Here is a 54,536-nt window from a genome sequence, read left to right on the forward strand (position 1 = left end):
CGAGCCGCGCCTTCCTTTCGGCCACCAGGCCGAGATAGTGCATGGCGATGATCGATCCGGCGATCGCCGTAATATCGGCATGATCATAGGCCGGCGCAACCTCGACGACGTCGGCACCGACGATATCGATCTGGCCGAGTTGGCGCAGCGTCGAAAGCATCTTGGCCGAAGACGGGCCGCCGGCCACAGGCGTGCCGGTGCCCGGCGCGAACGCCGGATCGAGGCAATCGATGTCGAAGGTAAGATAGGTCTTCCTGCCGCCTGTGCGCTCCACGATCGCGTAGGCGATGTCGGAGGCGCGCATCTCCTCGACTTCATGGCCGTAGATGATCTTGATACCGAACGTGTCCGGCGCATGGGTGCGGATGCCGATCTGGATCGAGCGGTCTGGATCGATGACGCCTTCTTTGACCGCGCGGGCGACGAAGGAGCCGTGATCGATGCGCCTGCCGTCGTCCGGCCAGGTGTCCTGATGCGCGTCGAACTGCACCAGGGCCAGCGGCCCATGGATCGCTGCATGCGCCTTCAGCAGCGGCCAAGTGACGAAATGATCGCCGCCGAGCGTCAAAAGAAATGCGCCTGAGCTCAGGATCTTGGCCGCCTCGCGCTCGATCGTACCGGGCGTCTTCTGGTGGTTGCCGCTGTCGAGCAGGCAATCGCCGTAGTCGACCACGGCGAGCTGTTCGAACAGGTCGCGCGAGAACGGATATTGCGGATCGTTGTCGAGGATCGCCGAGGCGCGGCGAATCGCCTGCGGCCCGAAGCGCGCGCCGGGACGATTGGTGACCGCGGCGTCGAAGGGAATGCCCCACACGACGGCGTCCGCGCCCTTCGCATCCTTCGTATATTTGCGCCGCATGAACGACAGCGCGCCGGCATAGGTCGGCTCGAGCGACGCCCCCGTTTTGGAACGGGCGGTGAAGGCGTGGTCGATCTCTTGGTTCGCCATTACGGGTCCTCGGTTGTCATCGGGGAGCCACAACTACAGAACCGGCACGCAACTTGCCAGTCACAGCTTGCCGATATCGAGCGGCGCTCGAGGAGTGCCACGGCAGCACAGGATTTGTCTCGCCATGACGCCTCGCCAAACAAATTTGAGCAAACAGCTAGCCGGCTTCGTTCACCTCCCTGTCATGGGCATCGCCTAACCGGGTCCCGACCCGGAACGGAGCGATTCCCCGATGCGAACACTCTGGCTGAGCCTTCTTCTGTCTGCCGCGCTTGCGACTGCCTCGAGTCAAACCTTAGCCGGTGAGACGCGCGCCGCCCAAATCCTCGACCGCTTCGAACACGCCAACCAGTGGCGCGACCATGTGATGATCGCGGCGCATCGGGCCGGCAGCATGCAGGCCGGCAAGACGCTTTATGCCGAGAATTCGCTTGCCGCGGTCGAGGGCTCGATCGCGAGCGGCGCCGAGATAGTCGAGGTCGATGTGAGGCGCTCGAAGGACGGCGCGTTCGTCATCATGCATGACAGCTGGCTCGACCGTACCACGAACTGCAAGGGCGAGGTGGTGGAATATACGCAGGCGCAGCTGAAGAAGTGCCGGCTGGTGATCGAGGGCACCGGCGCCGTCACCAGCGAGCCGGTGTCGACGCTGCGCGAAATGCTGCTGACGACCAAGGACAGGATCCTGATCAATCTCGACAACAAGCTCGAGGTGACGGACCTGCCCGGCATGATCGCGGTTGCCCGCGATCTCGGCATGGCCGATCAGGTGATCGTCAAGGAGAACCTGTGGAACCAGGCGCGCATTGAAGCCGCGAAGGCCGCGCTCGCCCAGGCGGGCGGCGGCTTCCAGTTCATGCCGATCCTTGCCGATGACGCCGTGCACGATGCCGCCTTTGCCGGCGAGGTCGACAAGGCGTTCGCGCCACGCGCTATCGAGCTGATCAACTGGCGCAACGGCGCCGAGACGCTGACCGCAAACGGCGGCCCGCTGTTCAGCACGCGCATGCGGGCTACAGCCGTCCGCGGCGACTGGCACCTCTGGGCCGATACCTATGCCATCGTCAACAAGCCGGGCGGCTTCCTTGCCGGCGGCCGTGGCGACGAGCTGGCGGTCGCTGCCAGCCTGCCGCGCGAGGCTTGGGGTTTCTGGGTCGATCGCGGCGCCACCATCATCCAGACCGACGAGCCAAAAGCGGTGATCGAATGGCTGGCTGCCAATGGCTATCGCGTACCGTACACGACGGACATCAAGCAAGCCGAGTCGGCGCATACGGCCAGTATTAATTAAGCTGACGTCGGCGCTTCACCCCGCCCGGCGCTTCGCGCCGACCTCCCCATCGAGGGAGCTAGAGCGTCGTGCCAGCCTGCCGTCGCTGCATGCCTGCGATATTCATGAAATGCTAAACCCGTTTGAGCGAAAAGCGCGGCGCCTTACCTCCCCTTGATGGGGAGGTCGCGCTGCAGGCGCGGGCGGGGTGCTGCGCCAACCTACGCCGCTTTCGCCACCCCATTCAACTCGCGCAGCACATCCGCCGACAGCTCCAGCTCCGCTGCCGCAAGGTTCTCGCGCAGATGCCCGACCGACGACGTGCCCGGGATCAAAAGGACGTTGGGCGAACGCTGCAACAACCACGCCAGCGCAACCTGCATCGGCGTCGCGCCGAGCCGCTCGGCCACGCCGGACAGCGTCGAGGATTGCAACGGGCTGAAGCCGCCAAGCGGAAAGAACGGCACATAGGCGATGCCGTGGCGCGCCAGTTCATCGATCAGCGCGTCGTCGTCGCGATGCGCCAGATTGTACTGGTTCTGCACACAGACGATGTCGCAAATCTTGCGGCCTTCCTGGATTTGCGCTCGGGTGACGTTGCTCAAGCCGATATTGCGCACCAGGCCCTTGCGCTGAAGCTCGGCGAGCTTGGTGACCTGCGCCTCGATGGAGCCCTCCGCTGGACCATGCATCCCGAACATGATGCGCAGATTGACGACGTCCATCACCTCGCGGCCAAGATTGCGAAGATTATCATGTACGGCCTGTTCGAGCTCATCGGCTGTGAAGGCCGGCAGCCAGGAAGCATCTTCGCCACGACGGGCGCCGATCTTTGTGACGATGGTGAGGTCGTCGGGGTAGGGCGATAGCGCCTTGCGGATCAGCTTGTTGGTGACTTTCGCGAAGCAGCTCGCGCCACGGCCGGCAGCGCGTCAGCGCTCAGCGAAGCCATCCGCCGTCTGGAAACCCAACTCGGTGTTCGGCTCTTAAACCGCACCACGCGCAGCGTTGCTTTGACCGAGGCTGGTGCCAGCCTGCTGGCGCGGCTCGGCCCCGCATTGGGCGAGGTAGAAGCTGCGCTCGATGTGGTGAACGGCTTTCGCGACCGGCCCGCCGGAACGTTGCGTCTCAACGTGCCGATAAGCGCCTCGCGGCTGGTGCTGCCCAAAATCGTTCCGGGATTTCTCGCGGCCTATCCCGCCATTCGCCTGGAGGTGATCGCCGAGGAGAACTTTGTCGATGTGCTGGTGGCCGGCTGCGACGCCGGAATCCGCTATGACGAGCGGCTGGAGCAGGACATGATCGCGGTGCCGATCGGACCGCGCGCGCAGCGCTTCACGACCTCCGCCGCGCCGTCCTACCTTGACCGGCACGGTCGGCCGCAGCACCCGCGCGACCTGCTTGGCCATGCCTGCGTGCGCGGCCGCTTTCCGAGCGGGGTCATGACGCCCTGGGAGTTCGAGCGGGACGGCGAGGTGGTGCGGGTCGATCCCACGGGGCCATTGGTCGTCAGCATCGGTGGAGGCGTCGATCTAGCTGTCGATGCGGCGATCGCCGGCGTCGGCATCCTTTGGCTCTTCGAGGACTGGGTGCGCCCGTATTTCGACAGCGGCGTTCTGGAACCGGTGCTCCAGCCCTGGTGGCAAAGCTTCTCGGGGCCGTTTCTTTATTACCCTGGCCGGCGCTTGGTGCCGGCACCGCTGCGCGCCTTCATCGACTACATAAAAACCCCGGCCGGGCACTGGTGACGGAAACAAAAAAGCCGCCCGGAGGCGGCCTTTTCGAAATGCTTGGACTTCGCAGCGCTTAGCGCTTCGAGAACTGGAAGCTGCGGCGGGCCTTGGCCTTGCCGTACTTCTTACGCTCGACCACGCGGCTGTCGCGGGTGAGGAAGCCGCCCTTCTTGAGCACCGAACGCAGGCCCGGCTCGTAATAGGTCAGCGCCTTGGAGATGCCGTGACGCACGGCGCCCGCCTGGCCGGAGAGACCGCCGCCGATGACGGTGGCGACGATGTCGTACTGGCCGGCGCGGTTGGCGGCGACGATCGGCTGGTTGAGGATCATCTGCAGCACGGGACGCGCGAAATAGGTCGCGAATTCCTTGTCGTTGACGATGATCTTGCCGGAGCCCGGCTTCACCCAGACGCGCGCGATGGCGTTCTTGCGCTTGCCGGTGGCATAGGCGCGGCCCGACTTGTCGAGCTTCTGGACGTGGACAGGCGCGGCCGGCTGCGCGGCGGTCGTGACAGTCCCGAGTTCTGCGAGCGAGGAAAGCTCAGCCATTACGAGGCCCTCTTGTTCTTGGAGTTCAGCTTGGCCACGTCGAGCGTGACGGGCTGCTGGGCCGCGTGCGGATGCTCAGTGCCTGCATAGACGCGGAGATTCTTCATCTGGCGGCGGCCAAGCGGGCCGCGCGGGATCATGCGCTCCACAGCCTTCTCGACGACGCGCTCGGGGAAGCGGCCCTCGAGCAGCTGGCGCGCGGTGCGCTCCTTGATGCCGCCGGGATGGCCGGTGTGCCAGTAATAGACCTTGTCGGTGTACTTCTTGCCGGTGAACACCACCTTGTCGGCATTGATGACGATGACATTGTCGCCATCATCGACATGCGGGGTGAAAGTGGGCTTGTGCTTGCCGCGCAGATGGTTGGCGATGACAGTGGCAAGGCGGCCGACGACGAGACCCTCGGCGTCGATCAGCACCCACTTCTTCACCACATCCGCAGGCTTCTGCGAAAAGGTAGCCATGTTTTGCTCTCAGGTTGACCGTCCTGTCCGCGAACGGCAGGAACAGGCGTTTTTTGTTGCTTGAATTGACGGAGAGGCCAAGCCGTCCGGCAATAACAAAACGGCGGCCCTTGCGGCCGCTGTTTCGTGACGGCTTATAGGCGAGGGTGCCGGATGCGTCAAGCCAAGCGGAAACTCTACTGGCGCTGAAAATAAAGCAAAAACAATCAATTGGCGAAACGGTATTATTTTACCTCATCCATTCGCTTCGGCGGGATCGAATAGGTCCCTGTGGCGTGGGCCACCGTGTGCCGGTCGGCCCCGGCGACGATGTCGATGTCGAAGACCATCAGGCTCTTTCCGAGCTTAAGGATACGGCAATGGCCGTCGATCGGTCCGGCCTCGGCCTTGCGCATGAAGTTGATGTTGAGATTGGTCGTCACCGAAAGCGCATCCGGCCCGGCATGGCTGAGCACGCACACATAACCGCCAATGTCGGCAAGCGTGAACAGGGCTGGACCCGAGACCGTGCCGCCGGGGCGCAGATGGCGCTGGTCGGCATTGAGCCGCACCGTGCAGCCGCCCGGAAACACTTCCAGCGCCTCATAGAAGGAGAACTGGTCGTTGAGCTGCGGATAGACGTTTGCCATCAGCGCGTTGACTTCGGCCGCGGTCAGCACCGGCTTGAGATTGCTTTGAGCGGGCATGCGCGATTCCTATATACGGGAAGTTCCAGACGGCGCGCCTGGACCAAACGGTGCCACGGAGAAAACACGTCTCGCGGCTGTTCTTCAATCGGCAGCATGTTAGTTCTGTTGCTCCATGACCCGGGACCGCTGATCGAGAGGTTCAAAAATGGCCGAAGTCGTTGCCATCAAGCCCGCCGTCGCCGACGGCCCGGTTCTTGTCAGCCAAGACAAGGGCGTGCTGCGACTCACCCTTGCAAGCCCGCCGGCCAACGCGCTGTCGCTGGCGACGATGGCGGCGCTGCAGGCCGAGTTCGACCGCGTGAAGGACGACAAATCCGTACGCGTCATCATCCTGGCAGCGTCAGGCAAAGTGTTTTGCGCCGGCCACGACCTCAAGGAAATGACGGCGCACCGCGCCGAACCGGATCGCGGCCGCGCCTTCTTCGAAAAGACCTTTGTCGCCTGCGCAAAGCTGATGCAGACCATCGTTCGCCATCCGAGGCCGGTGATCGCCGAGGTCGACGGTCTGGCTACCGCGGCCGGATTGCAGCTTGTCGCGAGCTGCGACCTCGCCATCGCCTCGCACGAAGCGACCTTCTGCACGCCCGGCGTCAATATCGGCCTGTTCTGCTCGACGCCGATGGTTGCGCTGTCGCGCAACGTCTCGCGCAAGCAGGCGATGGAAATGCTTCTCACCGGCGAGACGATCGATGCGGCGACGGCCAAGGAGTTCGGTCTCGTCAACCGGATCGTGCCGCGCGAATATCTGAATCAGGTTGTCAACAAATACGCGCAAACCGTTGCTTCAAAATCGTCTTTGGTGGTCAAGACCGGCAAGGAGGCGTTCTACACCCAGGCCGAAATGGGGCTGGCCGACGCCTACGCCTATACCGGCCGTGTGATGGTGGAAAACATGCTGGCGCGCGACGCCGAGGAAGGCATCGGCGCCTTCATCGGCAAGCGCAAGCCGGAATGGGCCGACGAATAATTGACCCGAGAATGCAGCGCGCTTTTTCATGATTGAAGGTCCGACGTGGCTGCCCGCAAGCAACTGACGCGGCTGAAAGCGCCCTATCTCAAGCGCATTCTGCTTGAGTCTTCGCGCGTCGCGGATTGGGACGGATATCCATGGAGCCTGCCGATCTTCCGGGATCGCGAGTTCGAGTTCGAATTCACGTCGGCTATCACCATCATCGTTGGCGAGAACGGCACCCGCAAATCGACGCTGCTCGAAGCCATCGGCGCGCTGGCCGGCTATGACGAGGCCGGCGGCGGCAAAGGCTATATGCCCGTCGACCACTCAGGCGCCATCGACAAAAGTGGTGCTGCACTTGCCGCTGCGCTGCGCTGCCATTGGCTGCCGAAGGTCACCGCGGGCTGGTTCTTTCGGGCGGAGTCCTTTTACTCCGTGGCTCGTTATCTTGACCAGGCGGCGCTGGAGTCTGGCGGAGCGCCGCCGGACTTCCTGTCATGGTCGCATGGCGAAGGGTTCATCCGCTTCTTCGAGGAACGCTGCCGACGACAGGGCATCTACATCCTCGACGAGCCCGAAAGCGCGCTCTCGCCGACGCGCCAGATCGAGTTGCTGAAGCTGCTTCAGCGCATGGAGCGGTCCGGCACCGCGCAGGTGATCATGGCGACGCACTCTCCGTTGCTGATGGCCTGCCCGAACGCGCGGCTCTTCCGCATCAGCCGCATCGGCCTCGATCTGATTGATTTTCAGGACACCGATCATTTTCGCATGATGCGTGACTTCTGCAGCGATCCGGCTGCCTTTCTCGCCGATGCGCTGTATGAGGACGAGCCATGAATCACGACGCCTACGACAACAGCTACATTGCCGGCATTCTGAACTCGGTGAAGACCATTGCCATGGTCGGCGCCTCGCCCAACGACGTGCGGCCGAGCTATTTCGTGCTGAAATATCTGCTGCCCAAGGGTTTTTCGGTGTTGCCGATCAATCCCGGTCATGCCGGAAAGCAGATCCTTGGACAGACGGTCTATGCCAGCCTGGCCGACCTGCCGCATCCGGTCGACATGATCGACATTTTTCGCGGCTCGGCCGCTGTACCTGGCATCGTCGAGCAGGTACTGAAGCTCGATCCGCTGCCGAAGGTCGTCTGGATGCAGCTTGGCGTTCGCCATGACGAGGCCGCCGCGCGCGCCGAGGCAGCCGGCATCAAGGTGGTCATGAACCGCTGTCCCAAGATCGAATATGGCAAGCTGTCGGGCGAGATCGGCTGGACCGGCGTCAACTCCGGCGTGCTGTCGTCGAAGAAGCCTTTGATGCGCAAGGGTTTCCAGAGTTTTGGCGTGCGCCAGAAATAGGCGGACCACCAGGCGCGCAAAATTATTCCGGGAAGAAACGGATTTTCCCGGGCGTTCGACGCAGATCGCACGCCGAAAGGTATTTTGTTCTTTGCATTCACGACCGCGCTTGGCCAAGAATGCCCGGGGATTTCCGCAAGTTTGAGAGGGAGGCTTCGATGACCCGTACGCCCGGTTTCAACACGCTCGCCGTCCATGCCGGCGCCAAGCCGGACCCGGCGACCGGCGCGCGCGCCACGCCGATCTATCAGACCACCTCCTATGTCTTCGATGACGCCGACCACGCCGCCTCGCTGTTCGGGCTGAAGGCCTTCGGGAACATCTACACCCGCATCATGAACCCGACGCAGGCTGTTCTCGAGGAGCGTCTCGCCGCGCTCGAAGGTGGCACTGCCGCGCTGGCCGTCGCCTCCGGCCACGCCGCCCAGGTCATCGTCTTCCACAATCTGATGCGGCCGGGTGACAATTTCGTATCTGCCACAAAGCTTTATGGCGGCTCCATCAACCAATTCGGCCACGCCTTCAAGAATTATGGCTGGGAGGTTCGCTGGGCCGATACCAACGATCCATCGACCTTTGAGAGCCAAATCGACGACAACACCAGGGCGATCTTCATCGAAAGTCTCGCCAATCCGGGCGGCATCTTCGTCGACATCGAGAAGATCGGCGACATCGCTCGCAGGAACGGCCTGCCGCTGATCGTCGACAACACGCTGGCCTCGCCCTATCTCGTGCGGCCGATCGAGCATGGCGCCGACATCGTGGTGCATTCGCTGACCAAGTTCATCGGCGGCCACGGCAATTCGATCGGCGGCGCCATCGTCGACGGCGGCACCTTCGATTGGTCGAAGTCGGGCAAATACCCGATGCTGTCGGAGCCTCGCCCTGAATATGGCGGCCTCGTCCTGCACGAGACTTTCGGCAACTTCGCCTTTGCCATTGCCGCGCGCGTGCTCGGCCTGCGCGACCTCGGCCCGGCGATCTCGCCCTTCAACGCCTTCCTGATCCTGACCGGCCTGGAAACCTTGCCGCTCAGGATGCAGCGTCATTGCGACAACGCAGCGAGCGTCGCCGCCTGGCTTTCCAACCATCCGAAAGTCGCCTGGGTGAACTATCCCGGACTGCCGAGCGACAAGAACAATGCGCTGCAGAAGAAATACTCGCCGCAGGGTGCCGGCGCCGTTTTCACCTTTGGCCTCAAGGCCGGCTACGAGGCCGGCGTCAAGTTCGTCGAGGCGCTGGAACTGTTCTCGCACCTCGCCAATGTTGGCGACACCAAGTCGCTGGTCATTCACCCGGCTTCGACCACGCACCGGCAACTGTCCGACGAGCAGAAGGTAAAGGCCGGTGCCGGCCCGGACACGGTCCGCCTGTCGATCGGCATCGAGGACGTCAACGACATCGTCGCCGACCTCGAACAGGCGCTGAGCAAGGTCTGAGCGCGATGTCCGCCTTTCTCGCGGTTGATCCCGAAACTGTCGAGCCGGAGGCCGGCGCGCCGGCCCCGGACCGCTTGATCTCCGGCGATCCGAAATTCCGCACCTGGAATGTCGAGGAGCGGGACGGCAGCCTTTATGCCGGCATCTGGGAAGCGACGCCGGGCAAGTGGCGCATCGTCTATGACGAATGGGAATTCTGCCACATCCTGTCCGGCGTCTCGGTGATCGCCGAAGACGGCGGCGACGCGCGCACGGTCAAGGCCGGCGACAGTTTTGTGCTGCGGCCGGGTTTCAAGGGAACCTGGGAAGTGCTGGAGACGACGCGGAAGGAATATGTGATCAAGCTGTGAAGCGCGCTTGCCGGGCTGTTAGAGCAGCCGGTCGACATCCGCTCCGGAGAAACCGAATCCGGCCATCAGGTCGCGGTGCCACCGGCTTCCAAGCAGGTCGCCCAGACCGTCATCGACACGCCGCCTCAACGCGTCGTTGCCTTTAGCGACCGCAAACGCGCCGGCGGCGGGCAACCGTTCGGACGCGGGAACGTCAATGACATCGGCCAGCGCAGCCGGTCGCCGCGCGATATAGCCGCGATGCGCCATGGCAACGCTGGCATAGGCCTGCACCCTGCCGATAGCCACCGCCTCCGCTGCCTCGGCCTGCGTGGCGAACACACTGATCCGCTCCGGCGGCACGCCATTCTCAAGGGCCGTCCGATGCTGGATCTGGTTCGATATCACGCCAAGCCTCGCGGAAGGGTGGCCTGCAAGAGAGCGATAGCCCTCAAGGTCGAGCGGGTTGCCCTTGGCAACCATCAAGCCGTCCGGCAGCGACCAGATCGGGCGACTGAAGTCCACCAGCTTGCTGCGCTCTTCGGAGATGAACAGGCCGGTGGTCATGTTCCAGCGGCCGTCGGCCAGTCCCGGCAGCAACTCGGCGAATTCGGTCTCGACGGGCGTGAAAGCCGTCGTTTGGGACATCGCGAAGATCTTCTCGGCCAGCATCGCGTCGCAGCCGCCGACTTTCCCGGATGCATCGGTGAAGCAGAAGGGCGGTTCCTGCAGAAAGGCGAATCTCATTTTCAGATCTTCGGATTATTGCGGTTCAGAAGCGCACCGAGAGCGCTTCCAATCCATGAAAATGATAGGTGTCGCGGAAGCGCGGCTCTTCCGTCAGGCCTAGATCCGGCAGCCGGTCGAACAGCGTCTTCAGCGACACCTGCAACTCCAGCCTGGCCAGCGGCGCGCCGATGCAGAAGTGGATGCCGGCGCCGAACGACACGTTCTTCTGGTCGGTTCGCGCCGGGTTGAATGTGGCCGGTCCGGCGAAAGCCAGCGGGTCGTGATTGGCCATGCCGAGCAGCAGCGCCACCGTCTCGCCGGGCTTGAGCAAAATGCCCGGAGCAGCTTCCATCTCTTCATAGGCATAGCGCAGGAACATGTGCAGCGGCGCATCGTAGCGCAGGCATTCCTCGACCGTGGCGGCATTGGCCTCCGGTGTTGCGAAGAAGCGGCGCGCATCGCCGCCCTGCGCGAGGATCGTTCTCACGGCATTTCCGGTCTGATGCACAGTCGCTTCGTGCCCTGCGTTGAGCAGAAGGATAGCTGAGGAAACCAGCTCGTCCTCCGAGAGCTTCTGGCCGTTGTCCTGGGCCTCGATCAGCAGCGAAAGCAGATCGTCGCCGGGTCTCTTGCGCCGCTCGGCGACATAGCCGCGCAGGAACGCCGCGAAATCGCGCGCGGCGCGGTTGGCCGTCTCCTCGGTCTCGCGCGTGCGGCCGTGCATGTACATGGCGACCGTCTGATGCGACCAGTCGAGCAGTTGCGGCCCCATCTCGACCGGAACGCCGAGCATCTCGGCGATGATGGTGATCGGCAAGGGCGAGGCGTAACCGGGCAGAAGATCGACGGAGCCCGGCTCGAAGCGGTCGATCAGCTCATTGGCCAGAGCGTCGATGCGCGGCCTCAGTCGCTCGACCTGGCGCGAGACAAAGGCTCGATTGACCAAAGTTCTCAGCCTAGTATGCACCGGCGGCTCGAGCTCAAGCATCGAATTGGCTTCGATGGCGTCGAAGGCTGTCAGGTGCGAACGGTCGTCGCCAACCCCGCGGCTGTCGGGAATGCCGGCCGGGTTCTGGCGGCCGAAGCGACGATCGCGAAGCAGGCGGTTGACGTCGTCGAAGCCGCCGAAACACCAAAAACCGTAATTCTCCCAGAAGAAGGCGTTCGAAGCGCCGTGCAAGAAGGCGTAGGCCTCATACGGGTTCTGCACAAAGGCAGGTTCATGCGGGTCGAGGCGCAGGCGGCGGCTGACGGGATCGAACGTGAGATAGGGTGGCATCATGTTCGACCAATAGCGCGCCTTGCCGGCCCGATGCCATACCGCATCGCCGAGCCGGTCGTGCCGATATATTGAGCCAGGCTGGCCGCTGGAGAGGAAGAGCGGGTGGCGCGCCATGGCTCCGGCGGAGCGCTTCAGCGTCCCGTTTTCAGGATACCGGCCACCTTGGTGGCGATCGCGGCATCGAGCGCCTGCCAGTTCCCGAGCAACTCGCGCGGGAAGCGGTAGGTGAGGCTGAGATCGTCGCCGACCTGGATGTCGCGCTCGCAGGGGGCCAGCGAATCCTCGGCAGTTGGGCCGCTCAGGCAGCGGGCGACGAACGGGTCTTTGCCGGGGCGCTCGGCGACCGCCAGGACCTCGTTGAGATAGCCCGATTTCTCGGTGAAGCCGTAGAGCCTTGTACCGCCCGGGCCGGGCGTGCCCGGCGTGACGATCAGGGCGCTGTAGATTGGGGCGAAACGGCCGCTCATGTCGCGCGACATCATCCGCGGCTCGAATGACAGGAAGATGATCTTCCTGGTCGTGACGTGGTTGAAGTCGTCGCGCGCGGCGGTGCTGTAGCCGTCCATTTCGGGATAGCGCAGATAAAGGTCGAAGCGCGAGGCGATGCCGTCGCGCCTGGCCTGGTCGAAGCGGATGAAGTTGGCCGGCACACTGATCACATTGTTGCCCATGACGACCTGGCGCACGGTCGTGTCGTCGGTATAGCCGGCCATGGCGATCGACCGGCCGAGCCATTTGCCGCCGAGACTGATAGCCACTGAAAGCAGGGCGAGCGCCGCGAAGACGTAGAAGACCCGCTTCATCAAGGTCGAGTCGACAACCTCGAATTCCTCCGCGGCGGCTGCCTCTCTCATCGCGATTCCCCGATCCGCTCACCTGTCCTCAGGTGGCACAACTGGCGCGGCATGGCTCTTGCAGCGCGTCGGCACGACTGTGCGGTCTCATGGTAAACGGTTGGTAAAGATGGATCTCATGCTGCTCCCTCTCTACGCTTTTGCGGTCGGCCTGACGGCTTGCGGCCTCGCCGGCTCGGCGATGGAAATCGTCTGCGGCCGCCGGCTGGCCTTCGCCGATCCCTATGTCACGCCTGCCCATATTGTGCGCTCGCTCGCGGTGACCGCCTGCGCCGGCCCGTTCATGCTCACCAATGATGCTCTGGCTGCGCGGCGCGAGGGGCGCATCGGCACGCTTGCGCTGCTTTCCTGCGGCTGCACGGCGATTGCGTGGGCACTGGCGCTCGGCATCGTGCTGATCACCATTGCTTCCTGGGCAACGGGTCTCCTAAGCTCCGCCGAATTCTCGGCTTGAGACGAATCGGAGAAAAGATGCCGATCTATGCGATCGACGGGAAGGCGCCCCGGTTCGAGGACGCCGAAACCAATTGGGTGGCGCCCGATGCCACGCTGATCGGCGATATCGCGATAGGCCGCAATGCCGGCTTCTGGTTCGGCGTCGTCATCCGCGGCGACGGTGAACCGATCACCATCGGCGCCGACACCAATGTGCAGGAACATTCGGTCATGCACACCGATCCGGGCTATCCGCTCAGCATCGGGCAGGGCTGCACGATCGGTCATCGCGCCCTGCTGCATGGCTGCACGGTCGGCGACAACAGCCTGATCGGCATGGGCGCCATCGTGCTCAACGGCGCGAGGATCGGCAAGAATTCGCTGGTCGGCGCCGGCGCTTTGGTGACGGAAAACAAGGTTTTCCCGGACAATTCGCTGATCGTCGGCTCGCCCGCCAAGGTGATAAGGGTGCTGGATGACGCGGCAATCGAGAGGCTGCGGGTCTCGGCCGCGCACTATGTCGCCAACGGCAGGCGCTTCAAGGCCGGATTGAAGGATCTGTGACAGCGGTTCAGTCCGCCGCTTCGCCCGCGACCTTATTGACTGCGTCGGGACATTGCCTGACGCAGCAGCAACGCCCCCGCTTCGAAACCGGCGCGGTCTGCACCTTCCAGGGCGGTTTCACAATCATCGATGCGCGTCCTGAGCGACGGATCCGCGCCCGACGCCAGCAGCAGGCGGATTGCCTCGGCGTCGCGCTGCGCCACGGCGTAATGCAGAGGCGTCCAGTCGTTGACCCCGCGCATGTTCGGGTCGGCGCCCTGCTCGAGCAGGATCTGGATAAGCTGCAGCCTGTCCGATCGCTCGGTGGATAGCGCGGCGATGATCGACGGGAAGCCGGCGGGATCCTCGTAATTCGGATTCGAGCCTGCATCAAGCAGCGTGGCGATGAAGCCGGTCGGGCTCCAATAGATCGCGTATTCCAACGGATGGCCGAGGCCGAGCTCGAACGGCATCCTCTCGTCGTACCATCGCGCGGAGCTGCCGAGCGCCTTGCCAAGCCCATCGAAATCGCCGGCCTTGAAGGCGTCGTCTATTGCCTGGAACAGCTTGGCGCGCTCGCACCGTTCGTCCGGGATTTCCAGCATCGCCGTCCATCCAAAAATAAACGGCCATATTGCTCCGGTCTGCCGTTACGAGAAAGGCCCGCAGGCGGCGGCAAAAAAAGCGGAGCCGGCCCGGGGACAGGGCCGGCTCCTAAAACCCGGTCGTTGGGGACGGGGAGGGTGGGGACTCGACCGGGCTTTTTCCAGGCACGCCGTATGAATGCGGCGTGCTTAATCTCTTCGTGTGTGCCGTTGCCCCAAAAGCCCTGCGCATCTTGGGGCAGCATGCATTGGGATCCTAGCGGACGCTGGCGACCGCGTCCTCGCGGCCGTCGTTGATCGAAACCCAAACGCCTGAATTCTCTGTCGATTGACGTTTGAGGTAGGTGTAGATCGTGTCGTTCCAGGCGAGCACTTTCGGCTCGAGATTGTCGAGGATGAACTCGCCGAGGCTGGTGCGCACCGTCAGCACCGCGTGGCCGTCGCCGTTCGGCTGGCGCACGACCGTCATCAAAAGGTCGCCGGCGGGGACACCGGCGGCCATTAATTCGCGGCGCTTCTCCAACGCGTAGTCCTCGCAGTCGCCGAAACCATTGTCGGGATAGGCCCAGTATTCCTCGACCCCGTAGATCTCCATATCGGTACGCGGCTTGACGCGGGTGTTGACCGAATTGTTGACCTTGATCATCGTCGCCCACAGCTTGCGGGTCAGTTCGACAGGAGACCCATTCGGCGTCGTCTCATTGCATTCGATGGGGATACGTTGGCAGAGTTCATAATGGCCGACGGGCTGGGTGGTGCGGCCACCCGTATGCATGAACAGCGGTCCCGCGCTTGCCGTGCCCCAGGCGGAAAGCTGCATCGCCATTGCCAAGAGCAACAGCTTGCCCCTCGTCATTTTCATTATGGTAGTCTCCCCGTTTGAGAGAGACTGTCCCACGTTGGGATTTATTTGACGCAAAAACCGGAAGTAGAGATTGAGTAAAACGCCCGTAGATTAAATATAAAATTTGAACTATCTCGACTGCGGATTGTTGAGAATTTAAACCGGCCGCCGCACCCGGATCACGTGGCGTCTCGACATGCCGCCCGGCTGCTAGAAGGCCCTGATCCGGCCAACAAAAAACCGGCCGCTGGAGGCCGGTTGGATGCATGTCCGCATCTAAGCGGTCAGGACCGCGGCGCGTTGAATTCCGAATCCAAGGTTTCCGGCCGCTGGATGACGGCGAACTCAATGGCGACGCCGTCCTCGAAGTGACGCACGACCTGGCCGCGCATCGTTCCCAGCATGACCTGCACGCCGATTGCTGGTTTGACATCGATCTCGATCGCCGCGCCCGAGAGCGACAGGTCGATGATGCGGCACTGATACTGTCGCCCGTCGGTGAGCTGCAGCACGCTCATCGGATTGCGCGGCGCGACGCGCTCGTGGCGGCGGTCTTCCGGCAGGTCGAGCTCATGCTTGTTCGCAAGCCAGGTGAGCTGCGCGGCGAGCTTGTCCTTCTTGCGGTCCGAAGCGATGACGGTCATGGCGAAACCGTCCTGCGAGGTGCGCGTCACGATGCCTTCGATGCGACCGATGTGATCGATATAGGCAATGACCTTTTCCCCCGGCATGCCGACGCGATCGGTGCGCAAGGCGACATTGCCTGGCGACATGTCTATCACCTGGCACGCGTGTTCCGTGCGGTCCTCCAGCATGAAGCGTCCGTAGATTTTCACCCGGACACGCTGAAAATTGCGCCGCTCCACACGGGACGGCGCAAATTCCGCCGCTGACCTCATGACTGCCTACACCCCGTTGGCATTCCGCGCGACGTGCGAGGAATTTCACCGGAAAAGCTACAGCAAAGCAGGTTAACAAACGGGAAAAAGCCGGCCCAAATGGGCTGGGGGCGGCCCCGCACGCAAGGCAAAGGCCTGGACCAGATCGGGGCAAAATCTCGCGATCCGCTCTACTCGTTGCGCCCGCCGTCGAAGACGACGAGATGCCGTATCCGGCGTACGCGGCCGAGCGCCGAAATGGTCTCGGGCGCGTCGAACTCCGTCGGCACGAGCGACGGAACATCGATCGCCGGCCGGTTCTTCAGGAACATCGGGTCCTTGTCGGGATCGATGACCCGGATCGCGTCGATCAGGGCGTCGGCGAGCGGGTCGGCACCAAGCCAGAACGGCCGATCCGCGGCGCTGACGATGCCGAGGCAGCGAGGGCTCTCGACGCCGCCATCGAGCGGCAGCGCCAGCAGCTCGAACTTGCTGGAACGACCGTTTCGGCTGAATCCTTCATAGGTCAGAAGCAGCACCGACTTCTGATCGAAGACGCCGTGGATAAGACGCGACATAAGCCGCTGGTCCTTCTCGCGCCAGAGCGAGGGGAAGGAAAACCCTTTGAGCTCGCGGCCGTAATAGGCGCAGAGCCTGGTGCCGGCCAGCCGGAACACGGCTTCGGCGCGTGTGTCGCGCTCCAGGATGAATGTATCGGCCAGGAGCGTCTTGATGTCCGCCGGCTCCACTTCCGAGCGTTTCGGAGCCGGGCGGCCATCACGCAGCCGGTTCCAATATTGGAACAGCGCGATTGATCCGTTCTGATTCATTTCCATTCCGCTCCGGCAATCTGTCTTTCTTGTTGTCCCATCGGCGAACAGACAGGGCGCCCTCCGATGACTTTCATGCGGTGCGGAGCAGGATGCGTGCCAGCATCGTTAACGTTTGTTCACGTCTCGGGGCCGTTAAGGTTAACAAGTGGTTTACGTTGCACGCCGACGGGGCCTGTGGCACATCAAAAACCACTCCAAAACGGTCGTTTCAGCAGCGATCGGCAACACTTCAGTCAGTTTTCGGGGAGCAGGGGACTCGACCGGCCGTTCAGGGAAACCTGGACGGCTTTCTTTTGATTCGCGTCGCCGATCCAGGCCCTATCCGATTCAGCTTGGGGCGATTCGCGATTTGTGATTCGATCAGGCGTGAACTACATGCTCGGCCGAAATCGAGTCTCCAGCCAGCTGCGAAGAGGCCATGAGCGAGCCGGTAACACCGACCGAATCCGAATTGCAACCAGACGACGAAGCGCCGGAGCCGCGCCGCGAGCCGGTGTTCAACTTGCCGCCGGTTGTGCTGGCGGTGATGGGGATCTGCGCGATCGTCTTCCTGCTGGAGCGATATGTGCTGAACGACGACCAGCAAATAACGCTGCTCTACGACGGAGCCTTCATTCCGGTGCTCTACACCGGTCAATACGGCTTCGACTGGTTCTTGTTCACGCGCCCCTTCACCTATGCCTTCATGCATGGGGGCCTCGCCCACATTGCCGTCAACATGGTCTGGCTTGCCGCTTTCGGCTCACCGCTCGCCAATCGTTTCGGCGTGGCCCGATTTGCGGTGTTCTACGCCGTGACCGGGCTGGCTTCGGTCGCGCTGTTCTGGGCCATGCACCCTTATGGCGAGATGCCGCTGGTCGGCGCTTCGGGCGCGATCTCGGGCATGATGGGAGCGGCGGCGCGCTACGGCTTCCGGATCGATCGCTCGTCAGGCCAGGCGGCCTTCGCCGGCGAGCCGTTGCCGATCGCAATCGTGCTGCGTTCGCGCGGCGTCATGACGTTCCTCGGCGTCTGGATGGTGATCAACCTCGCGACCGGCCTTCTCGGCTTTGCGCCGGGGATCGAAGGACAGATCGCCTGGGAAGCCCATATCGGCGGCTTTGTCGCAGGCTTTTTCGGCGTGCGTTTTTTCGATCGGCCCCAGCCGTCCGAGTAGCCCTGCGGCGCACTTGAAATGCAACCAATCACGGCGCACCATGTTCACCGGAACGTGAATGCCGGTCAGGGCAGGAGCCGGCGGGCAAGGCACAGGAGGACGCCATGACTGTGAAGGCAATTCTTGAGCAAAAAGGCCATGACGTGTTCACACTCGGGCCTAATGAAAAGCTGAGCGAAGCCATTCGCATCCTGACCGAGCATAGGATCGGCGCGCTGGTCATCACCAATGGCGACCGCAAGATCGTCGGCATCCTTTCCGAGCGCGACATCGTGCGAGTGCTGGCCAGGGAGGGCGCGGCCGCGCTCGATATTCCGGTCCGATCGGCCATGACGCCGAAGGTCAAGATCTGCAACGAGAACCACACGGTCAACGAGGTCATGGAGATCATGACGAAGGGTCGCTTCCGCCACCTGCCGGTAGAGAAGGACGGGATGCTCGACGGCATCGTGTCGATCGGCGATGTGGTCAAGCGCCGGATCGAGGATGTCGAGCGCGAGGCCGAGGAGATCCGAGCCTACATCGCCACCGCCTGATACAGGCGGAAAGGAGCCGCCAGCACAGCCCGTGGGCTTACAAGCGCAAGCTGCCTGGAGGCCTGCGCGCGGCTTTGGACTTGTCTCAAGGAACGGTTTGCACTAGCGAGTGATGCGATCGCAACGCGATAAGCAAAATCGCGCCAGCCACAAATGCGACCCATAGGCCTCCATGAGCATCATCGATACCCGCACGCCCGACCCGAAACGCCTGATCTCCGGCGCCACCGGCGACTGGGAAATCATCATCGGGCTCGAAGTGCATGCGCAAGTGACGTCCGGGGCAAAGCTGTTCTCCGGCGCCTCGACCTCTTTCGGCGCGGCGCCCAACGCCAATGTCAGCCTGGTCGACGCGGCGATGCCCGGCATGCTGCCGGTGATCAACGAGGAATGCGTCAAGCAGGCGATCCGCACTGGGCTGGGCTTGAAGGCCGCGATCAACCACAAGTCGGTCTTCGATCGGAAGAACTATTTCTACCCGGACCTGCCGCAGGGCTATCAGATCTCGCAGTACAAGCAGCCGATCGTCGGCGAAGGCAAGGTGATCGTCTCGGTCGGACCGGACCGGCAGGGCGAGTTCGAGGACATCGAGGTCGGCATCGAGCGCCTGCATCTGGAACAGGATGCCGGCAAGTCTATGCACGACCAGCATCCGACAATGTCCTATGTCGACCTCAACCGCTCCGGCGTTGCGCTGATGGAGATCGTCTCCAAGCCGGACATGCGCTCCGCCGACGAGGCCAAGGCCTATGTCAGCAAGCTGCGCACCATCATGCGCTATCTCGGCACCTGCGACGGCAACATGGACGAGGGTTCGCTGCGCGCCGACGTCAATGTCTCAGTGCGCCGCCGGGGCGGCGCCTTCGGCACGCGCTGCGAGATCAAGAACGTCAACTCGATCCGCTTCATCGGCCAGGCCATCGAGTCCGAAGCGCGCCGTCAGATCGCCATTCTCGAAGACGGCGGCGCGATCGAGCAGGAGACGCGCCTGTTCGACCCCAATAAGGGCGAGACGCGCTCGATGCGCTCCAAGGAAGAGGCGCATGACTACCGCTATTTCCCCGACCCCGACCTTCTGCCGCTGGAGTTCGACCAGGCCTATGTCGATGATCTGGCACAGCATCTGCCGGAACTCCCGGACGAGAAGAAGGCGCGGCTGATCGGCTCGCTAGGCCTATCGCCCTACGACGCCTCGGTGCTGGTCTCGGAAAAGCCGATCGCCGACTATTTCGAGCAGGTGGCCTCGGGGCGCGACGGCAAGCTTGCCGCCAACTGGGTCATCAACGACCTGCTGGGCGCTCTCAACAAGGCTGGCAAAGATATTGAAAACGCTCCGCTTTCGCCTGAGCAGCTCGGTACCGTCGTCGACCTGATCAAGGAGGGCACGATCTCCGGCAAGATCGCCAAGGACCTGTTCGAGATCGTCTGGAACGAGGGCGGTGATCCGCGCCAACTGGTCGAAAGCCGCGGCATGAAGCAGGTGACAGACACCGGCGCCATCGAGAAGGCGGTCGACGAGGTCATCGCCGCCAATCCGGACAAGGCCGAGCAGGCGCGCGCCAAGCCGACCATGGCCGGCTGGTTCGTCGGCCAGGTGATGAAGGCGACCGGCGGCAAGGCGAACCCGCAGGCGGTCAACGAGCTGGTCAAGGCCAAGCTCGGCATCGAATAGAGCGATGTTCGTCCGCACCGCCAGCGAGCGCGATCTTGTTGCGATCCGCGCGCTGCTGGTCGAGACGTGGCATGCGACCTATGACGCCATCTACGGCGCCGAGCATGTAACGGCGATCACCGACGACTGGCATTCTCTTGCTTCGCTCAAGGCGCAACTGGCCCGGCCGAATTCCGAATTCCTGGTCGCTGACGATGGCAAGCGGCTTGGCGGCATGGCTTTCGCGGCCGCGACTACCGACCCGAAGATCGTCCTTCTGAACCAGCTCTACGTATCTCCGGATTGTCAGCGGCAAAGGATCGGCCAGGCGCTGCTCGACGAAGTCGAGGCCAGTTTTCCGCAGATGCGGACGCTGCGTCTGGAGGTCGAGCAGGCGAATGCGGTGGCGATCGCCTTCTACGAGGCGAACGGATTTCGGACGGCAGGCAGGACAGCGGATTGCGGCGGCAGTTCCGGATGGCCCGCGCTCATCCTGGAGAAGCGGCTCGGCTAAAGCGCAGGCGGAGCGGCAGGGACTTCCACATTGTCGATCAACCTGGTGGTGCCGAGCCAGGCCGCCGCGAGCAGGCGCCCGTCGCGGTCTCGTCGCCAGGGCGCGAGCGTTGCGGCCTCCCGCGCGGCGACGTAGTCGACCTTCCGAAAGCCCGCGCTGACGAGCGCTTCCGCAGCCGCATTCACCGCACGTGCCTCATCCGCGCCGGACGCGAGTTCGGCCGCGGTCTGACGCAGAACCACGTTGAATTTGCGCGCGATCTCGAGCTCGGCCGCGCCGAGATAGGCGTTGCGCGACGACATGGCGAGGCCGTGGGAATCACGCACGGTCGGCGCGCCGACGATCTCGACCGGCAGATCGAGATCACGGCACAGCTGCCTGACAACGCAAAGCTGCTGGTAGTCCTTCTCACCGAACACGGCACAGTCGGGCGCTGCCTGCAGGAAAAGCTTGGCCACGACAGTGGCGACGCCGTCGAAGAAGGCAGGCCGAAAATCCGTCTCCAGGCCGGAGGAGGGGCCTCCGACCGAGATTTTGGTGGCGAAGCCGGCCGGGTACATTTCCGCCACGCCTGGCGTGAACGCCAGATGCACGCCTGCTTCCCGCAGTTGGTCGAGATCGCGGGCCAATTGGCGCGGATATTTGTCCAGGTCCTCGGTCGGCGCGAACTGGGTCGGATTGACGAAGACGGAGACGACGCAGCGCTCCGCCTTTTCGAGCGCGATCCTGACCAGCGAGATGTGGCCGTCATGCAGCGCGCCCATGGTCGGCACCATGGCGATCTTGAGGCCAGCCCGGCGCCAATCCCGGATCTGCGCGCGAAGGGCCGCAACGCTCTCGACGACGATTGGCCCGCTCATGCCTGGTCCTTACCCGATGCCGCCGAAAAAACGTGGTCAGGTCCGGGAAATGCGCGGCTGCGCACCTCGTCGGCGTAACGCGCCGCCGCATCCGCAATGGTGTCGCGCAGCTTTGCGTATTCCTTGACGAATTTCGGCACGCGGTTGACGGTCATGCCGATCATGTCGTCTACCACTAGGATCTGGCCGTCGCAGTCGCCGCTGGCGCCGATGCCGATGGTCGGGATCGCGATATGACGGGTGAGGTCCGAAGCCACCGCCTCGACCGTGCCCTCGATGACGACCGAGAAGGCGCCGGCCTTTTCAACCGCTTCGGCGTCGCGAAAAAGGGCGGCGACGTTTTCCCTGCTCCTGCCCTTGATCTTGTAGCCGCCCTCCTTGTCCACCGACTGCGGCTGCAGGCCGATATGGCCCATGACCGGGATGCCTTCCGCGACGATTGCAGCGATCTGCGCGGCCATGTCGACCCCGCCCTCGAGCTTCACTGCCTGGCAGCCCGTCTCGCCGATGATGAGCCTTGCCGAGGCAACGGCTTGCGCCACCGAGTCCTCGTAGCTGCCTGCCGGCATGTCGACCACCACACAGGCCTTCGCCGAGCCGCGCATCACCGCTTGTCCATGCGCGATCATCATCTCCAGCGAAGCGCCGAGCGTCGTGGCATGGCCATGCAGCACCATGGCGACGCTGTCGCCGACCAGAAGCAGGTCGACATGCGGATCGAGCATGCGCGCAATCGGATAGGTATAGGCGGTGAGACACACGATCGGCACGCCGCCCTTGCGACGGCGAATGTCTTCGGCGCCGATCCGATTGCCGGTGGATCGTTCTGGGGCCAATCGTCACCTCCCTCAACCGGCACGGGCCGGCCGCCAGCTTTGCCGGGCGTGCGAGCTTTAGAAACTGCGCAAACGCTTGGCAAGCCGAGGTGGCGATATCTCCACGCGTGTATCGATTTAGCGCACGAAGCATTTACATCGCAGGCTGGGCAAAACCCTTGCCTTCGCGTTGACCTGACGCCATAAGCAGGAAACGGCGCGGCCGCTGCCGCAACGAGGATCTGGATGAAGACTTTCCTGCTGCAGTTTTTCACCTGGTGGAACAGCCAGACACTTGGCACGCGCTTCCACACCTGGCGCTTCGGCAACAAGGTCGGCGAGGACGAGGTCGGCAACGTCTATTACGAGGGCGGCATCGATTCGGAAGGTCGCACCCGCCGCTGGGTCATCTATCGTGACTATTCCGAAGCCTCGAAGATCCCTCCGGGCTGGCATGGCTGGATGCATCATCGCGTCGACACGCCTCCGTCGAGCGAGAGCTATAAGGCTCGTGATTGGCAGAAGCCGCACCGGCCCAACCTTACAGGAACGCCGAGCGCCTATCGCCCGCAAGGTTCCATTCTGACCAACCAGCATCGTCCGCAGGTCACCGGCGACTACGACGCTTGGACGCCCGGTTCGTAAACGCGTTTTCGGTCTTTTGTCGCCACAATTGGCGTTTAGCTGCTTGCTGATAGCGCAGCCCTGACTAGCCTTGGGCGATTGAGAGAATCACCCGGGCGCAACCACCGGTATCCCTGCATGAACTCTTTCGGCCGACTCTCGACGGGACTGTTCGCGGCAGCGTCCGTTCTGGCTGCCTCGACGGCAGGGTTCGCCGCCGCGCAGACACCGGCGGCACCGGCGGTTTCCGACCGCATCACCAATCCGGTCGCCGAATTCGCCGGCATCGACAAGATCACCGGCCGCATCATCACCTTCGACGTCTATATCGACGAGACGGTGCAGTTCGGCGCCCTGCAGGTGACGCCGCGCGTCTGCTACTCTCGGCCCGAGACCGAACAGCCGAAGACCGATTCCTTCGTCGAGGTCGACGAGATCACGCTCGATCGCAAGATCCGCCGTATCTTTACCGGCTGGATGTTCGCCGAAAGCCCCGGTCTCAACGCGGTCGAGCACGCCGTCTATGACGTCTGGCTGAAGGGCTGCAAGCAAAAATCGGACGTGCCGCCGCCGACCGCCGCCAAGGCCGATACGGGCAAGCCGAAGACGAATACCGCCAAGCCGAAGCCGTCTGCCGAGGCAGCGCCTGAGCCGTCGGACGCGGCGCCCGCGCCGGATGGCGCCGACACCACAGACACGAACTGATCTCGGAACTCTCGGAACCCTCTTTTTCGCAATCCGTTGGATAAACGGTGATGGCGACGGGAGATTTCCATGGCAACGATCAGGCCGATCACTGCCAGCAAGAAAGAGCTTCTCGATATCGAGAAAGGCTTCTGGACTGGCGATTCCGCCTATTTCGCGGCCCACGCCGATGTGGATTGCCTCGTCGCCTTTCCGGAGATGGCGCAGGCGATGACCAATGCCGATCTGGCCAAGACCGCCACCAAGCCCAATCGCTGGCGCGATCTCGACATTCGGCTGAAAGGCATGGTCGAACCCGGCAGCGATATCGTCATGCTAACCTACGAGGCGCGCGCGACGCGGGAAAACGGCGAGCCCTATGCCGCTCTCGTCAGCACCGGCTATGTTCATCGCGCCGATGGCTGGAAGATGATGTTTCATTCCCAGACGCCAATCGAAACTGCGAGCGGGTGACCGCTTACCTCAGGGATAAAAGACCGCGTCGCCCTTCAGGGCCTCGGCCAGCATTTTTTCGTAGCGGCTGCGCGGCACGTCGATGGCGCCGAAGCGCTTCAGGTGCTCGGTGGTGAACTGCGTGTCGAGCAGCGCGAAACGGCGTTCGTTCAGCCGCTCGACCAGATAATAGAGGCAAGTCTTCGAGGCGTCGGTTTCCCGGGCGAACATGCTTTCGCCGAAGAAGACGCGCCCGAGTGACACCCCATAGAGACCGCCGGCCAGCCGGCCCTCGCGCCACGCCTCGACGGAATGGCAGTGGCCCAGCCGATAGAGCTCGACATAGGCTTCGCGGATCGGGGCGTTGATCCAGGTCGAGCGGCGCTCGTCGCGCCTTTCCGCGCAGCCGTCGATCGTCGCCTCGAAGTCGAAATCGTAGCGGATGTCGAAAGGGTGCCTGCGGATCGTCTTCTTCAGACTGCGCGGCGTGTGGAATCCGTCGAGCGGGATGATGCCGCGCGTCTCCGGCCGCACCCAGAACACTTCCGGGTCGGTGGCGCTCTCTGCCATCGGGAACACGCCCGAGGCATAGGCTTTCAGCAGCAGGTCGGTCGGGATGCGGTAGCCGGGCGCGTAGGGACGAGTCATTGCGCCATTATAACCGCAAGATCCTATTCCTCCTTGGCCAAATATTTCTCAAGCCAGTGGATGTCGTAATCGCCGTTGGCGATATCCGGATTTCCGACGAGGTCGCGGAACAGCGGCAGCGTCGTCTTGATGCCGTCGACAACGAATTCGTCGAGCGCCCGGCGCAGCCGCATCATGCATTCGACGCGGTTGCGGCCATGCACGATCAGTTTGCCGATCAGGCTGTCGTAATAGGGCGGGATCCGGTAGCCGGAATAGACGCCGGAATCGACGCGGATGCCGAGGCCGCCCGGCGTGTGGAAATGCGTGATCGTACCGGGCGACGGCGTGAACGTGCGCGGATCCTCGGCGTTGATGCGGCACTCGATGGCGTGGCCGTTGAACTTGATGTCTTCCTGCTTGACCGACAGTCCGCCGCCGGAGGCGACACGGATCTGTTCATGCACGAGGTCGATGCCGGTGATCGCTTCGGTCACCGGATGCTCGACCTGCAGGCGTGTGTTCATCTCGATGAAATAGAATTCACCGTTCTCGTAGAGGAATTCGATCGTGCCGGCGCCGGAATAGCCAAGATCGGCGATCGCCTTGGCGCAGATGCCGCCGATGCGCGCACGTTCCTCGGCGTTGAGAGCGGGGGAGTTCGCTTCCTCCCACACCTTCTGGTGGCGGCGTTGCAGCGAGCAGTCGCGCTCGCCGAAATGCACGCCGCGGCCGGCGCCGTCGCCGAACACCTGCAATTCGATATGGCGCGGCTTTTCCAGATATTTCTCGATGTAAACGGCGTCGTCGCCGAAGGCAGCGCCGGCTTCTGATCTGGCGGTCTGCAGCGCCACTTCGAGGTCGGCTTCGGTGCGGGCGACCTTCATGCCGCGGCCGCCGCCGCCGGCCGAAGCCTTGATGATCACCGGATAGCCGATCGCGGCGGCAATGCGCTTTGCTTCCTTCTCGTCGCTGATCGCGCCGTCCGAACCAGGCACCACCGGGATGCCGAGGCGCTTTGCCGTGCGCTTGGCTTCGATCTTGTCGCCCATGATGCGGATATGGTCGCCCGAAGGGCCGATGAAGGTGATGTTATGGGCGGCGAGGATATCGGCGAACTTGGCGTTTTCCGACAGGAAGCCGTAGCCCGGGTGCACGGCATCGGCGCCGGTGATCTCGCAAGCGGCGACGATCTGGTGAATGTTGAGATAGCTTTCGCGCGACGGCGGCGGGCCGATGCAGACGCTTTCGTCGGCAAGCCGCACATGCATGGCGTCGGAATCGGCCGTCGAATGGACCACCACCGTCTGGATGCCGAGCTCCTTGCAGGCGCGCAGCACCCGAAGCGCGATTTCGCCGCGATTGGCGATGAGGATTTTTTGGAACATCTGCCCGCTGTTCCCGGCTCTACTCGATGACCACGAGCGGCATGCCGTATTCGACCGGCTGGGCGTCCTCGATCAGGATCGCCGTCACCGTGCCGGCGCGCGGCGAGGGAATCTGGTTCATTGTCTTCATCGCTTCGATGATGAGCAGCGTCTGGCCTTCCTTCACCTTCTGGCCGATCTCGATGAACGCCTTGGCGTCGGGCGAGGGCGCCAGGTAGGCGGTGCCGACCATCGGCGAGGGCACGGCGTTCTTGGAAGGATCGGCTGCCGTCGCGGGCGCGGCCGCTGCCGCCTGAGCCGGCCCGGCAACCGCCGTGGACGGCATAGGAAGCGGAGCAGCGACCGCGTGGACGGCCTGCGATTGACGCGACACGCGCACTTTCAGGTCGCCGAGCTCGACCTCGATCTCGGTCAGGTTGGTGTCGTTCAGTATGCCCGCCAGGTCGCGGATCAGCTGCTGGTCAACACCGTTCTTCTTTATCGACATTTTCGAGCCTTCTGTTTGGGAGCCGGTCACAGGCGCGCCGCCAGTGCCTGCAGCGCAAGCGTGTAGCCGAGTGGCCCGAACCCGCAGATCATGCCGACGGCGACCGGCGCGACCATGGAGACGTGGCGGAAAGGCTCCCTCGCGTGGATATTGGAAAGATGGACCTCAGCGACGGGCAGCGGCGCGATGGCGCGGATGGCGTCGTGAATGGCAATCGAGGTATGGCTGTAGGCCCCGGGATTGATGACGATGCCTGCGGCCTTTTCACCGGCTTCCTGGATCCAGTCGACGAGATCACCTTCGTGATTGGACTGACGAAAATCGATCTCGAGCCCGAGCGCCGTGCCGGCGGCCTTGCAATCCTCGGCGATGGCGGCAAGCGTCTTGCCGCCATAGATCCCCGGCTCGCGCTTGCCGAGTGCATTGAGATTGGGACCGTTCAGGACGAAAATCGTTTTCAAATATGCCGACCTCTTCGGCGCCGGCCTCAAGCCGGCGCGCCGGACCTCTATAATGGGCATATCCGCCCGCGAAAAGAGCGCAAGTACGTTCTTTCGCTGTCCACAACAGGCGGAAAACCGCCTGTTGTCGCGACTCGCAATCGCTTAGAGCATGATCCCGAAAACTGTGCAGCGGTTTTCGGAAAAGACCATGCCCAAACCTAGAGCGCGCTCTTGGCCTGCTCGATCTTCTCCGCCAGAACCTGCTGTCCGAGCGCGCCGAACACCACCTCATTTCCGACCACATAGGACGGCGTGCCGGTGATCGACAGCTTGGTGGCGAGATCGTAGGTGCGCGAGAGCGCTTCGTTGATGCTCGGATCCTTCATCTTCTCGCGCAGCTTCGCCTCGTTGGCACCGAGCGAAACAGCGACCTTCATGGCGGTGGATTCGGTGGCACGGCCCTGGCTGCCGAGCAGCGCAGTGTGGAACTCGCTGTACTTCTCCGGCATCATCAGATGGAAGGCCATCGAGACCACGCTGGCCTTTTGCGAATCCGGGCTGAGGATTGGAAACTCCTTGAGCACGAAGCGCAGGTCCGGATCGGCCTTGGTCAGCGCCTTCATGTCCTCAATGGCGCGTTTGCAGAAGCCGCAATTGTAGTCGTAGAACTCGACGATGGTGACTTTGCCCTTAGGGTTGCCGACCACGCCGTCGAAGGTGGAGTTGAAGATCTCGTCCTTCGCGTCCTTGATGACGCCGAGTGCGGCGAGCCGCTGCTCTTCCTTCTGCTTGGCCTCGAGCGCGTCCTGGACCTCGAGCAGGACCTCGGGGTTTTTCAACAGATAGTCGCGGATGATGCCTTCGACCTCCTTGCGGTCGATCTTACTGTCCGCCGAGGCCATCTGGATGGCTTGCGTCGTGTCGGCCCTAGCGGCCTGCGGGCTTCCTGCCACGAAGCCGAATGCCAGCATGCCGAGCGCCACCGCCACGCCGGCGCTGCCGAGCAGGATTGCCTTGTTCATGATCAGTTCCTTCTGCCTGTCCCGGTCCAACCTGGTCGCCGCGCGCGCCCGGGAGGTTCACTTGAGTTTGTTAGATGGCGTGTAGTTTATGATATCCTGCGCGCGAAGCCAGCGGGGCTCGCCGCGCTTCAATTTCTGTTGAGCGCGCATGGCGAAGATCTTCGCGTTCTTATAGTCGGCCGAATAGAAATGGCCCTCCGCCGTCGCAAGGTCGGCGGCCGGGATTTGCCCCAATTCGCCATAGGCTTGAGCCAGATAGCGGTAGGCTACGGAGTTTTCCTTGTCGCGCCCGATCCCGTTGTTGAGCTGCGCCACCGCTTTGTTGATTGAGTCCGGCGTGCCGACCGCCATCAGCGCCTGGCCGAGCGAGACCAGCAGCAAGCCGGACCGCGCCGCGTCGAGGCTCGCCGCTTTGGCATAGGCATCCGCGGCGTCCTTGGGCCTGTTGGCCTTCATCAGGATGTCGCCGCGAAGTTCCTGGAAATAGGGGTTTTTCGGCTGTTCCTTGATCAGCGCCGCGGTTTTCGTCAGCGCGGTGCCAGGGTTGCCGTAGAGATAGGTCTGCTGCGCGTCGCCGTAGCGCGAGGCCAGACTGGTCGGGTTCTTGCGCATCAGCCGCGCCACCGCCGCCTGGCCTTGCATATAGGCCGCGATCTTGATGCGCATCATGTCATGCCGCTGCTGCAGCGCCGGCGCGTCGACCTGGCTGACATAAGGGCTCGCCTTGACCAGCACCTCGAGATTGGCGATGCGCTCCCGGGGCATCGGATGGCTGATCCGGTAAGGATCGAGCTGGGTGCCCGACAGCGAAAGCGCGCTCTGGAATCGCCCGAAGGTCTTCAGCATGCCCATGCCGGACTGGCCGGTGGCATTCAGGTAGGTGATCGCCGAGCGGTCGGCGGTGATTTCTTCGCCCCGCTGATAGGCAAGGATGCTGCGCTGCGCCATCTCGCCGCCGCCGGCCGCGACGCCCATGCCGGCGCCGGCAAGGCCGCGGCTGTTGGTGGTGGCGCCGGCCACGATCGCGCCCGCCCCGAGCAGCGTGGCGATGATGGCCATGGTCTTGGCGCGATCGAGTTGATCGCGCAGCTTCTGCTGGTGGCCGCCGGCAATATGGCCGGCCTCGTGCGCGATGACGCCGATGATCTCGTTCGGCGTCTCGGCCGTCACCAGCGCGCCGGTGTTGATGAACAGGCGGCGGCCGGTCACGAACGCATTGAAGCTCTGGTCGTTGACGAGAACGATGTCGATCCCGTCATTGGCGAGGCCCGCCGCCTTGAAGATCGGTCGGGCATAGTCGCGCACCAGCGCCTCGATCTCGGCGTCGCGCACCACCGGCACGCCTTGCGCGAAGGCGCTCAGCGAAGTGGACACCGCGACGGCGGCGGCAAGCAGGAGCGTCGCAAATCCGCGCGCGGTTCGCCCTATTGCGGTCGATCTATCCATCATCGTTCGGGTCGGCTCAACATGACAGGTCCACTGGTAGACGAGCGGGCGAAGGATGAAAAGTCGGCGCCATTAACTTCCTGCGCGCTTGTGATCCCCACACCAATCGGGCATTTGTGCGGCGCTGCCGTCGAACTCCCGGCAGTTCCAGGGCAAGCGAGCGATGGTTTGCCTGTGGATTTGCCAACCAAAGGCAGGCTGAAGAGTCAGATGGTCGTTTCGCTTTCACGCCGCGGCGAGGTCGAGCCGTTCCACGCCATGGATATTCTGGCCGAGGCCAACCGGCTGAAGGCGATCGGTATTCCCGTGGTGTCGATGGCAGTCGGCCAGCCGTCGGACCCGGCGCCGGTCGGCGTCCGCGAAGCCGCAGCTCTCGCGCTGAAGCACGGCCGCATCGGCTACACCGATGCTCTGGGCCTGGCGGAGCTGCGCAAGGCGATCGCCGCGCACTATGGCGAGCATTACGGAATTGATGTCGCGCCGGCCCGTATCGCCGTCACAACCGGATCGTCCGCCGCCTTCAACCTGGCTTTCCTGGCGATGTTCGATCCCGGCGACCGCGTCGCCATCGCCGCGCCCGGCTATCCGGCCTACCGCAACATCATGGCCGCGCTTGGCATCGAGATCGTCGAGATCGAGCTTGGCTCGGACGCCTATCTGCATGCCGACCACCTGAAGAGCGCACACCGCGAGAAGCCGTTGAAAGGCGTGCTGTTTGCCAGTCCAGCCAATCCGACCGGCGCGGTCATTCCAGCCGACGAGCTTTCCGCGTTGGTGAAGACCGCAGGCGAGCTTGGCATCGCGGTGATCTCGGACGAAATCTACCACCGGCTGGCCTATGCCGCGCCCGATGTCACTGCACTTGCCTGTGGCGCCGGCGTGACGGTGATCAACTCCTTCTCGAAATACTATTGCATGACCGGCTGGCGCATCGGCTGGATGGTGCTGCCGGAGGAACTGGTGCGGCCGGTCGAGCGCATCGCGCAGAGCCTTTACATCTCGCCGCCGGAACTGTCGCAGGTCGCGGCGATCGAGGCCTTCAATGCCACGCAAGAGCTCGAAGCGGTGAAGGCGCGTTATGCCTGGAACCGCGACCTGCTGATAAAGCGTCTGCCGAAGCTGGGCTTCCCGCTCGCAGCGCCCATGGACGGCGCTTTCTACGCCTTCTGCGATGTCACGCGGCACACCAATGACAGCATGGCCTTCGCGCGCAAGATGCTGGCCGAGGCGCATGTAGCGGCTACGCCCGGCCGTGATTTCGATCCGCTCCAGGGCCATCGCACCATGCGCTTTTCCTATGCCGGCAGCCATGACGACATGGTCGAGGCGCTGGCGCGCATCGAAAGTTGGCTGAAATAGACGCCATGCCCGAGCTTGAACAGGCGCTGGCGGAAGTGGCCGCCGAAATGACCGAGCGCAGCGATCGCGGCGATGTCGCCACCTATATCCCGCAGCTCGGCAAGGTCGATCCGAAGAAATTCGGCATTGCCGCCGTGACCAATGACGGTCGCATCATCCTTGCCGGCGATGCCGATCAGCCCTTTTCGATCCAGAGCGTCTCGAAGGTGTTCACGCTGACCCTGGCGCTGGGCAAGGTCGGCGATGCGTTGTGGCAGCGTGTCGGCCGCGAGCCGTCGGGCAATCCGTTCAACTCGATCGTCCAGCTCGAGCATGAGAGCGGCATTCCGCGCAATCCGTTCATCAACGCCGGCGCCATCGTCGTATCCGACATCCTGCTTGCCGGCCACCAGCCGCGCGAGGCGATCGGCGAGATCCTGCGCTTCGTCCAATTCCTGGCCGACGACGACACGATCATCATCGACCGCGAGGTCGCGGCCTCGGAACGCGCTACCGGCTACCGCAACTTCGCTCTGGCCAATTACATGAAGTCCTTTGGCAATCTCGACCATGAGCCGGAGCTGGCGCTGGGCGTCTACTTCCATCATTGCGCCATCGCCATGAGCTGCCGGCAGCTCGCCATGGCCGGCCGCTTCCTCGCCAATGGCGGTCGGAACCCGGCGACCGGGCTGTCGGTAGTGTCGACCGAGCGTGCGCGCCGCATCGGCGCGCTGATGCTGACCTGCGGCCACTATGACGGCTCCGGCGATTTCGCCTTCCGTGTCGGCATTCCGGGTAAGAGTGGCGTCGGCGGCGGTATTCTTGGCATCGTGCCGGGCGTCGCCTCGCTCGCCGTCTGGTCCCCCGGCCTCAACGAGAACGGCAATTCCAAGCTCGGCTCCATAGCGCTTGAGAAGCTCGCCAGGATGATGAACTGGTCGATCTTCGCGCCTTAGCAGGTGCTGGGGCGCAAGATTGGAAGGCCAGAAAACGAAAATCCCGCGCCGGGCGGCACGGGATCTTCTGTTTAACAACTAAGCCTAATGAGCTGACAGAGCTTAGAAAAAACCCTTCCGCTGCCACCAGCCGGCACGCTTCGGCTTTTCTTCGGTCTTGGCTTCCTCGCTGACGTTGGACGAAACGACGGGGACAGCCGGCGTGTCGATCGACTGCGGTTTGCGCCGCGTCGGATGGGCATTGACCTGCGCTTCGGCCTCGGTCGGAGCAGCAGCGGCCGCTGCCAGCTCCGGTTCGGCGGCCGCAGGTTCAGCGGGAAGTTCCGCCGCCCGCTCGGGCGCTTTCTCGGAGACGGTTTCCTCGACAGCCTTCTTCGATCGCGGTGCACGGCGAGGCTTCTTCGGCTTCTCCGTTTCCGCAACATCGTCATTGTCGGGCGAGGGTGCGGCCTGCTCTTCGGCTGCAGCGACCGGCGGGGCGCCTTCGGGAGCTTCGACTTCCGCTTCTTCGCCTTCGAAACCATCGCCGGCATCGGCATCGGCAGGGATTTCGCCTTCCTCGCGGCGATTGCGCTTGCCGCCGCGCTTGCCGCGACGGCGCTTCTTGCCCTGCCCCTCTTCGCTCGCTTCGGCGTCGGCCGGAGCTTCGGCCGTTACCTCGGCTGCTGCTTCGCCAGCAATCGTGCCGGCGTCCGCAGGTGCGGGGGCCGAGACGGCATCGCCATGGCCTTGATGCTCGCGGTCGCGATCCTTGCCGCCGCGCCGCCGACGGCGTTTGCGGCGCTTGCGGCCGCCTTCGCCGTCCTCGGACCGCTGCGGATGCTGTCCCTGCTGTGGATGGCGCGGCTGTTCGGCCTGGACCGATACCTCCTCTTCCTCCTCGACGACGATCTCGTCCTCGGGTTCTTCCGGCTCGACATAGGTCGGCAGGCTGCGCACCTCGACGAAGCCTTCCGGCTTCTCAGCCACCGCGCCGCGGAAGATCGCGTAGTGTTGCGCGCCCAGCGTCTCGTCGGCTTCGAGCGTGATGCTCAGGCCGAACCGGGCCTCGAGCTCGACCAGATTGGCGCGCTTGTGGTTGAGCACATAAAGCGCGGTCGCCGCCGGCGTGCGCACTGTGATGTGGCTGCGCGAATCCTTGAGCAGGAATTCCTCGATTGCCCGCACCACCATCAGCGCCACCGAGGAGTCCGATCTCACATGGCCCGTGCCGCCGCAATGCGGGCAGGGCTTCATCGTCGATTCCAGCACGCTGGCACGGATGCGCTGGCGCGACATCTCCATCAGGCCGAAATGCGAGATGCGACCGACCTGGATGCGGGCGCGATCGTTCTTGAGGTGATCCTTCAGCCGCTTCTCGACCGCGCGGTTGTTGCGGTTCTCCTCCATGTCGATGAAGTCGATGACGATCAGGCCGGCAAGGTCGCGCAGCCTGAGCTGCCGCGCGACTTCCTCGGCGGCCTCCAGATTGGTGTGGAGCGCGGTGTCCTCGATCGAATGCTCCTTGGTGGAGCGGCCGGAGTTGACGTCGATCGAGACCAGCGCCTCGGTCTGGTTGATGATGATGTAGCCGCCGCTCTTCAGCGTCACTTGCGGCTGCAGCATCCGGTCGAGCTGCGCCTCGATGCCGTTGCGCACGAAGATCGGCGTGGTGTCGCGGTAGGGCTGCACCACCTTGGCATGGCTCGGCATCAGCATGCGCATGAAGTCCTTGGCCTCGCGGTAGCCGTCCTCGCCGGAGACCAGGATCTCGTCGATATCCTTGTTGTAGAGGTCGCGAACCGAGCGCTTGATCAGGCTGCCTTCCTCATAGACCAGGGCAGGGGCCGTGGACTGCAGCGTGAGATTGCGGACATTCTCCCAAAGCCGCATCAGATATTCGTAGTCGCGCTTGATCTCGGCCTTGGTGCGGCTTTCGCCGGCGGTGCGCAGGATGACTCCCATGCCCTGCGGCACCTCGAGATCGGCGACGACCTCCTTCAGCCGCTTGCGGTCCTGGGCATTGGTGATCTTGCGCGAGATGCCGCCGCCGCGCGCCGTGTTCGGCATCAAGACCGAATAGCGGCCGGCGAGCGACAGATAGGTGGTCAGCGCCGCGCCCTTGTTGCCGCGCTCTTCCTTGACGACCTGGACCAGCAGGATCTGGCGGCGCTTGATGACTTCCTGGATCTTGTACTGGCGGCGCACCGGCTTGCGGCGGTTGCGAACCTCTTCAAGCGCATCCTCGGCGCCGACCGATTCGATTTCGTGTTCGTCCGAATGTGCGGACGAAACTTCTTCGAGCATGCCGCGATCATCGTCGCTGGGAGCGGCTTCCTCGGCCGGAGCGACCTCGCTGGTCGATTCGGCCTGCACCGGTTCCGAAATCACATCCGCATCGATGCTCGCGGCGATCGAAGTGGGGCCGCTCTCGGAAGGCTGGCGATTCTCGCTGTCGGTCGCATCGGCTTCTTCGGTGTCGCTGCCGGCTTCGGGGGCCTTGTTCTCCTCTTCGCCGGCTGCCTCGGCTACGGTCTCAACGGTTTCGGAGCCTTCGGTGGCTTCGGTCGAGGTATCGGCCGCATCGCCGGGCTCATCAGCGGAAGCGCTGGAAGCTGCGACCTCATCGGCGCTTTCGCCGCCTTCGTCGGCACCGGCAGCATCGGAACCGCGCTTTTGCTCGGCCCGGTCGCGGTTCTTGCCGCCGCGCCGGCGGTTGCGGCGGCCGCCGCGATCGCGCGCCTGCTGTTCCTCGCCGGTCTCGGCCTCCTCGTCCTCTTCGTCGTCCGCCTCCTGCGCTTCGGCGCGCAGCAGGGCCTGACGGTCGGCGACCGGGATCTGGTAATAGTCGGGGTGAATTTCACTGAAGGCGAGAAAACCGTGACGGTTGCCGCCATATTCGACAAAGGCTGCCTGAAGGGAAGGTTCGACGCGGGTTACGCGGGCGAGATAGATGTTTCCTTTGAGCTGCTTCTTGTCCTGGGATTCAAAGTCGAATTCTTCGATGCGGTTACCGCGAACGACAACAACGCGTGTTTCCTCCGGGTGGGAGGCGTCTATCAGCATCTTGTTGGGCATTATTTCGTTTCCTCCCGGCAGCCATCAGCCGCAGCTGGCGAGGCAGACCCCGCCGCTGTGTGCCTGGATTTGTGTGGCTGCCGGATATTTGAATGTCCGCCGGCCGGAGCTTGAGCGCGATGGCGGTGCCGCCCGCAGCCACAATGGCGCGGTTCGATGCGGACCTTTCCATGATTGCGCTTGAAGCCATCGGCACCCAGCAGAACCTTTTGAACCAAAGCCCGGGCTTGGCCGGACCAGCTTGTTTGCTCGCACAGAGCCGGCGCGGGAGATCCCGGCCGTTTTCATCGCGCAAGCGATTCCCCCGCCACGGGAGCACGCCTGCGAAAATCGTCGCGATCATCTGAAACCCGGAAGCGCCTTGCACATCTTACCCTGGCGGGAAGCTGCAGGGCGGGCGGTTCCAGGATTGCAGTGATCCAATGTCGCTTTTATGATTTGGCGGGTTGGAAGGCAACCCCGATTTCGGATGCCGGCAAAAAGCGCTTCCGCAGGGGAAGGTGGCGCTCCACCTGCTGCATGAAAGGCTTGGTTAACCTTCTCTGGATACCAATCGTTAATCGGGTTGGCCGCCAGACAGGCCGTTCTGCCAAACAGGCCGGCGCGAGGCGCCTAACGGGGAGCGACTGGAATAGAGATGGGACTGGCAGGCACCGCAGACAAGGAGCGTGGCGCCGCCGGATATCTGCGGCTCATGGCAAGGACTGTTTTCCTGCTGGTGATCCTGCTTGGCGCGACCGCCGCCTCGCGGGCCGACGGGTTGCTTGGCGCCACCGGCTACAAGATGGCCGGCGACGCGACCAAGATGCGCATCGTCGTGACCTTCGACCGAGAACCGGACGTGAAGTGGTTCCTGCTGCGCGGTCCCAGCCGCCTTGTCGTCGACCTGCCGCGCACGCGATTCGCCCTCAACGCCAAGGACGTGAAGCCGCGCGGGCTGGTGCGCGCCGTTCGCTACGGCGATCAGGGCAAAGGCTCGCGGCTGATCCTGACCGGCAAGGGACCGTTTGCCGTCGACAAGCTCGAGGTGCTGAAGAATGACGATGGCAGCGGCTATCGCGTCGCCATCGACATGTCGGCCGCATCGGAAAGAGAATTCGACGAGGCTTTGGCCAACCAATCGCTGACCACCGGCTCGACCGTTTCTACCGACAAGGGCGGCCGTGTCGGCACAGGGCCGATTTCGGCGCCTGGGCACCGCTTCACAGTGGTCATCGATCCGGGTCATGGCGGCGTCGACGGCGGCGCGGAGAGCGCCGGCGGCACGGTCGAGAAGAACGTCACGCTCGCCTTTGCGACCGAACTACGTGACAAGCTGGCCGCGGTCGGCAGCTATGATGTCTATATGACACGGGACAGTGACGTGTACCTGCCGCTCGACGAGCGCGTGCGCATCGCCCGCCAGCACGAAGCCGATCTCTTGATCTCCATCCATGCCGATACGATCGCCGTCAGAGGTCTCCGCGGCGCCACGGTCTACACGCTCTCGGACAAGGCTTCCGATCCCGAGGCTCAGGCGCTCGCCGATCGTGAAAACCTCTCCGACCAGTTCGCCGGCCTAAAGATCGAGGACGACAATAAGGAGGTCACCGACATCCTGATCGACCTGATCCGCCGCGAGACCCACGGCTTTTCGATGAGCTTTGCGCACACGCTGGTCGGCCAGTTGTCGACCAGCGTCGGTCTGATCAACAATCCGCAGCGCTCGGCCGGCTTCAAGGTGCTGAAGGCGCCCGACGTGCCCTCGGTTCTGGTCGAGCTTGGTTACCTCTCCAACAGCAAGGACGAGGCGCAATTGCTCAGCGCCGACTGGCGCGGCAAGGCGGCTCAGAGCATAACCAATGCCGTTGCCCTGTTTGCCGCGGCGAAAGCGGGAGCCAGGGCTGGGGGCTGACGGGGGCCGAACCCGCCCACAACCTTGAGCCGTCCTACAACCGCAAGCAGCGTTGCGCGACGACAACACGTGGCGTTATTATTTGGCGGACGGAGTTCCTGAAACTTCGTGCTGCCGTATTTTGTCCACATGGTCGCGACAATGGGTTTCCATTGCGGATTGGGACCGCCCCTGAAGCTTGCGCGACTGTCGGCTTCGTTTAGGAAATCCCGGACCTCGGACTGGAGCGGGCATGATTCGTCTCATCGGCTATTTCTTCGGCATCGGCACGACGCTGGCGCTGCTGGTCGCTGCGGGCCTTGCCATCTACATCGGCCATCTGACGAAGGATCTGCCCGACTACGAGGTTCTGGCCAAATATGAGCCGCCGGTGACGACGCGCATCCATGCCTCGGATGGCTCGCTGATGGCCGAATATGCTCGCGAGCGGCGCCTTTATCTGCCGATCCAGGCGATCCCGGACCGCGTCAAGGCTGCCTTCATGTCGGCCGAGGACAAGAACTTCTATAACCATCCCGGCATCGACATCACCGGCCTCGGCCGCGCCATCATCGTCAATCTGCAGAACTTCGGCTCGGGCAGGCGTCAGGTCGGCGCCTCGACGATCACGCAGCAGGTTGCAAAGAACTTCCTGCTGACCTCCGACCAGACCTATGAGCGCAAGATCAAGGAGATGATCCTGGCCTTCCGCATCGAGCAGGCCTATTCGAAGGACCGCATCCTCGAGCTCTATCTCAACGAGATCTTCTTCGGCTTCGGCGCCTATGGCGTTGCCGGCGCTGCGCTGACCTATTTCGACAAGTCGGTCAACGAACTCACCGTCGCTGAAGCCGCTTACCTTGCTTCGCTGCCCAAGGGCCCCAACAACTATCATCCCTTCAAGCATGCCGACCGGGCGATCGAGCGCCGCAATTGGGTCATCGACCAGATGGTCGAGAACGGCTACGTCACGCGCGAGGAGGGCGACAAGGCCAAGGCCGAGCCGCTCGGCGTGAAGCCGCGCCGCAACGGCTCCTACCTGTTCGCGGGCGAGTATTTCACCGAGGAGGTGCGCCGCCAGATCATCGCTCGCTACGGCGAGAATGCGCTCTATGAGGGCGGCCTGTCGGTGCGCACCACGCTCGATCCGAAAATCCAGCTCATTGCCCGCAAGGCGATGCAGAACGGATTGCTGAAATACGACACGCTGCGCGGCTATCGCGGACCGGTGACCCATATCGACGTTTCCGGCGACTGGGGCGTGCCGCTCGGCGCGGTCAAGGGGCTGGAGGACGTGCCGGAGTGGACGCTCGCCGCCGTGCTCGACAGTTCTGCCGACGGGCTGACGATCGGCATTCAGCCGGCGCGCCAGGTCTCCGGCGACCTCGTCAAGGACCGCGTCGAAGGAACAGTCAGCAAGGACGACATGGGCTTCGCCATGCGCCATTTCGTCAACGGCAAGTCGGTCCGGGCGAAATCTCCGGCGGAAGTGCTTGAACCCGGCGACGTCATCTTCGTGCAGAAGAACGAGGGCTCCGACAACGCCTATAGCCTGCGCCAGGTGCCCGAGGTCGAAGGCGGCCTGGTTGCCATGGATCCGCATACCGGGCGTGTGTTGGCCATGGTCGGCGGCTTCTCCTACGCGCAGTCGGAGTTCAACCGCGCTACCCAGGCGATGCGCCAGCCGGGCTCCTCGTTCAAGCCGATCGTCTATTCGGCGGCGCTCGACAACGGCTACACGCCGGCTTCCGTGATCATGGACGGGCCGATCACCATCCAGAGCGGCAACACGACCTGGACGCCGAAGAACTATGACGGCACGGCCGCCGGCCCGGCCACATTGCGCTCGGGCATCGAGAAGTCGCGCAACCTGATGACGGTGCGGCTGGCCAACGACATGGGCATGAAGCTGGTCGTCGAATATGCCGAGCGCTTCGGCGTCTACGATCATCTTGCGCCCTATCTGCCGATGGCCCTGGGCTCCGGCGAGACGACGGTCATGCGCATGGTGTCGGCCTATTCGATCATGGCCAATGGCGGCAAGTCGATCAAACCGTCGCTGATCGACCGCATCCAGGATCGCTACGGCAAGACCGTGTTCAAGCAGGACGAACGCGGCTGCGAGGGCTGCAACGCCGCCGAATGGAAGAACCAGCCCGAGCCGGAACTGGTCGACAATTCCGAGCAGGTGCTCGATCCGATGACCGCCTATCAGATCACCTCAATGATGGAGGGCGTGGTGCAGCGCGGCACCGGCGCCACCATCGCCGAGCTCGGCCGCCATATCGCCGGCAAGACCGGAACCACCAATGACGAGAAGGACGCCTGGTTCATCGGCTTCACCCCGAACCTCGTCGTCGGCCTCTATATGGGCTACGATACGCCGCGCGGCCTGGGCAAGGGCGCCACGGGTGGTGGCCTCGCCGCGCCGATCTTCAAGGACTTCATGCGCGTCGCGCTCGACGGCACGCCCAATGTCGACTTCCAGGTTCCGGAAGGCATGAAGCTGATCGCCATCAACCGCAAGACCGGCATGCGCGCGGCCGAAGGCGACCCCAACACCATCATCGAGGCGTTCAAGCCCGGCACCGGCCCGGCCGACAGCTATTGGGTCATCGGCATGGGCGCGGACGGCTCCAATGGTGCCGGCGGCGCGCTGTCGCCGCAGGCCAATCAGGCCATCCAGGACGGCGGCGGCGGCCTTTACTGACTTCCCCAGGTTTCGAATGGGCCGGCAGCTTAACGCCGGGCCCATTTCGCTTTACAGGCGCCGGTGCCGTGCCTATGTATCGCGCCGATTCCGAAAAGAACGACAAGTACAGGACAGAACGAAGAGCCATGCGCGCGGAAACGCAGAACATTGTCGACGAGATCAGGCAGGCGATAACCCTGCTGAGGAGGCATCTTTGACTGGGATCCGGCCCTCAAGCGGCTTGAATATCTGAACTCGCGCGCGGAGGATTCCAGCCTCTGGAACGACCCCGCGGAAGCGCAGAAGCTGATGCGGGAGCGCCAGAGCCTCGATGAGGGGATCGCGGCGGTCAAAGGGCTGACCCAGGCGCTCGAGGACAATATCGGCCTGATCGAACTCGGCGAGGAAGAGGGCGACGAGGGCGTCGTCGCGGAAGCCGAAGCGGCGCTGCGTTCGATGCAGGGCGAGGCCAAGGCCCGTCAGGTCGAGACCCTGCTGTCGGGCGAGGCGGACGCCAACGACACCTATCTTGAAATCCATGCCGGCGCCGGCGGCACCGAGAGCCAGGACTGGGCATCGATGCTCTTGCGGATGTATACGCGCTGGGCCGAGCGGCGCCGCTTCAAGGTCGAGGTGCTGGAAGTCCATGAAGGCGAAGAGGCCGGCATCAAGTCGGCCACCGTGCTTATCAAGGGGCATAACGCCTATGGCTGGCTGAAGACGGAATCCGGCGTTCACCGCCTGGTGCGCATCTCGCCTTACGACAGCAATGCGCGCCGCCATACCTCCTTCGCCAGCGTCTGGGTCTATCCCGTCATCGACGACACGATCGAGATCAACGTTTCGGAATCCGACGTGCGCATCGACACCTACCGTTCGTCCGGGTCGGGCGGCCAGCACGTCAACACCACCGACTCGGCGGTGCGTATCACCCACCTCGCGACCGGCATCGCAGTTGCTTGCCAAGCCGAACGCTCGCAGCACAAAAACCGGGCCAAGGCTTGGGAGATGCTGCGCTCGCGGCTCTACGAGGAAGAGCTGAAAAAGCGCGAGGCCGTGGCGAACGCCACCGAGGCGTCGAAGAGCGATATCGGCTGGGGCCACCAGATCCGTTCTTACGTCCTCCAGCCCTATCAGCTGGTGAAGGATCTGCGCACCGGCGTCGAAAACACCAGCCCGTCAAGCGTGCTCGACGGCGATCTCGACGAATTCATGGAGGCCTCGCTGTCGCATCGCATCGAGGGCGGTGCAGGTGAGGCGGTGGCGGACCTCGACTAGGTATTCCGAAAACTTTCCGCCGGGTGGCGGCTGGCAGGGGGTGAGACCTTGGCAAATCCGGAAAAGGCAGGTGCTCGTACGCTTGCCGGGCAATGCTTCTGCGGCACCGTCCGCTACGAGGTGACCGATGAATTCGCCTACGCGGTGAATTGCCATTGCTCGAACTGCCGCCGTACCACAGGGTCGGCTTTCAAGCCCATTGCCGGCATCGCGCGCGACAAGTTTCATCTCACCGCGGGCGACGACAGGCTGCTGATCTATGGCGATGCCGGCGGCCACGACGCGCATTGCGGGCAGTGCGGCTCCCTGCTCTACTCCTTGGTGCGGGAGGGTGCCTACGTCCATGTTGCCATGGGGACCCTGACGGGCGATCCGAGCATTCGCCCAAGTGCACATATCTTCGTCGGTTCCAAGGCGCAATGGTTCACGATTACGGACGACCTGCCGCAATATCGTGAACATGTCACCGGCTGACGGTCGGAACTTCCGTCGGCAGAATTTCGTTCTTAGGCACCCCTGGTCGCAGGCTTGTCGTAGTTATTGTTAACCAAGTCGGCGCACCCTTTTCTGCGGCCGCTGCTGAACCCCGGTGCGATTCCGAGGGCACGCCCAGTTCTTGCGCCGGCCAAGGAATCAGCCCAGCATTCGGGCTGGGTATAGAAGCATGTATGGCCGGACGCGGCATATCTGCGACTGACGATCCGGCCACTGGGAAGACACGTTCCGGGAACGGGCAAGCGACAAAACGCTTGATGCTCGAAAGGAACGCTTCGATGTCTGCTGCCAAGTCAAGATCGGCCCGAGCCGTTCGCCCGGCCGGCCGGCTCCTGTTTTCCCTGTTCGCCACCTTCGGGACCATGATGCTGACCGCTACTGCCGTCGCGCACGACGCCAAACCTACGGCGGTGCTTCCGCAAGCCTGGAGCTATCCCTTTGCCTGCTGCGCCAACTACGACTGCAAGGAGGTGCCACAGACATCGATCGGCGAGCGGCCGGAAGGCTATGTGATAAAAGGCACGGGCGAGGTGGTCGCCTACAGCGACAAGCGGGTCAAGGATTCGCCTGATGGCGAATATCACTGGTGCGCGCACCAGGCCGGATTGGACGCCGGCAAGACCATCTGCCTGTTCGTGCCGCCGCCCTCTTACTAGGATTGCCGCGGCCAGGCAGTGCCGAAAGCATGTGAGCCTCTCGACCGGGCGCTACTGCGCCTGCTGACGAACGGTTGTCAGGACGACGTCTTTATGTTGCCTTGCTGCCACGGAAGTTCCGCGGCGTCTTCCGCACGGAACTGTGCGGGGCGGGCGGCGGACAACGGAGAGATCCATGATCATCAAGGGAAGCTGCCACTGCAAGGCCACGACTTTCGAAGTCTCCGAGGCGCCGCAGACGGTGACGCAATGCACCTGCTCATTCTGCTCCAAGCGCGGGTCGCTCTGGGCCTATTACGTCCCGTCGCAATTCAAGCTCACCAGCCCGCCTGAGAACGTCTCCTTCTACCGCTGGGGCTCGAAAACTATAAAGCATGGTTTCTGCTCGACCTGCGGCTGCGGCACCTTCACCGAAACGCCGGACTGGTCGACGGGCCAGCCCGACTTCGACAACCCGAGGATCAGCGTCAACTCTCGCCTGTTCGACGACTTCGACCTGGACAGCGTCGAAGTGGTGGTGATCGACGGCAAGAACCTCTGGTAGCTTTGCCGTTCCGCTTTTTGCCGCAATTCATGGTACAACGCGTGCGGAAGGGCTGATTTGGCGCGGCTGCAACGGCCGCGATTTGGAGAGGGACAATCTTATGAAGAAGACCGTGCTCGTCGCCGTGGCGACGGCTGTGCTCGTGAGCGCCTGCACCACCACCGATCCGTATACCGGCGACCAGAAGATCTCCAACACCGCGGCCGGCGCCGGCCTCGGCGCGTTGGCGGGTGCCAGCCTTGGTCTGCTGGCCGGCGGCAACGACCGCCGCAACGCGCTGATCGGTGCGGGCATCGGCGCCCTTGCCGGCGGCGCGATCGGCGCGACGATGGACCAGAACGAGGCCGAGCTTCGCCGTCAGCTGCAGGGCACCGGCGTCAGCGTCACCCGCAGCGGCGACCAGATCATTCTCAACATGCCGTCCGACATCACCTTCAACGTCGACCAGGACGCGGTGAAGCCGGGCTTCTATCCGGTGCTGAACTCGGTGGCGCTGGTGCTGAACAAGTTCCGCCAGACGACCGTCGACGTCTTCGGCCACACCGACTCGACTGGCGGCGACGAGCACAATTTCGACCTGTCGCAGCGCCGTGCGCTGGCCGTCGCCAACTACCTGTCGGGCCAGGGCGTCGATTCCCGCCGCTTCGCCGTCACCGGCTTCGGCAAGACACGTCCGGTTGCTTCCAACGCGACGGCTGCCGGTCGCGCCCAGAACCGTCGCGTCGAGATCCAGCTGTCGCCGCTGACCTGATAGAAGCTGCTGCCAGGAGAACTACTCTACTATGCAAAACGGCCCCGCGAGGGCCGTTTTGTTTGACCTCGAGATGGGTCAACGCGTAGGGGCGTTAGCTAGTTCTAATTGATGCCTTTCCATCGCCTTGGAAAGGACTAGCATCGACGCTGTCCAGCGGGGATGAGGCGGTACAACGGCCGCGCAATCAGCATTTTTCCGCCTCGGTCTTGCACGGCCAGTTCAAGAATCTGGGAGGAATGCATGACAAGAACGACTCGTCTTGGGCGCTGCGGCGTCCTCGTTTTGACTGGCCTCTTGGGCGGCGCATGGGTTGGAGCCGCCACGGCCCGGGCCGAAGACGCCAACAAGGCCGACATCGAAGCTCTGAAAAAATCGCTGGCCAAATATGAGGACTACACGGCCGCCGTCCGCGACCTCTATCTGTCGACCGTTGGCTGCGTCTACTACTCGGGCGAGAAGATTCCGGGCACGATGGAATATCCGAAGGGCGCCATGGGCATCCATTTCGTCAACGTTCCGAGCGTCGGCCAGAAGCTCGACCCGATGAAGCCCAACGTGCTCATTTACGAACCGACCAAGAAAGGCTTGAAGCTGGTCGCCGTAGAATGGCTGGTGCCCTTGACGCCGGATGTCAAGGAACCACCGAGCCTATTCGGCCAGAAATTCATGGGTCCGATGGAGGGGCATTATCCGCTCATCCCGAAGGAGTTCGTCCATTACGATCTTCACGCCTGGCTGTTCAGGGACAATCCGAACGGCATGTTCAGCCCGACGAACCCGAAGGTGAAATGCAGCGACGCCGAGTTTCCGATGCTGGAGAAGCCGACCAAGATGATGCCCGGGCCGATGTAAGCGGCAGCAGGACAATCCCGGCAAAGCGCTTGTATCCTTCGAGCGAAACGGCAGTAGAGGAACGGCCCCATTCGGGGCCGCCTCGTTGTTGCCGACGCGGTATTGAGGTCAGACCTTCGCGACGATGCGCATGAAGGCGGGCACGTCATCGCCGAAGCCGACGGTCGCGTCGTCCTCTTCATGGCGGTGGCGGCCAGGGCGGCTGTGGTCGCGCTGAGGACGGGAAGCCCCGCGCTGCTCGTTGCGGTTGTCGGAACCCTTGCGGTCGTTCTCGGAACGGATCGCATCCTTGCGGGCGCGGCGCTCGGCAATATCGGCAATCTCGGCCACCGGCTGCTCTTCGCGTGGTGTCTCCGGCGTCTCGTCGTCGCTGTGCCTGGCGTGGCGGTCCGCGCTTTTCTTGCGCTCGCCACGGCTCTTGCGGTCCTCGTCCTTGCGACCGGCGCGCCGCGGCCACGGCGAGGCGCTTCTTCGCCTTCGCTCTCGGCGACCGTTGACAGGTCGCCGTCATGCCATTCGATCTTGGCGCCAATCAGCTTTTCGATGGCGTCGACATATTTGGTGTCGGAGCGCGTCGCGATGGTGAAGGATTTTCCGGAGCGGCCGGCCCGGCCGGTGCGCCCGATACGGTGGACATAATCCTCTGCATGGATCGGCACGTCGTAATTGAAGACGTGGCTGACGTCTGGAATATCGAGGCCGCGGGCGGCGACGTCCGAGGCGACGAGGTAGCGCAGCTTGCCATCGCGGAAATTGGCAAGCATCTGCATGCGGGCGCGCTGATCCATGTCGCCATGCAGCGCGCCGGCGTCGAAATCATGCTTCAGCAGCGAGCGGAAAAGCTCCGACACTTCGACCTTGCGGTTGCAGAAGATGATGGCGTTCTTCAGATCGGACTCTTCGGCCCGCATGAGATTGCGAAGCGTCTCGCGCTTGTCCCACGGCTTGGAGCCTGACTTCACCAGGCGCTGCGTGATGCTGGTCGCGGTGGACGCGGCTCTGGATACCTCGACGCGCACCGGCGCATGCAGGAATTTTTCGGTGAGCTTGGTGATTTCCGGCGGCATGGTCGCCGAGAAGAACAGGGTCTGGCGCGTGAACGGGATCATCTCGCAGATGCGCTCGATATCCGGGATGAAGCCCATATCGAGCATGCGGTCGGCCTCGTCGATGACGAGGATCTCGACGCCGTTGAGCAAGAGCTTGCCGCGCTCGCGGTGGTCGAGCAGCCGGCCGGGCGTGGCGATCAGCACATCGGCGCCGCGCTCCAGTTTTTTGTCCTGCTCCTCGAAGGAGACGCCGCCGATCAGCAGCGCGATGTTGAGCTTGTGGTTCTTGCCGTATTTGACGAAGTTTTCCTCGACCTGGGCGGCGAGTTCGCGTGTCGGCTCGAGGATCAGCGTGCGCGGCATGCGGGCACGCGCACGGCCCTTTTCCAGCCGGGTCAGCATCGGCAGCACGAAGGAAGCGGTCTTGCCGGTGCCTGTCTGGGCAATGCCCAACACATCCTTGCCAAGCAGCGCATGCGGAATGGCGCCGGACTGGATCGGGGTAGGCTTGGTGTAGCCGGCATCGGTGACTGCGGAGAGGACCTTCGGCGACAGGCCGAGGTCTGTGAACGTCAACGCTTCTTGAGCGGTCTGAGTGTCTGCGGACAAGTTGTGGCTGTCTTTGGCTGGTTCGGGAAAAATCGCAACACGCGTTGCGGCGGGCGCCGCGCGCCTGCAAGATCGGGTTGCAGTTAGGCGCAAGTCCGCGATTTGTCAACAGAAACGGCCGGGAATCCGGCGGATTGTGAACACGTAACCTTAATTGCGATGCTTAATCGGGGTTATTGTCTTCTACCGGCTCAATAGCGGAATTGCTCGGCAAGAATACGCTCGTTCCATGAATGATTGGGATCGAACAGCAACGTCGCCGTCGCGGTCGGCGATTCCCGCACCGTGACAGAGGCGATCGCCTTGACCTCGGTGTGGTCGGCGGCGGCGTTCACCGGGCGCTTTTCCGACTCCAATATGTCGAAGCGCACGATCGCTTTGTTGGAGAGCAGCGCGCCGCGCCAGCGCCGGGGCCGGAAGGGACTCACTGGCGTCAACGCCAAAAGCGGCGCGTCGAGCGGTAGGATCGGCCCGTGCGCCGACAGATTGTAGGCTGTCGAACCAGCGGGTGTCGCGATCATGACGCCGTCGCAGTTCAATTCCTCCAGCCGCACCTGCTCGTCGACGGTGATGCGTATTTTCGCGGTCTGATAGGATTGGCGCCAAAGCGCCACTTCGTTGATCGCCAGCGCCGAGATCGTTTCGCCCTCGTGAGTCACCGCCTGCATTTCCAGTGGGCGGATCGTCTCGGATACCGCTTTCGAAATGCGTTCATCGAGGCCGCCGGCGCGATATTCGTTCATCAGGAAGCCGATGGTGCCACGGTTCATCCCGTAGACCTTCTTGCCCGTGCTCATCGTGTCGCGCAGCGTCTGCAGCAGGAAGCCGTCACCGCCGAGCGCGATGATGATCTCCGCCTCGGCGACTGGTATTTGCCCATAGCGCGCCGACAAGGTTTCCAGCGCCGCGCGGGCGTCGTCGGTGTCGGAAGAGACGAAGGCGAAACGGCTGGTTTCTTTGCTCATGGATCCCGAACGGCGACCGCTACCGCCTGCCGGTCGCGCAGGCGACGGCGTAGCATGCGCCGACCGCATCTGCAAAGGGCGGTGCGCCCCGCCATGCCGATAGGCGTTGGCGCTCGCGCTTCGTGACAGCCATGCAACGAATGTGATGGCTGCAATGGTTAAGACCAGGCTTAAACACTCGTAAAGCCGGATCGATCATGTTAGCCGGCAGTGGATGGGTTGGCGGGGGCTGGCCAGTCGAGAGACCTATCTATTGCCAGTGACGCGTCTGATCATAGTCTTCCTGATGATGGGAAGTTTCGCCCTCATCTTCGCCGAGCTTGTGCGCCACTCGGAGGAGATGAGCCAGCGGCCACATCCGACGGCCTCCCGCTGCGGCGACGCCGCCGGGATGCCCTGTCCGCAAAGGGCGCTTTAAAGCGCTAGCGGTTCTGCAGCAGGTGACAGCCCGCCTGCCGCTTCTGCGCAAGATACTCGTCGATCAACTGGCGGTAGCGCACCTTGCCGAAGCTCGGGAAATGGCCGCCATGCACGACCGAGACGTCGAGGTCGCGCATGGCAAGCAGCGTCTCGACATAGTCGCCGATATCGGAGTGGTAGACGTCGTCGATCAGCGGCCCGTCATAGACGATGTCGCCGGACAAGAGGATGCGGGTCTTTCGCTCGTAGAGCGCGATGCCGCCGGGGGAGTGGCCAGGCGTGTGGATGACCTCGAAGGCACGATCGCCGAGATCGACAAGGTCGCCCTGCTCAAGCAGCCGGTTGGCCGGCGCAGGCGGGATGCGGTAGCTGGCCGTATCCCATCCGTCGGGCATGCCGTCGAACATCTCGTCTGTCGCGTAGCGGTCGGCGACCGTCCACTCGTTGCGCGGATCGGCGAGGATCTGGGCTTCAGCCGAATGCACGCAGCGATCCGGAAATTCGTGGTGGCAGCCGATGTGGTCGAAATGCGTGTGGCTGGCGACGCAGACAAGCTTGCGTTCGGTGACCAGCGGCACATGGCGCCGCAGGCTGAAATGGCCGAGGCCGGTATCGAACAAAAGATCGCCGTCGCGGCCGCGCACATGCCAGATGTTGCAGCGAAAGAACGGCTTTATCCATGGCTCATGGATGAGCGTGACGTCGTCGCTCATGCGGATGCTCTCGTACCAGTCCGGAGCCTCGATGACCGGAAGCATGCTCATTGGATCAGTCCGCCAGCAGGATGATGTCTTGAGCGTCGCATGAAACCGCGACCGTGTCGCCGGCCTGGACGGTCGCGGGAGCTGGTGCCTTGGCGATGAACTGCAATGCAGGATCCTGCGCCGAGGTGGCGAGCACCCGCTTGAAGCTCCCTTGGAAGACGACGTCGCTCACTCTGGCGGTGCCGAGCGCAACGTCGCCTTTCGCTCCCGCAAGGATGAGGTGCTCGGGCCGGATGGCAAGCGCCACAGCCGCGCCAGCCGGCGCCGTGCCGGGCAGCGAGATCGGCCCGAGCCTGGTCGCCACTGCGACGCGTCCATCCTGTGTTTCGCCGGCTTTGCCGGCAAGAATCGTGCTTTCGCCCATGAAGGTCGCCGAGAAGCGAGTCTTCGGCCGCGCATAGACTCGCTCGGGCGGTCCTTCGTCCTCGATGCGCCCATCATTCATCACCACGCAATGGCCGGCCAGGGCCATCGCTTCTTCCTGGTCGTGCGTGACATGGACGAAAGCGGTGCCGACCCGCTTCTGGATCGCTTTCAACTCGTCCTGCATCTGCCGGCGCAGCTTAAGATCCAGCGCGCCGAGCGGCTCGTCGAGCAACAGCACCGCCGGCTCGATGACCAGCGCACGCGCCAACGCCACGCGCTGGCGCTGGCCACCGGAGAGCTGGTGCGGCTTCTTGTCGAAGGAGTCTGCAAGCCCGACGAGGGCGAGCGCTTCGCGTGCCTTTGCCGTCCGCGTCGCGCCATCGACGCCCTGCATGCGCAGCCCGAAGCCGACATTCTTACCGACGCTCATATGCGGGAACAGCGCGTAGTCCTGGAAGACGGTCGTCGTCGGGCGCTTGGCCGGCGGCACGGCGGTGCAATCCGCGCCGCGAATGAACACCTTGCCTTCGCTGGGGGTGACGAAGCCGCCAAGGATCGAAAGCAGCGTCGTCTTGCCGGAGCCGGACGGGCCGAGGAGGATCGTGTAGCTGCCGGGCTCGATCGCGAGCGAGACGTTCTTCAAAACGGGAAGGTGGCCGAAACGATGCGAGACGTTGCGGATGTCGACCAATGGGGCGCTCATGCCGGCTTTCTCCGCAGCAGGGTCAATTCGAACAGCACCACGAGCACAATGGAAACCGCAAAGACCAGCGAGCCGACGGCATTGGTCTTGGGATTGAGGCCGGAGCGCAAGAGGTTCCAGATCTCGACCGGGAGCGTCGTCTCGAATCGGGTGAGCAGGAAGGAGATGACGAACTCGTCCCAGGAGAAGGTCATCGACAGGAAGAAGCCGGCGAAGATCGCCGGCGCCATGACCGGCACCGTGATCATCAGCAGCACCTTCCATTCGGGAGCGCCGAGGTCGCGCGCGGCGCGCTCGATGTTGATCTGGTGGTCGCCCATCTGGCTGTAGATGATGGCGAAGCAGAGCGGCAGGTTGATCACCACATGACCGATGCCGGCGGCGATGAGCGATTTCGGCACGCCGGCCCAGTTGAACAGCACCAGCAGCCCCATGCCGATGATCAGATAGCTGACGGTGAGCGGCAGCGTGATCAGCCCGCGCAGCAGGGCCGAGCCCGGCAGCACGAAGCGCGCGAAACCCCAGGCGGAAAGGAAGCCGAGCGTGACGGATGCGAGCGAGGACAGCACCGCCACCAGCAGCGAATTGACCAGCGCGGAGGTGAGGCGTGCATCGGACAGCACCGCCTGGTACCAGCGCAGCGACGGGCCGGTGAAAGGCGGGATGGGGAAAGAGGTCGCCTGCAGCGAGAACAGTATCAGCACGACCACCGGCAAGAAGATGAAGCCGTAGACGGCGATCGCGTAGAGCCAGGCAGCGAGGCGGACGGCAGCACGCATGGTCAAGCCCGCTCGATCTTCAGCCAGCGGGCGCAGGCGAGATAGGCGACGGTGACGACGGCCATCAGGATGATCGAAAGCGCCGAGGCCAGCGGAAAATCGCCGCGCCGGCCGATCTGCATCATGACCAGTTGCGGCATGAGCAGCTCGTTGTTGCCGCCGAGGATCTGCGGCGTGATGTAGTCGCCGATGCAGAGTACGAAGGTGAGGAAAGCCCCGACCATGATACCGGGCAGGGTCAGCGGCAGCACGACATGCAGGAAGGTCCGCACCGGCCCGGCACCGAGGTCGGCGGCCGCTTTGCGATAGCTCGGGCTGAGTTGTTTCAGATTGGCGAAGATGGTGAGCGTCAGCAGCATGACGAAGAAGTGGACGAAGCCGGTGACGGTAGCGAACCGAGTGTTCGCAAGCTGCAGCGGCTCCGCGATCAAGCCGATGCCGGTGAGCGCCCGATTGATGACGCCGTTCTGCGCCAGCACGAGCAGCCAGGAATAGGAGCGCACGACGTAAGACGTCCAGAACGGCAGCACGGCGAGCATCAGTGCCAATCGCTGCCAGCGCTCCGGTACTTGTTCGGCGAGGATCCAGGCGAATGGGTAGGCGAGCGCGATCGAAATCACGGTGACGATTGCGGTCACCTGCAGCGAGTTCACCATCGCCCGCCAGTAGGATGGATCGGTGAAGAACTGGCTGTAATTGGTCAAAGTGAAGCCGCCGCCTTCATGCGCCGTCAGGCTCGACAATCCCATGGCAACGAAGGGCAGCACGAAGAACAGAAGCGTCCAAGCCAGCGCCGGCGTGACCAGCGCCCAGGGCAGGGCACGCGGGCTACCTCCGGAACCGCTCATCGGCCGATTACTGTGCCTGCAGCATTTCGGTCCACATGTCCTGCATCTTCTTGTCGAGATCGGCGTTCGGCGCCGGATAGGCCTGGGCGCGGGCGAGAAAGCCGGGCTGCTCGTCGAAGCGCAGGATCTTCTTCTGCTCGTCGGTGAGCGCTGCCTTCTTGTTGGACGGCATGCCCCAGTAGCAGGAGGAGGTGGCAAGGCGCGCCTGGCCTTCCGGGCTCAGAATGTACTGAATGAATTTTAGCGCCATGTCCTTGTTCTTGGAATCCTTGAACATGGCAAGCGATTGCGACCACAGCACCGCGCCTTCCTTGGGGATCGAGAAGTCGAGCGCCGGGTTTTCCTTGGCGAGCCCCGCAGTCACCCACTCGCCGCCGCCGACAAGGACGTCCACCTCGCCGGTCGCAAGCGCGGTCTGGCTGGCGGTGACTTCCCCGACCAGCTTGGCGTTGGCCTTCATCTTGAGCAGCTCGGCCTTGAGAGCGGGCAGGTCTGCCTCGGTGAGGTCGGCGGTCTTCTTGCCGATCGCCAGAGCCGCCATGCCGATGACCGGCAGGTAATAGTCGTAGATCGCGATCTTGCCCTTGTATTTGTCGCTGGTCAGCGAAGCCAGCGACTGCATGTCGGCCGGATCGACCTTGGTCTTGTTGAAGCCGATCGTGTTGTAGCCAAACTTTTCGGTGATGCCGTAGCGCTTGCCGTCGACCACGGTGGACTTGTCCATCTTCACTTCCGGAAAGAGGTCGGCGAAAGGCAGCTTGTCCTCCGGCAGCGGCTCGAACAGGCCTTTCTCGACACCGCGCGGTACGTCGATGGAATCGATCACCATCACGTCCCAATCGCCCGGCTGCGACTGATCGACGATCGCGAGCCCTGCGCCTGTGCCCTCGAATTCCTTGACGTTGACCTTGACGTTGTTGGCCTCCTCGAAGGGCTGCAGCAGCGCCGGATCGGAGTGGTCGCACCAGATCAGCGCGTTGAGATCGGCGGCCTGAGCGCCGCCAGCGGCGAGCAGTGCCACAGCAGCGCAGGCGGCTCCGAGACGGGACTTCAGGCTGGAAAGCGGATTCCGGACAGTCATCGAGTGTTCTCCCTGCCTTGCTGGCTTGTTGAGGAAAAGTTGAACCAATTCTAAAATTGAGTCAATTATGATTTTGTGGCAGAGAGGCCGATATGAGCGGATTGCGCGCACGGCAGAAGGCGGACAGGCACCGCCGCATCATCGATGCGGCGACGGAGCTTTTCCGTGAGGCCGGCTATGAAGGCGCCAAGATCGAGGCCATAGCTGCGCAGGCAGAGGTCTCGATCGGCACAATCTACAATTACTACCAGAACAAGGGTGACATCCTCGGCGCCATCGTGGCTATGGAGGTCAACGAGGTGCTGAATGCTGGGCAAGGCGTGGTCGGCAGCCCGCCGGCCGATGTCGGCGACGCGCTCGACAGGCTGATCGGCATCTATATCGAGCACTCGCTCAATTACCTGAGCAAGGAGATGTGGCGGCAGGCGATGGCAATCTCGACCCAATTGCCCGACAGCCCGTTCGGCCAAGCCTATACCGCGCTCGACCGCGCCTTGACCGAACAGATCCGGGCGCTCATCGCCCGCCTGCAGGAGATCGGCCTGGTGCGGTCAGACATCGATGGCCCGGCGGTGGGCGAGCTGATCTTCAACAACATGAACATGATGTTCATCGAGTTCGTGAAGCGCGACGAGGCGAAAATCCCGGAGCTGCGCGCGGCGATAAGGCGGCAGAACCGGATCTTGGTGGCTGCGATCGGCGTATAGAAGATCAAGAGCGAGCAGGTAGAGGGCTTTCAGCAAAGCGTCGCGGCCGAACGTACTCACTGACGGTTGATCAGCCACAGAATGGTCGAGAGAACGACACTGATCAGAATTCCCGTGGTGATGGGAACGTAGAGCCTGAAATTCTCGCGCTCGATCACGATATCACCGGGCAACCTGCCGAGGCCGATCCTGGTTACCCATGGCCACAGCAGGCCAGCGGCAACTATGCTGAGGCCAATGACGATCAGAGTTCGCGACATGGCAGCACCTGCCGGAAATAGCGCATTGCCAAAATATAGTGATGCTCGAAAGCTGGCAGAGCGAAGGATGGTGCCCCCGGCAGGGATCGAACCCGCGACCTTCGGTTTACAAAACCGCTGCTCTACCAGCTGAGCTACAAGGGCACGGCGCTCCGGTAGCACATTTCGTGCGCCAGTAAAGACAAAACTCCGCTTTGGGTTGCTAATGGACCGCTTGGCTTAGTCGGCATGCTGAAAAGCGGCGCGCCGCTTCCTACATCTCTGTCGGGTGCAATCGCGTCGAACGGGGTGTCGCATGATCAGATTCGTCATCATCCTGCCGCTCATCGTCGTGACCTCGCTTCTCCTGATGAAGGCCGTCAGCGATCTGAAGAAGGCCAACATCGACTGGACGGGCGTCACCACGATCATCGGCTTCATCGTGCTGGCCTTCTGGCTGCGGCACGTGACGGGGATGGGGTGAAGGGGAGTGAATGGTGAATGGTGAAAGGCGGCGTTTTCTCGACCATTCACTCATTCACCCATCCATCGAACCTTTTGCCACCGCTCCGCCACAACTGATCACCAGGGGCGAATGGTCGCCTCGATCAGAGATAGGAGCAGTCCCGAAAGATTTGAGCCGCTTCCGGCCACTCAAAAAAATCAGAAAAAACTTCGAACCTTTTCCGCGCTGCAACGACAGATGATCAAGAGGCGGATGGATCGCCTCGGTCAGGAACCAAGGAGATCATCATGTTCAAGCGCACGCTCGTTTCGACCCTTATCGCCACCTCTGTCGCCGCCGGCACGCTGGCCGGCACCGTCCAGCCTTCGGCCGCTCACGACCATCATCACCGCCGCGAGCTCGGCATCGGCATCGCCGCCGGCGTTGGCGGCTTCGTCCTGGGCAACCTGCTCGCTCAGCAGCCGCGTACGGTCTATGTCGAGGATGGCTACCACGGTTCCTGGCATGTTCGCCGCTGCATGGCCCGCTATGCCAGCTACGATCCGGGCTCGAACACCTACATCGGCTACGACGGCTATCCGCATTACTGCCGCCTCTGAGAGCAATTCCAGGAAAACCGCATAGCGGTTTTCCGTCCGGAATTGCGTAAAACCAGATAAAACAGAGGAGAGCCACCGTCTCGCAACCGGAAAGGGGGCTTCGCGGCCCCTTTTTCGCCTGGTGCTAGGAGGTCTTGGCCTCGATCGCCAATCCCGCGCTGCGGCAGGCGCCGGCAACAGCAAGCCCGGCATTCGGCGATTCACCGCTCATCGCGACAAGTTCGAAGCTGTTTCCAGCATCCGGGTAGACCTTGGCAATGAAGGTTTTGCCGTCGCTGGAGCCGCCGGCTGAGCGCTTGTCGTCGACAAAGCCGCAAACCACGATCTCCTGGCGGCCGTTCAACGTCCGCTCACCGGCAAGCATCGCCCCGAACTTCGCCGAGACTGGATCCTTCAAGTGCTGGCGGACGCCGGCGGTAATGATCTCCTCGAGGGCGAGCGAGATCGGTATGGAATCGACGCGCTGCCGGTTCGAGTCCGGCACCGGTGTCGTGGCGGCGCATCCGCAAAGTGAAGCGGCGAGCAAGAGTTGAACCGTTTTCAGCATCCCCGCCCTTTCGCATGCATTCGAACGCCGCGGCAAGATGGCAGGGCCTATCAGCCGACGGTGTACAGCGATACGTTTAGTCTGGCCCGCTTCGAGATAGCGGCCAAGAGCGCGCTGCCCGGCGCATGATGCCGGGGTCATGCGCAAACAAAAGCTGTCGTAGTCAGTAGGCTTTCACGCCGCCGATCATCTTCGTCACCTCGGCCGCGGCCTCGCGCACCAGCGGGCCGATCTCCGTCAGGCGCTCCGGCGTTACCCGCACCGTCGGACCGGACACGGAAACACCGCCGATCGGCTCGCCGAACTCGTTGAAGATAGCGGCGGCGACGCAGCGCATGCCGGGATGGCGTTCCTCGTCGTCGACCGACCAGCCGCGATGCTTGATGATCGCCAGATCATGAGCCAGCGCCGAGATGTCGGAAAGCGTCTTGTCGGTGTAGCGTTGCAGGCCGGCCTTGCG

At 63.2% G+C, this 54,536-nt stretch carries 58 protein-coding genes, 1 tRNA gene and 3 pseudogenes (2 of these 62 running past the window's edge); 30 read left to right on the forward strand and 32 right to left on the reverse strand.

Annotation, left to right across the window (positions count from 1 at the left end):
- On the reverse strand, positions 1–949 hold the 5' portion of the coding sequence (gene speB / locus CK224_RS22390) for an agmatinase (protein WP_067000830.1). Its footprint begins 53 nt before the window's first position; 949 of the gene's 1,002 nt are visible here — the first part of the coding sequence; it begins with the start codon at positions 947–949; the stop codon falls past the left edge of the window.
- Positions 950–1,181: 232 nt separating this feature from the next.
- Between speB and CK224_RS22395 the strand changes: the two genes are divergently transcribed.
- Positions 1,182–2,240, forward strand: coding sequence for a glycerophosphodiester phosphodiesterase family protein (locus CK224_RS22395; protein ID WP_095783266.1), 1,059 nt, complete (start codon positions 1,182–1,184; stop codon positions 2,238–2,240).
- A 200-nt stretch (positions 2,241–2,440) separates the two neighbouring features.
- Here the strand turns inward: CK224_RS22395 and CK224_RS22400 are convergent.
- Positions 2,441–3,115: pseudogene (locus tag CK224_RS22400) on the reverse strand (oxidoreductase); the annotation flags it as partial.
- On the opposite strand from CK224_RS22400, the pseudogene CK224_RS22405 reads away from it, so the two are divergent.
- Positions 3,116–3,967, forward strand: a pseudogene (locus CK224_RS22405) (LysR substrate-binding domain-containing protein); the annotation flags it as partial.
- A 58-nt stretch (positions 3,968–4,025) separates the two neighbouring features.
- Here CK224_RS22405 and rpsI read toward each other — a convergent pair.
- The 3 genes from rpsI to CK224_RS22420 form a co-directional block, all read right to left on the reverse strand.
- Entirely contained in the window at positions 4,026–4,502 is a 477-nt protein-coding gene (gene rpsI, locus CK224_RS22410) for a 30S ribosomal protein S9 (RefSeq protein WP_066989448.1), read from the reverse strand.
- The gene (gene rplM, locus CK224_RS22415; protein WP_066989450.1) at positions 4,502–4,966 is read right to left on the reverse strand and encodes a 50S ribosomal protein L13; all 465 of its coding nucleotides are present in this window, start codon (positions 4,964–4,966) and stop codon (positions 4,502–4,504) included. Before rplM ends, rpsI begins: the two co-directional genes overlap by 1 nt.
- Before the next feature lie 224 nt (positions 4,967–5,190).
- Positions 5,191–5,652: a PaaI family thioesterase gene (locus CK224_RS22420; protein WP_095778659.1), complete on the reverse strand. Its 462-nt coding sequence runs from the start codon at positions 5,650–5,652 to the stop codon at positions 5,191–5,193.
- A gap of 148 nt (positions 5,653–5,800) precedes the next feature.
- Here CK224_RS22420 and CK224_RS22425 point away from each other — a divergent pair, with 148 nt between their 5' ends.
- From CK224_RS22425 to CK224_RS22445, 5 genes are all read left to right on the forward strand, one after another.
- Positions 5,801–6,622, forward strand: coding sequence for an enoyl-CoA hydratase (locus CK224_RS22425; RefSeq protein ID WP_095783267.1), 822 nt, complete (start codon positions 5,801–5,803; stop codon positions 6,620–6,622).
- 45 nt (positions 6,623–6,667) lie between these two features.
- A complete protein-coding gene (locus CK224_RS22430; RefSeq protein ID WP_095783268.1) occupies positions 6,668–7,444 on the forward strand; it encodes an AAA family ATPase in 777 nt (258 codons plus the stop codon).
- Complete coding sequence (locus CK224_RS22435; protein ID WP_095783269.1) at positions 7,441–7,962, forward strand: CoA-binding protein; 522 nt, start codon at positions 7,441–7,443, stop codon at positions 7,960–7,962. Before CK224_RS22430 ends, CK224_RS22435 begins: the two co-directional genes overlap by 4 nt.
- A gap of 158 nt (positions 7,963–8,120) precedes the next feature.
- Positions 8,121–9,401 carry an O-acetylhomoserine aminocarboxypropyltransferase gene (locus CK224_RS22440; protein ID WP_095783270.1) on the forward strand — a complete coding sequence of 427 codons (1,281 nt, stop codon included), beginning with the start codon at positions 8,121–8,123 and terminating at the stop codon, positions 9,399–9,401.
- Between the two features lie 5 nt (positions 9,402–9,406).
- On the forward strand, positions 9,407–9,751 hold the full coding sequence (locus CK224_RS22445; RefSeq protein ID WP_066989461.1) for a cupin domain-containing protein: 345 nt from the start codon (positions 9,407–9,409) through the stop codon (positions 9,749–9,751).
- Between the two features lie 18 nt (positions 9,752–9,769).
- Here CK224_RS22445 and CK224_RS22450 read toward each other — a convergent pair whose 3' ends face one another.
- The 3 genes from CK224_RS22450 to CK224_RS22460 all read right to left on the reverse strand — a co-directional run bounded on the left by CK224_RS22450 (position 9,770) and on the right by CK224_RS22460 (position 12,595).
- Positions 9,770–10,477 (reverse strand): transporter substrate-binding domain-containing protein, encoded by a 708-nt coding sequence (locus tag CK224_RS22450; RefSeq protein ID WP_095778663.1) that lies wholly within the window; start codon positions 10,475–10,477, stop codon positions 9,770–9,772.
- Positions 10,478–10,502: 25 nt separating this feature from the next.
- Positions 10,503–11,741, reverse strand: a complete 1,239-nt coding sequence (locus tag CK224_RS22455) for a cytochrome P450 (protein WP_095783317.1) — start codon at positions 11,739–11,741, stop codon at positions 10,503–10,505.
- A gap of 131 nt (positions 11,742–11,872) precedes the next feature.
- The gene (locus tag CK224_RS22460) at positions 11,873–12,595 is read right to left on the reverse strand and encodes a hypothetical protein (protein WP_095783271.1); all 723 of its coding nucleotides are present in this window, start codon (positions 12,593–12,595) and stop codon (positions 11,873–11,875) included.
- Between the two features lie 109 nt (positions 12,596–12,704).
- Here CK224_RS22460 and CK224_RS22465 point away from each other — a divergent pair, with 109 nt between their 5' ends.
- Positions 12,705–13,049 carry a hypothetical protein gene (locus CK224_RS22465; protein WP_066989468.1) on the forward strand — a complete coding sequence of 115 codons (345 nt, stop codon included), beginning with the start codon at positions 12,705–12,707 and terminating at the stop codon, positions 13,047–13,049.
- Between the two features lie 17 nt (positions 13,050–13,066).
- A complete protein-coding gene (locus CK224_RS22470; RefSeq protein WP_095783272.1) occupies positions 13,067–13,594 on the forward strand; it encodes a gamma carbonic anhydrase family protein in 528 nt (175 codons plus the stop codon).
- A 32-nt stretch (positions 13,595–13,626) separates the two neighbouring features.
- Here CK224_RS22470 and CK224_RS22475 read toward each other — a convergent pair whose 3' ends face one another.
- The 4 genes from CK224_RS22475 to CK224_RS22490 all read right to left on the reverse strand — a co-directional run bounded on the left by CK224_RS22475 (position 13,627) and on the right by CK224_RS22490 (position 16,730).
- Complete coding sequence (locus tag CK224_RS22475; RefSeq protein WP_095783273.1) at positions 13,627–14,178, reverse strand: ankyrin repeat domain-containing protein; 552 nt, start codon at positions 14,176–14,178, stop codon at positions 13,627–13,629.
- A gap of 256 nt (positions 14,179–14,434) precedes the next feature.
- A complete protein-coding gene (locus CK224_RS22480) occupies positions 14,435–15,040 on the reverse strand; it encodes a transglutaminase-like cysteine peptidase (protein ID WP_095783274.1) in 606 nt (201 codons plus the stop codon).
- A gap of 266 nt (positions 15,041–15,306) precedes the next feature.
- Positions 15,307–15,921, reverse strand: coding sequence for a PilZ domain-containing protein (locus CK224_RS22485; protein WP_067321610.1), 615 nt, complete (start codon positions 15,919–15,921; stop codon positions 15,307–15,309).
- A 170-nt stretch (positions 15,922–16,091) separates the two neighbouring features.
- Entirely contained in the window at positions 16,092–16,730 is a 639-nt protein-coding gene (locus CK224_RS22490) for a PAS domain-containing protein (RefSeq protein ID WP_067321654.1), read from the reverse strand.
- Between the two features lie 421 nt (positions 16,731–17,151).
- Here CK224_RS22490 and CK224_RS22495 point away from each other — a divergent pair, with 421 nt between their 5' ends.
- The 4 genes from CK224_RS22495 to CK224_RS22510 all read left to right on the forward strand — a co-directional run bounded on the left by CK224_RS22495 (position 17,152) and on the right by CK224_RS22510 (position 20,590).
- The gene (locus CK224_RS22495) at positions 17,152–17,889 is read left to right on the forward strand and encodes a rhomboid family intramembrane serine protease (RefSeq protein WP_095783275.1); all 738 of its coding nucleotides are present in this window, start codon (positions 17,152–17,154) and stop codon (positions 17,887–17,889) included.
- A 104-nt stretch (positions 17,890–17,993) separates the two neighbouring features.
- Entirely contained in the window at positions 17,994–18,425 is a 432-nt protein-coding gene (locus CK224_RS22500; RefSeq protein ID WP_066989480.1) for a CBS domain-containing protein, read from the forward strand.
- Between the two features lie 172 nt (positions 18,426–18,597).
- Complete coding sequence (gatB, locus tag CK224_RS22505) at positions 18,598–20,097, forward strand: Asp-tRNA(Asn)/Glu-tRNA(Gln) amidotransferase subunit GatB (protein WP_095783276.1); 1,500 nt, start codon at positions 18,598–18,600, stop codon at positions 20,095–20,097.
- 4 nt (positions 20,098–20,101) lie between these two features.
- Positions 20,102–20,590: a GNAT family N-acetyltransferase gene (locus tag CK224_RS22510; RefSeq protein WP_095783277.1), complete on the forward strand. Its 489-nt coding sequence runs from the start codon at positions 20,102–20,104 to the stop codon at positions 20,588–20,590.
- Here CK224_RS22510 and panC read toward each other — a convergent pair.
- Both panC and panB read right to left on the reverse strand, forming a co-directional pair.
- Entirely contained in the window at positions 20,587–21,450 is an 864-nt protein-coding gene (panC, locus tag CK224_RS22515) for a pantoate--beta-alanine ligase (protein ID WP_095783278.1), read from the reverse strand. The genes CK224_RS22510 and panC overlap by 4 nt on opposite strands.
- The gene (gene panB, locus CK224_RS22520; protein WP_066989489.1) at positions 21,447–22,286 is read right to left on the reverse strand and encodes a 3-methyl-2-oxobutanoate hydroxymethyltransferase; all 840 of its coding nucleotides are present in this window, start codon (positions 22,284–22,286) and stop codon (positions 21,447–21,449) included. The genes panC and panB overlap by 4 nt, the downstream gene beginning before the upstream one ends.
- A 225-nt stretch (positions 22,287–22,511) precedes the next feature.
- Here panB and CK224_RS22525 point away from each other — a divergent pair, with 225 nt between their 5' ends.
- The 3 genes from CK224_RS22525 to CK224_RS22535 all read left to right on the forward strand — a co-directional run bounded on the left by CK224_RS22525 (position 22,512) and on the right by CK224_RS22535 (position 24,047).
- Positions 22,512–22,910 carry an NADH:ubiquinone oxidoreductase subunit NDUFA12 gene (locus CK224_RS22525; RefSeq protein ID WP_066989491.1) on the forward strand — a complete coding sequence of 133 codons (399 nt, stop codon included), beginning with the start codon at positions 22,512–22,514 and terminating at the stop codon, positions 22,908–22,910.
- A gap of 117 nt (positions 22,911–23,027) precedes the next feature.
- Positions 23,028–23,594 (forward strand): DUF2155 domain-containing protein, encoded by a 567-nt coding sequence (locus tag CK224_RS22530; RefSeq protein WP_066989493.1) that lies wholly within the window; start codon positions 23,028–23,030, stop codon positions 23,592–23,594.
- Positions 23,595–23,663: 69 nt separating this feature from the next.
- Positions 23,664–24,047: a hypothetical protein gene (locus tag CK224_RS22535; RefSeq protein WP_066989496.1), complete on the forward strand. Its 384-nt coding sequence runs from the start codon at positions 23,664–23,666 to the stop codon at positions 24,045–24,047.
- 9 nt (positions 24,048–24,056) lie between these two features.
- On the opposite strand, the gene aat is transcribed toward CK224_RS22535, so the two are convergent.
- The 6 genes from aat to CK224_RS22565 all read right to left on the reverse strand — a co-directional run bounded on the left by aat (position 24,057) and on the right by CK224_RS22565 (position 29,442).
- On the reverse strand, positions 24,057–24,674 hold the full coding sequence (aat, locus tag CK224_RS22540; protein ID WP_066989498.1) for a leucyl/phenylalanyl-tRNA--protein transferase: 618 nt from the start codon (positions 24,672–24,674) through the stop codon (positions 24,057–24,059).
- A 23-nt stretch (positions 24,675–24,697) separates the two neighbouring features.
- A complete protein-coding gene (gene accC, locus CK224_RS22545) occupies positions 24,698–26,041 on the reverse strand; it encodes an acetyl-CoA carboxylase biotin carboxylase subunit (RefSeq protein ID WP_066989500.1) in 1,344 nt (447 codons plus the stop codon).
- A gap of 19 nt (positions 26,042–26,060) precedes the next feature.
- A complete protein-coding gene (accB, locus tag CK224_RS22550) occupies positions 26,061–26,528 on the reverse strand; it encodes an acetyl-CoA carboxylase biotin carboxyl carrier protein (protein WP_066989502.1) in 468 nt (155 codons plus the stop codon).
- Positions 26,529–26,554: 26 nt separating this feature from the next.
- Positions 26,555–26,989, reverse strand: a complete 435-nt coding sequence (gene aroQ, locus CK224_RS22555) for a type II 3-dehydroquinate dehydratase (RefSeq protein WP_066989889.1) — start codon at positions 26,987–26,989, stop codon at positions 26,555–26,557.
- A 200-nt stretch (positions 26,990–27,189) separates the two neighbouring features.
- The gene (locus CK224_RS22560) at positions 27,190–27,993 is read right to left on the reverse strand and encodes a DsbA family protein (RefSeq protein WP_095783318.1); all 804 of its coding nucleotides are present in this window, start codon (positions 27,991–27,993) and stop codon (positions 27,190–27,192) included.
- A 57-nt stretch (positions 27,994–28,050) separates the two neighbouring features.
- On the reverse strand, positions 28,051–29,442 hold the full coding sequence (locus CK224_RS22565) for a M48 family metalloprotease (protein WP_082980294.1): 1,392 nt from the start codon (positions 29,440–29,442) through the stop codon (positions 28,051–28,053).
- Positions 29,443–29,649: 207 nt separating this feature from the next.
- Between CK224_RS22565 and CK224_RS22570 the strand changes: the two genes are divergently transcribed.
- Both CK224_RS22570 and CK224_RS22575 read left to right on the forward strand, forming a co-directional pair.
- Positions 29,650–30,798, forward strand: a complete 1,149-nt coding sequence (locus tag CK224_RS22570; RefSeq protein WP_095778675.1) for an aminotransferase class I/II-fold pyridoxal phosphate-dependent enzyme — start codon at positions 29,650–29,652, stop codon at positions 30,796–30,798.
- 5 nt (positions 30,799–30,803) lie between these two features.
- Entirely contained in the window at positions 30,804–31,733 is a 930-nt protein-coding gene (locus CK224_RS22575) for a glutaminase (RefSeq protein ID WP_164746708.1), read from the forward strand.
- A 102-nt stretch (positions 31,734–31,835) separates the two neighbouring features.
- Here CK224_RS22575 and CK224_RS22580 read toward each other — a convergent pair whose 3' ends face one another.
- Entirely contained in the window at positions 31,836–34,790 is a 2,955-nt protein-coding gene (locus tag CK224_RS22580; protein ID WP_095783279.1) for an Rne/Rng family ribonuclease, read from the reverse strand.
- A 92-nt stretch (positions 34,791–34,882) separates the two neighbouring features.
- Between CK224_RS22580 and CK224_RS31670 the strand changes: the two genes are divergently transcribed.
- The 9 genes from CK224_RS31670 to CK224_RS22630 all read left to right on the forward strand — a co-directional run bounded on the left by CK224_RS31670 (position 34,883) and on the right by CK224_RS22630 (position 43,934).
- The gene (locus tag CK224_RS31670; RefSeq protein ID WP_066989511.1) at positions 34,883–35,137 is read left to right on the forward strand and encodes a hypothetical protein; all 255 of its coding nucleotides are present in this window, start codon (positions 34,883–34,885) and stop codon (positions 35,135–35,137) included.
- Between the two features lie 290 nt (positions 35,138–35,427).
- Positions 35,428–36,684, forward strand: coding sequence for an N-acetylmuramoyl-L-alanine amidase (locus CK224_RS22590; RefSeq protein ID WP_095783280.1), 1,257 nt, complete (start codon positions 35,428–35,430; stop codon positions 36,682–36,684).
- A 232-nt stretch (positions 36,685–36,916) separates the two neighbouring features.
- Entirely contained in the window at positions 36,917–39,373 is a 2,457-nt protein-coding gene (locus CK224_RS22595; protein ID WP_095783281.1) for a penicillin-binding protein 1A, read from the forward strand.
- Between the two features lie 128 nt (positions 39,374–39,501).
- Positions 39,502–40,633, forward strand: a protein-coding gene (prfB, locus tag CK224_RS22605; protein ID WP_127246966.1) for a peptide chain release factor 2 whose coding sequence is annotated in 2 segments (ribosomal slippage) — positions 39,502–39,567 and positions 39,569–40,633 — 1,131 coding nt in all. Because the reading frame shifts where the segments join, the coding sequence is not laid out codon by codon here.
- 48 nt (positions 40,634–40,681) lie between these two features.
- The gene (locus CK224_RS22610) at positions 40,682–41,107 is read left to right on the forward strand and encodes a GFA family protein (protein WP_095778679.1); all 426 of its coding nucleotides are present in this window, start codon (positions 40,682–40,684) and stop codon (positions 41,105–41,107) included.
- Positions 41,108–41,406: 299 nt separating this feature from the next.
- The gene (locus tag CK224_RS22615; protein ID WP_066989898.1) at positions 41,407–41,784 is read left to right on the forward strand and encodes a hypothetical protein; all 378 of its coding nucleotides are present in this window, start codon (positions 41,407–41,409) and stop codon (positions 41,782–41,784) included.
- 175 nt (positions 41,785–41,959) lie between these two features.
- Positions 41,960–42,328, forward strand: coding sequence for a GFA family protein (locus CK224_RS22620; protein ID WP_095783283.1), 369 nt, complete (start codon positions 41,960–41,962; stop codon positions 42,326–42,328).
- 100 nt (positions 42,329–42,428) lie between these two features.
- Entirely contained in the window at positions 42,429–43,079 is a 651-nt protein-coding gene (locus tag CK224_RS22625; RefSeq protein WP_095783284.1) for an OmpA family protein, read from the forward strand.
- Between the two features lie 243 nt (positions 43,080–43,322).
- Positions 43,323–43,934, forward strand: coding sequence for a hypothetical protein (locus CK224_RS22630; RefSeq protein WP_095783285.1), 612 nt, complete (start codon positions 43,323–43,325; stop codon positions 43,932–43,934).
- A gap of 108 nt (positions 43,935–44,042) precedes the next feature.
- Here the strand turns inward: CK224_RS22630 and CK224_RS22635 are convergent.
- The 7 genes and pseudogenes from CK224_RS22635 to CK224_RS22670 all read right to left on the reverse strand — a co-directional run bounded on the left by CK224_RS22635 (position 44,043) and on the right by CK224_RS22670 (position 51,518).
- Positions 44,043–45,592 (reverse strand): annotated as a pseudogene (locus tag CK224_RS22635) (DEAD/DEAH box helicase).
- A 191-nt stretch (positions 45,593–45,783) separates the two neighbouring features.
- Positions 45,784–46,557: an NAD kinase gene (locus CK224_RS22640; protein ID WP_067321550.1), complete on the reverse strand. Its 774-nt coding sequence runs from the start codon at positions 46,555–46,557 to the stop codon at positions 45,784–45,786.
- Positions 46,558–46,979: 422 nt separating this feature from the next.
- The gene (locus CK224_RS22650) at positions 46,980–47,741 is read right to left on the reverse strand and encodes an MBL fold metallo-hydrolase (protein WP_095783287.1); all 762 of its coding nucleotides are present in this window, start codon (positions 47,739–47,741) and stop codon (positions 46,980–46,982) included.
- A gap of 4 nt (positions 47,742–47,745) precedes the next feature.
- Positions 47,746–48,810 (reverse strand): ABC transporter ATP-binding protein, encoded by a 1,065-nt coding sequence (locus CK224_RS22655; RefSeq protein ID WP_095783288.1) that lies wholly within the window; start codon positions 48,808–48,810, stop codon positions 47,746–47,748.
- Entirely contained in the window at positions 48,807–49,589 is a 783-nt protein-coding gene (locus CK224_RS22660) for an ABC transporter permease (protein WP_095783289.1), read from the reverse strand. The genes CK224_RS22655 and CK224_RS22660 overlap by 4 nt, the downstream gene beginning before the upstream one ends.
- A gap of 2 nt (positions 49,590–49,591) precedes the next feature.
- The gene (locus tag CK224_RS22665) at positions 49,592–50,437 is read right to left on the reverse strand and encodes an ABC transporter permease (protein ID WP_095783290.1); all 846 of its coding nucleotides are present in this window, start codon (positions 50,435–50,437) and stop codon (positions 49,592–49,594) included.
- Between the two features lie 7 nt (positions 50,438–50,444).
- Positions 50,445–51,518: a spermidine/putrescine ABC transporter substrate-binding protein gene (locus CK224_RS22670; protein WP_095783291.1), complete on the reverse strand. Its 1,074-nt coding sequence runs from the start codon at positions 51,516–51,518 to the stop codon at positions 50,445–50,447.
- A 92-nt stretch (positions 51,519–51,610) separates the two neighbouring features.
- Here CK224_RS22670 and CK224_RS22675 point away from each other — a divergent pair, with 92 nt between their 5' ends.
- Positions 51,611–52,225 carry a TetR/AcrR family transcriptional regulator gene (locus CK224_RS22675; RefSeq protein WP_066989542.1) on the forward strand — a complete coding sequence of 205 codons (615 nt, stop codon included), beginning with the start codon at positions 51,611–51,613 and terminating at the stop codon, positions 52,223–52,225.
- Positions 52,226–52,281: 56 nt separating this feature from the next.
- Here the strand turns inward: CK224_RS22675 and CK224_RS22680 are convergent, their stop codons facing one another.
- Positions 52,282–52,485: a DUF2905 domain-containing protein gene (locus tag CK224_RS22680; RefSeq protein WP_067321527.1), complete on the reverse strand. Its 204-nt coding sequence runs from the start codon at positions 52,483–52,485 to the stop codon at positions 52,282–52,284.
- Positions 52,486–52,553: 68 nt separating this feature from the next.
- Positions 52,554–52,629 (reverse strand) — tRNA-Thr (locus CK224_RS22685).
- A 151-nt stretch (positions 52,630–52,780) separates the two neighbouring features.
- Between CK224_RS22685 and CK224_RS22690 the strand changes: the two genes are divergently transcribed.
- Both CK224_RS22690 and CK224_RS22695 read left to right on the forward strand, forming a co-directional pair.
- Positions 52,781–52,948, forward strand: a complete 168-nt coding sequence (locus CK224_RS22690) for a hypothetical protein (protein WP_082980297.1) — start codon at positions 52,781–52,783, stop codon at positions 52,946–52,948.
- A 269-nt stretch (positions 52,949–53,217) separates the two neighbouring features.
- A complete protein-coding gene (locus CK224_RS22695) occupies positions 53,218–53,529 on the forward strand; it encodes a BA14K family protein (protein ID WP_066989901.1) in 312 nt (103 codons plus the stop codon).
- A gap of 124 nt (positions 53,530–53,653) precedes the next feature.
- On the opposite strand, the gene CK224_RS22700 is transcribed toward CK224_RS22695, so the two are convergent.
- Complete coding sequence (locus tag CK224_RS22700; protein ID WP_066989547.1) at positions 53,654–54,076, reverse strand: hypothetical protein; 423 nt, start codon at positions 54,074–54,076, stop codon at positions 53,654–53,656.
- 163 nt (positions 54,077–54,239) lie between these two features.
- A protein-coding gene (bhcR, locus tag CK224_RS22705) for an HTH-type transcriptional regulator BhcR (protein WP_095783292.1) crosses the window boundary here: on the reverse strand, positions 54,240–54,536 show its end. 525 nt of this gene lie beyond the right edge of the window; the window shows 297 of its 822 coding nt (coding positions 526–822); the start codon falls outside the window, past its right edge; the stop codon is at positions 54,240–54,242.

Source organism: Mesorhizobium sp. WSM3862 (genome assembly GCF_002294985.1).
Taxonomy (GTDB): domain Bacteria; phylum Pseudomonadota; class Alphaproteobacteria; order Rhizobiales; family Rhizobiaceae; genus Mesorhizobium.

Bases quoted from the DNA above. Each gene is read 5' to 3' on its own strand.
- CK224_RS22590 (WP_095783280.1), top strand. From the start codon at position 35,428: ATGGGACTGGCAGGCACCGCAGACAAGGAGCGTGGCGCCGCCGGATAT.
- CK224_RS22445 (WP_066989461.1), top strand. From the start codon at position 9,407: ATGTCCGCCTTTCTCGCGGTTGATCCCGAAACTGTCGAGCCGGAGGCC.
- CK224_RS22620 (WP_095783283.1), top strand. From the start codon at position 41,960: ATGATCATCAAGGGAAGCTGCCACTGCAAGGCCACGACTTTCGAAGTC.
- CK224_RS22495 (WP_095783275.1), top strand. From the start codon at position 17,152: ATGAGCGAGCCGGTAACACCGACCGAATCCGAATTGCAACCAGACGAC.
- CK224_RS22440 (WP_095783270.1), top strand. From the start codon at position 8,121: ATGACCCGTACGCCCGGTTTCAACACGCTCGCCGTCCATGCCGGCGCC.
- CK224_RS22460 (WP_095783271.1), bottom strand. From the start codon at position 12,595: ATGAGAGAGGCAGCCGCCGCGGAGGAATTCGAGGTTGTCGACTCGACC.
- CK224_RS22675 (WP_066989542.1), top strand. From the start codon at position 51,611: ATGAGCGGATTGCGCGCACGGCAGAAGGCGGACAGGCACCGCCGCATC.
- CK224_RS22530 (WP_066989493.1), top strand. From the start codon at position 23,028: ATGAACTCTTTCGGCCGACTCTCGACGGGACTGTTCGCGGCAGCGTCC.
- CK224_RS22470 (WP_095783272.1), top strand. From the start codon at position 13,067: ATGCCGATCTATGCGATCGACGGGAAGGCGCCCCGGTTCGAGGACGCC.
- gatB (WP_095783276.1), top strand. From the start codon at position 18,598: ATGAGCATCATCGATACCCGCACGCCCGACCCGAAACGCCTGATCTCC.
- CK224_RS22680 (WP_067321527.1), bottom strand. From the start codon at position 52,485: ATGTCGCGAACTCTGATCGTCATTGGCCTCAGCATAGTTGCCGCTGGC.
- CK224_RS22450 (WP_095778663.1), bottom strand. From the start codon at position 10,477: ATGAGATTCGCCTTTCTGCAGGAACCGCCCTTCTGCTTCACCGATGCA.
- CK224_RS22535 (WP_066989496.1), top strand. From the start codon at position 23,664: ATGGCAACGATCAGGCCGATCACTGCCAGCAAGAAAGAGCTTCTCGAT.
- CK224_RS22475 (WP_095783273.1), bottom strand. From the start codon at position 14,178: ATGCTGGAAATCCCGGACGAACGGTGCGAGCGCGCCAAGCTGTTCCAG.
- CK224_RS22565 (WP_082980294.1), bottom strand. From the start codon at position 29,442: ATGATGGATAGATCGACCGCAATAGGGCGAACCGCGCGCGGATTTGCG.
- rpsI (WP_066989448.1), bottom strand. From the start codon at position 4,502: ATGGCTGAGCTTTCCTCGCTCGCAGAACTCGGGACTGTCACGACCGCC.
- CK224_RS22630 (WP_095783285.1), top strand. From the start codon at position 43,323: ATGACAAGAACGACTCGTCTTGGGCGCTGCGGCGTCCTCGTTTTGACT.
- CK224_RS22395 (WP_095783266.1), top strand. From the start codon at position 1,182: ATGCGAACACTCTGGCTGAGCCTTCTTCTGTCTGCCGCGCTTGCGACT.
- panC (WP_095783278.1), bottom strand. From the start codon at position 21,450: ATGAGCGGGCCAATCGTCGTCGAGAGCGTTGCGGCCCTTCGCGCGCAG.
- CK224_RS22560 (WP_095783318.1), bottom strand. From the start codon at position 27,993: ATGAACAAGGCAATCCTGCTCGGCAGCGCCGGCGTGGCGGTGGCGCTC.
- CK224_RS31670 (WP_066989511.1), top strand. From the start codon at position 34,883: ATGTCCGCCGGCCGGAGCTTGAGCGCGATGGCGGTGCCGCCCGCAGCC.
- accB (WP_066989502.1), bottom strand. From the start codon at position 26,528: ATGTCGATAAAGAAGAACGGTGTTGACCAGCAGCTGATCCGCGACCTG.
- accC (WP_066989500.1), bottom strand. From the start codon at position 26,041: ATGTTCCAAAAAATCCTCATCGCCAATCGCGGCGAAATCGCGCTTCGG.
- CK224_RS22570 (WP_095778675.1), top strand. From the start codon at position 29,650: ATGGTCGTTTCGCTTTCACGCCGCGGCGAGGTCGAGCCGTTCCACGCC.
- CK224_RS22435 (WP_095783269.1), top strand. From the start codon at position 7,441: ATGAATCACGACGCCTACGACAACAGCTACATTGCCGGCATTCTGAAC.
- CK224_RS22640 (WP_067321550.1), bottom strand. From the start codon at position 46,557: ATGAGCAAAGAAACCAGCCGTTTCGCCTTCGTCTCTTCCGACACCGAC.
- CK224_RS22650 (WP_095783287.1), bottom strand. From the start codon at position 47,741: ATGAGCATGCTTCCGGTCATCGAGGCTCCGGACTGGTACGAGAGCATC.
- CK224_RS22615 (WP_066989898.1), top strand. From the start codon at position 41,407: ATGTCTGCTGCCAAGTCAAGATCGGCCCGAGCCGTTCGCCCGGCCGGC.
- CK224_RS22500 (WP_066989480.1), top strand. From the start codon at position 17,994: ATGACTGTGAAGGCAATTCTTGAGCAAAAAGGCCATGACGTGTTCACA.
- CK224_RS22690 (WP_082980297.1), top strand. From the start codon at position 52,781: ATGATCAGATTCGTCATCATCCTGCCGCTCATCGTCGTGACCTCGCTT.
- CK224_RS22700 (WP_066989547.1), bottom strand. From the start codon at position 54,076: ATGCTGAAAACGGTTCAACTCTTGCTCGCCGCTTCACTTTGCGGATGC.
- CK224_RS22695 (WP_066989901.1), top strand. From the start codon at position 53,218: ATGTTCAAGCGCACGCTCGTTTCGACCCTTATCGCCACCTCTGTCGCC.
- CK224_RS22490 (WP_067321654.1), bottom strand. From the start codon at position 16,730: ATGAATCAGAACGGATCAATCGCGCTGTTCCAATATTGGAACCGGCTG.
- CK224_RS22510 (WP_095783277.1), top strand. From the start codon at position 20,102: ATGTTCGTCCGCACCGCCAGCGAGCGCGATCTTGTTGCGATCCGCGCG.
- CK224_RS22595 (WP_095783281.1), top strand. From the start codon at position 36,917: ATGATTCGTCTCATCGGCTATTTCTTCGGCATCGGCACGACGCTGGCG.
- aat (WP_066989498.1), bottom strand. From the start codon at position 24,674: ATGACTCGTCCCTACGCGCCCGGCTACCGCATCCCGACCGACCTGCTG.
- CK224_RS22580 (WP_095783279.1), bottom strand. From the start codon at position 34,790: ATGCCCAACAAGATGCTGATAGACGCCTCCCACCCGGAGGAAACACGC.
- CK224_RS22425 (WP_095783267.1), top strand. From the start codon at position 5,801: ATGGCCGAAGTCGTTGCCATCAAGCCCGCCGTCGCCGACGGCCCGGTT.
- CK224_RS22455 (WP_095783317.1), bottom strand. From the start codon at position 11,741: ATGATGCCACCCTATCTCACGTTCGATCCCGTCAGCCGCCGCCTGCGC.
- CK224_RS22465 (WP_066989468.1), top strand. From the start codon at position 12,705: ATGGATCTCATGCTGCTCCCTCTCTACGCTTTTGCGGTCGGCCTGACG.
- CK224_RS22655 (WP_095783288.1), bottom strand. From the start codon at position 48,810: ATGAGCGCCCCATTGGTCGACATCCGCAACGTCTCGCATCGTTTCGGC.
- CK224_RS22665 (WP_095783290.1), bottom strand. From the start codon at position 50,437: ATGAGCGGTTCCGGAGGTAGCCCGCGTGCCCTGCCCTGGGCGCTGGTC.
- CK224_RS22480 (WP_095783274.1), bottom strand. From the start codon at position 15,040: ATGAAAATGACGAGGGGCAAGCTGTTGCTCTTGGCAATGGCGATGCAG.
- CK224_RS22575 (WP_164746708.1), top strand. From the start codon at position 30,804: ATGCCCGAGCTTGAACAGGCGCTGGCGGAAGTGGCCGCCGAAATGACC.
- CK224_RS22485 (WP_067321610.1), bottom strand. From the start codon at position 15,921: ATGAGGTCAGCGGCGGAATTTGCGCCGTCCCGTGTGGAGCGGCGCAAT.
- CK224_RS22625 (WP_095783284.1), top strand. From the start codon at position 42,429: ATGAAGAAGACCGTGCTCGTCGCCGTGGCGACGGCTGTGCTCGTGAGC.
- CK224_RS22525 (WP_066989491.1), top strand. From the start codon at position 22,512: ATGAAGACTTTCCTGCTGCAGTTTTTCACCTGGTGGAACAGCCAGACA.
- CK224_RS22670 (WP_095783291.1), bottom strand. From the start codon at position 51,518: ATGACTGTCCGGAATCCGCTTTCCAGCCTGAAGTCCCGTCTCGGAGCC.
- CK224_RS22660 (WP_095783289.1), bottom strand. From the start codon at position 49,589: ATGCGTGCTGCCGTCCGCCTCGCTGCCTGGCTCTACGCGATCGCCGTC.
- rplM (WP_066989450.1), bottom strand. From the start codon at position 4,966: ATGGCTACCTTTTCGCAGAAGCCTGCGGATGTGGTGAAGAAGTGGGTG.
- CK224_RS22420 (WP_095778659.1), bottom strand. From the start codon at position 5,652: ATGCCCGCTCAAAGCAATCTCAAGCCGGTGCTGACCGCGGCCGAAGTC.